Origin of the sequence: Streptomyces sp. NPDC006711 (assembly GCF_042869775.1) — a bacterium.
Taxonomy (GTDB): Bacteria; Actinomycetota; Actinomycetes; order Streptomycetales; family Streptomycetaceae; genus Streptomyces.
Genome location: NZ_JBIAGO010000001.1, coordinates 420,349 through 478,019, shown reverse-complemented (window position 1 = coordinate 478,019; position 57,671 = coordinate 420,349). Strand labels below are relative to the sequence as shown.

The 57,671-nt window shown below is 73.2% G+C and carries 42 protein-coding genes (2 of these 42 only partly in view); 11 read left to right on the top strand and 31 right to left on the bottom strand.

The features are described from left to right. On the top strand, nucleotides 1–1,411 hold the 3' portion of the coding sequence (locus ACFYM2_RS02085) for an NAD(P)/FAD-dependent oxidoreductase (RefSeq protein ID WP_388832584.1). 62 nt of this gene lie to the left of the window's left edge; 1,411 of the gene's 1,473 nt are visible here — the last part of the coding sequence; its start codon lies off the left edge, out of view; the stop codon is at nucleotides 1,409–1,411. A gap of 79 nt (nucleotides 1,412–1,490) precedes the next feature. Next, nucleotides 1,491–2,198, top strand: a complete 708-nt coding sequence (locus ACFYM2_RS02080; protein WP_359002739.1) for a GntR family transcriptional regulator — start codon at nucleotides 1,491–1,493, stop codon at nucleotides 2,196–2,198. 16 nt (nucleotides 2,199–2,214) lie between these two features. Here ACFYM2_RS02080 and ACFYM2_RS02075 read toward each other — a convergent pair whose 3' ends face one another. Further along, entirely contained in the window at nucleotides 2,215–3,537 is a 1,323-nt protein-coding gene (locus tag ACFYM2_RS02075) for a UDP-glucose dehydrogenase family protein (RefSeq protein WP_388458302.1), read from the bottom strand. Nucleotides 3,538–3,626: 89 nt separating this feature from the next. Then, the gene (locus ACFYM2_RS02070) at nucleotides 3,627–4,871 is read right to left on the bottom strand and encodes a hypothetical protein (protein ID WP_388832582.1); all 1,245 of its coding nucleotides are present in this window, start codon (nucleotides 4,869–4,871) and stop codon (nucleotides 3,627–3,629) included. Between the two features lie 292 nt (nucleotides 4,872–5,163). Between ACFYM2_RS02070 and ACFYM2_RS02065 the strand changes: the two genes are divergently transcribed. Continuing rightward, on the top strand, nucleotides 5,164–6,498 hold the full coding sequence (locus ACFYM2_RS02065; protein ID WP_388832579.1) for a helix-turn-helix domain-containing protein: 1,335 nt from the start codon (nucleotides 5,164–5,166) through the stop codon (nucleotides 6,496–6,498). Nucleotides 6,499–6,604: 106 nt separating this feature from the next. Here the strand turns inward: ACFYM2_RS02065 and ACFYM2_RS02060 are convergent, their stop codons facing one another. The 4 genes from ACFYM2_RS02060 to ACFYM2_RS02045 form a co-directional block, all read right to left on the bottom strand. After that, nucleotides 6,605–7,480, bottom strand: a complete 876-nt coding sequence (locus tag ACFYM2_RS02060; protein WP_388458307.1) for a helix-turn-helix domain-containing protein — start codon at nucleotides 7,478–7,480, stop codon at nucleotides 6,605–6,607. A 121-nt stretch (nucleotides 7,481–7,601) separates the two neighbouring features. Then, nucleotides 7,602–7,940: a MerR family transcriptional regulator gene (locus tag ACFYM2_RS02055; RefSeq protein WP_359002730.1), complete on the bottom strand. Its 339-nt coding sequence runs from the start codon at nucleotides 7,938–7,940 to the stop codon at nucleotides 7,602–7,604. Nucleotides 7,941–8,092: 152 nt separating this feature from the next. Beyond that, entirely contained in the window at nucleotides 8,093–8,401 is a 309-nt protein-coding gene (locus ACFYM2_RS02050) for an SCO5918 family protein (protein WP_350231290.1), read from the bottom strand. 405 nt (nucleotides 8,402–8,806) lie between these two features. Further along, the gene (locus ACFYM2_RS02045; protein ID WP_350231289.1) at nucleotides 8,807–9,010 is read right to left on the bottom strand and encodes a cold-shock protein; all 204 of its coding nucleotides are present in this window, start codon (nucleotides 9,008–9,010) and stop codon (nucleotides 8,807–8,809) included. Between the two features lie 373 nt (nucleotides 9,011–9,383). On the opposite strand from ACFYM2_RS02045, the gene ACFYM2_RS02040 reads away from it, so the two are divergent. Beyond that, nucleotides 9,384–12,539 carry an ATP-binding protein gene (locus ACFYM2_RS02040; protein ID WP_388832576.1) on the top strand — a complete coding sequence of 1,052 codons (3,156 nt, stop codon included), beginning with the start codon at nucleotides 9,384–9,386 and terminating at the stop codon, nucleotides 12,537–12,539. Here ACFYM2_RS02040 and ACFYM2_RS02035 read toward each other — a convergent pair. The 5 genes from ACFYM2_RS02035 to ACFYM2_RS02015 all read right to left on the bottom strand — a co-directional run bounded on the left by ACFYM2_RS02035 (nucleotide 12,517) and on the right by ACFYM2_RS02015 (nucleotide 18,132). Beyond that, a complete protein-coding gene (locus tag ACFYM2_RS02035; RefSeq protein WP_359002726.1) occupies nucleotides 12,517–13,311 on the bottom strand; it encodes an ABC transporter permease in 795 nt (264 codons plus the stop codon). The two genes, ACFYM2_RS02040 and ACFYM2_RS02035, sit on opposite strands and share 23 nt — an antisense overlap. Next, complete coding sequence (locus tag ACFYM2_RS02030) at nucleotides 13,308–14,321, bottom strand: ATP-binding cassette domain-containing protein (RefSeq protein WP_388832573.1); 1,014 nt, start codon at nucleotides 14,319–14,321, stop codon at nucleotides 13,308–13,310. Before ACFYM2_RS02030 ends, ACFYM2_RS02035 begins: the two co-directional genes overlap by 4 nt. A gap of 798 nt (nucleotides 14,322–15,119) precedes the next feature. Beyond that, complete coding sequence (gene menC / locus ACFYM2_RS02025; RefSeq protein WP_388833075.1) at nucleotides 15,120–16,223, bottom strand: o-succinylbenzoate synthase; 1,104 nt, start codon at nucleotides 16,221–16,223, stop codon at nucleotides 15,120–15,122. Nucleotides 16,224–16,228: 5 nt separating this feature from the next. After that, nucleotides 16,229–16,999, bottom strand: a complete 771-nt coding sequence (locus ACFYM2_RS02020) for a GNAT family N-acetyltransferase (protein ID WP_388833072.1) — start codon at nucleotides 16,997–16,999, stop codon at nucleotides 16,229–16,231. A gap of 50 nt (nucleotides 17,000–17,049) precedes the next feature. Beyond that, entirely contained in the window at nucleotides 17,050–18,132 is a 1,083-nt protein-coding gene (locus tag ACFYM2_RS02015) for a M20 family metallopeptidase (RefSeq protein WP_388833070.1), read from the bottom strand. Nucleotides 18,133–18,394: 262 nt separating this feature from the next. Between ACFYM2_RS02015 and ACFYM2_RS02010 the strand changes: the two genes are divergently transcribed. Beyond that, nucleotides 18,395–18,766 carry a hypothetical protein gene (locus ACFYM2_RS02010; RefSeq protein ID WP_359002722.1) on the top strand — a complete coding sequence of 124 codons (372 nt, stop codon included), beginning with the start codon at nucleotides 18,395–18,397 and terminating at the stop codon, nucleotides 18,764–18,766. Between the two features lie 72 nt (nucleotides 18,767–18,838). Here the strand turns inward: ACFYM2_RS02010 and ACFYM2_RS02005 are convergent, their stop codons facing one another. Next, complete coding sequence (locus tag ACFYM2_RS02005) at nucleotides 18,839–20,473, bottom strand: helix-turn-helix domain-containing protein (RefSeq protein WP_359002720.1); 1,635 nt, start codon at nucleotides 20,471–20,473, stop codon at nucleotides 18,839–18,841. A 948-nt stretch (nucleotides 20,474–21,421) separates the two neighbouring features. On the opposite strand from ACFYM2_RS02005, the gene ACFYM2_RS02000 reads away from it, so the two are divergent. From ACFYM2_RS02000 to ACFYM2_RS01990, 3 genes are all read left to right on the top strand, one after another. Further along, entirely contained in the window at nucleotides 21,422–21,622 is a 201-nt protein-coding gene (locus tag ACFYM2_RS02000; protein WP_359002718.1) for a 4-oxalocrotonate tautomerase family protein, read from the top strand. Between the two features lie 147 nt (nucleotides 21,623–21,769). Next, nucleotides 21,770–23,071 (top strand): multidrug effflux MFS transporter, encoded by a 1,302-nt coding sequence (locus ACFYM2_RS01995; RefSeq protein WP_388832569.1) that lies wholly within the window; start codon nucleotides 21,770–21,772, stop codon nucleotides 23,069–23,071. A 171-nt stretch (nucleotides 23,072–23,242) separates the two neighbouring features. Further along, nucleotides 23,243–24,184 (top strand): LysR family transcriptional regulator, encoded by a 942-nt coding sequence (locus ACFYM2_RS01990; protein ID WP_359002714.1) that lies wholly within the window; start codon nucleotides 23,243–23,245, stop codon nucleotides 24,182–24,184. On the opposite strand, the gene ACFYM2_RS01985 is transcribed toward ACFYM2_RS01990, so the two are convergent. Then, nucleotides 24,174–24,578, bottom strand: a complete 405-nt coding sequence (locus ACFYM2_RS01985; protein WP_359002712.1) for an arsenate reductase ArsC — start codon at nucleotides 24,576–24,578, stop codon at nucleotides 24,174–24,176. The two genes, ACFYM2_RS01990 and ACFYM2_RS01985, sit on opposite strands and share 11 nt — an antisense overlap. A 169-nt stretch (nucleotides 24,579–24,747) precedes the next feature. Between ACFYM2_RS01985 and ACFYM2_RS01980 the strand changes: the two genes are divergently transcribed. Beyond that, nucleotides 24,748–25,056 (top strand): metalloregulator ArsR/SmtB family transcription factor, encoded by a 309-nt coding sequence (locus tag ACFYM2_RS01980; protein WP_359002710.1) that lies wholly within the window; start codon nucleotides 24,748–24,750, stop codon nucleotides 25,054–25,056. Then, nucleotides 25,053–26,135, top strand: a complete 1,083-nt coding sequence (gene arsB, locus ACFYM2_RS01975) for an ACR3 family arsenite efflux transporter (protein WP_388458321.1) — start codon at nucleotides 25,053–25,055, stop codon at nucleotides 26,133–26,135. The genes ACFYM2_RS01980 and arsB overlap by 4 nt, the downstream gene beginning before the upstream one ends. Before the next feature lie 113 nt (nucleotides 26,136–26,248). On the opposite strand, the gene ACFYM2_RS01970 is transcribed toward arsB, so the two are convergent. From ACFYM2_RS01970 to ACFYM2_RS01890, 17 genes are all read right to left on the bottom strand, one after another. Next, the gene (locus ACFYM2_RS01970; protein WP_388832566.1) at nucleotides 26,249–27,259 is read right to left on the bottom strand and encodes an NAD-dependent epimerase/dehydratase family protein; all 1,011 of its coding nucleotides are present in this window, start codon (nucleotides 27,257–27,259) and stop codon (nucleotides 26,249–26,251) included. 7 nt (nucleotides 27,260–27,266) lie between these two features. Beyond that, on the bottom strand, nucleotides 27,267–27,446 hold the full coding sequence (locus ACFYM2_RS01965; RefSeq protein WP_388832564.1) for a hypothetical protein: 180 nt from the start codon (nucleotides 27,444–27,446) through the stop codon (nucleotides 27,267–27,269). A gap of 38 nt (nucleotides 27,447–27,484) precedes the next feature. Next, nucleotides 27,485–28,618, bottom strand: coding sequence for a hypothetical protein (locus ACFYM2_RS01960; RefSeq protein ID WP_359002702.1), 1,134 nt, complete (start codon nucleotides 28,616–28,618; stop codon nucleotides 27,485–27,487). Then, nucleotides 28,615–29,316: an HAD family hydrolase gene (locus ACFYM2_RS01955; RefSeq protein WP_388458325.1), complete on the bottom strand. Its 702-nt coding sequence runs from the start codon at nucleotides 29,314–29,316 to the stop codon at nucleotides 28,615–28,617. Before ACFYM2_RS01955 ends, ACFYM2_RS01960 begins: the two co-directional genes overlap by 4 nt. Then, a complete protein-coding gene (locus ACFYM2_RS01950) occupies nucleotides 29,309–30,556 on the bottom strand; it encodes an acetyl-CoA carboxylase biotin carboxylase subunit family protein (protein ID WP_388832561.1) in 1,248 nt (415 codons plus the stop codon). Before ACFYM2_RS01950 ends, ACFYM2_RS01955 begins: the two co-directional genes overlap by 8 nt. Nucleotides 30,557–30,732: 176 nt before the next feature. Continuing rightward, on the bottom strand, nucleotides 30,733–33,279 hold the full coding sequence (locus tag ACFYM2_RS01945) for an amino acid adenylation domain-containing protein (RefSeq protein WP_388832558.1): 2,547 nt from the start codon (nucleotides 33,277–33,279) through the stop codon (nucleotides 30,733–30,735). Further along, nucleotides 33,276–34,898 carry an AMP-binding protein gene (locus ACFYM2_RS01940; RefSeq protein ID WP_388832555.1) on the bottom strand — a complete coding sequence of 541 codons (1,623 nt, stop codon included), beginning with the start codon at nucleotides 34,896–34,898 and terminating at the stop codon, nucleotides 33,276–33,278. The genes ACFYM2_RS01945 and ACFYM2_RS01940 overlap by 4 nt, the downstream gene beginning before the upstream one ends. Further along, nucleotides 34,877–36,193 (bottom strand): enoyl-CoA hydratase/isomerase family protein, encoded by a 1,317-nt coding sequence (locus tag ACFYM2_RS01935; protein ID WP_388832553.1) that lies wholly within the window; start codon nucleotides 36,191–36,193, stop codon nucleotides 34,877–34,879. Before ACFYM2_RS01935 ends, ACFYM2_RS01940 begins: the two co-directional genes overlap by 22 nt. A gap of 148 nt (nucleotides 36,194–36,341) precedes the next feature. Continuing rightward, nucleotides 36,342–39,572, bottom strand: a complete 3,231-nt coding sequence (locus ACFYM2_RS01930; protein WP_388832550.1) for a condensation domain-containing protein — start codon at nucleotides 39,570–39,572, stop codon at nucleotides 36,342–36,344. After that, on the bottom strand, nucleotides 39,569–40,819 hold the full coding sequence (locus ACFYM2_RS01925; protein ID WP_359002688.1) for an MFS transporter: 1,251 nt from the start codon (nucleotides 40,817–40,819) through the stop codon (nucleotides 39,569–39,571). The genes ACFYM2_RS01930 and ACFYM2_RS01925 overlap by 4 nt, the downstream gene beginning before the upstream one ends. After that, complete coding sequence (locus ACFYM2_RS01920) at nucleotides 40,812–44,882, bottom strand: amino acid adenylation domain-containing protein (RefSeq protein WP_388832547.1); 4,071 nt, start codon at nucleotides 44,880–44,882, stop codon at nucleotides 40,812–40,814. Before ACFYM2_RS01920 ends, ACFYM2_RS01925 begins: the two co-directional genes overlap by 8 nt. Further along, the gene (locus ACFYM2_RS01915; protein WP_359002684.1) at nucleotides 44,879–46,159 is read right to left on the bottom strand and encodes a MupA/Atu3671 family FMN-dependent luciferase-like monooxygenase; all 1,281 of its coding nucleotides are present in this window, start codon (nucleotides 46,157–46,159) and stop codon (nucleotides 44,879–44,881) included. Before ACFYM2_RS01915 ends, ACFYM2_RS01920 begins: the two co-directional genes overlap by 4 nt. Beyond that, a complete protein-coding gene (locus ACFYM2_RS01910) occupies nucleotides 46,152–50,792 on the bottom strand; it encodes a beta-ketoacyl synthase N-terminal-like domain-containing protein (protein WP_388832543.1) in 4,641 nt (1,546 codons plus the stop codon). The genes ACFYM2_RS01915 and ACFYM2_RS01910 overlap by 8 nt, the downstream gene beginning before the upstream one ends. Continuing rightward, nucleotides 50,789–52,672, bottom strand: coding sequence for an amino acid adenylation domain-containing protein (locus ACFYM2_RS01905; protein WP_388832540.1), 1,884 nt, complete (start codon nucleotides 52,670–52,672; stop codon nucleotides 50,789–50,791). Before ACFYM2_RS01905 ends, ACFYM2_RS01910 begins: the two co-directional genes overlap by 4 nt. Beyond that, nucleotides 52,662–54,317, bottom strand: coding sequence for a condensation domain-containing protein (locus tag ACFYM2_RS01900; RefSeq protein WP_359002678.1), 1,656 nt, complete (start codon nucleotides 54,315–54,317; stop codon nucleotides 52,662–52,664). The genes ACFYM2_RS01905 and ACFYM2_RS01900 overlap by 11 nt, the downstream gene beginning before the upstream one ends. Further along, a complete protein-coding gene (locus ACFYM2_RS01895) occupies nucleotides 54,314–55,096 on the bottom strand; it encodes a thioesterase II family protein (RefSeq protein ID WP_388832537.1) in 783 nt (260 codons plus the stop codon). The genes ACFYM2_RS01900 and ACFYM2_RS01895 overlap by 4 nt, the downstream gene beginning before the upstream one ends. After that, nucleotides 55,093–55,695: an NADPH-dependent FMN reductase gene (locus ACFYM2_RS01890; RefSeq protein ID WP_388832534.1), complete on the bottom strand. Its 603-nt coding sequence runs from the start codon at nucleotides 55,693–55,695 to the stop codon at nucleotides 55,093–55,095. The genes ACFYM2_RS01895 and ACFYM2_RS01890 overlap by 4 nt, the downstream gene beginning before the upstream one ends. 277 nt (nucleotides 55,696–55,972) lie before the next feature. Here ACFYM2_RS01890 and ACFYM2_RS01885 point away from each other — a divergent pair, with 277 nt between their 5' ends. Continuing rightward, nucleotides 55,973–57,022, top strand: coding sequence for an aspartate-semialdehyde dehydrogenase (locus ACFYM2_RS01885; protein ID WP_388832531.1), 1,050 nt, complete (start codon nucleotides 55,973–55,975; stop codon nucleotides 57,020–57,022). 137 nt (nucleotides 57,023–57,159) lie between these two features. Here the strand turns inward: ACFYM2_RS01885 and ACFYM2_RS01880 are convergent, their stop codons facing one another. After that, a protein-coding gene (locus ACFYM2_RS01880) for a LysR family transcriptional regulator (RefSeq protein ID WP_359002670.1) crosses the window boundary here: on the bottom strand, nucleotides 57,160–57,671 show its 3' portion. 457 nt of this gene lie beyond the right edge of the window; 512 of the gene's 969 nt are visible here — the last part of the coding sequence; its start codon lies off the right edge, out of view; the stop codon is at nucleotides 57,160–57,162.

Genomic DNA, 57,671 nt, shown 5'->3' with positions numbered 1-57,671 from the left:
GCCCGCCGGGGTCGCCGGGGCCGTCGTAGGGGCCGAGTTGGGGCTCCGGGTGGCCCTGGTGGATCTCTCCGAGCAGATCGGCGGGCAGTTCTACCGGCAGCCCGCCGCCGCGCTCGGCGCCCGGCGGCCACAGGCGCTGCACCACGACTGGCGCACCTTCGCCGAACTGCGCGAGCGCCTGACGGCGAGCGGCGTCGCACACCTCGCCCGGCACCACGTCTGGGCGGTGGAGCGCCACGACGACACCCGGTGGACCGTGCACGCCACCACCGGACCCGACGGCGACGGAGCGCTTCCCGTACGCGTACGCGCGCGAGCCGTCCTGCTCGCGACCGGCGCGTACGAGCGCCAACTCCCGTTCCCGGGCTGGACGTTGCCGGGTGTCGTCGGCGCGGGCGGCGCGCAGGCCATGCTCAAGGCCGGGCTCGTACTGCCAGGAAAGCGCGTGGTCGTCGCGGGAAGCGGCCCGCTGCTCCTGGCCGTCGCCTCCTCGCTGGCCACGGCCGGCGCCGAGGTGCCGGCCGTGATCGAGGCGTCCGGATACCTGCGGTACGCCCGCAGCCCGCGCGCGCTCGCCGTCAATCCGCACAAACTCACCGAGGCCGCGGTGCACGGCACGGCGCTGCTGCGGCACCGGGTGGCGCTGCGCACCCGCAGCGCGGTGACGGCGGTGCACGGGGACGGGCGCGTCGAGGCGGTCACCGTCAGCCGGCTCGACCGCGCGTGGCGGCCCGTGCCCGGCACGGAACGCGAGATCCGCTGTGACGCGCTGGCCGTCGGCCACGGCCTGGTCCCCGCGATCGATCTGGCCACCACCCTCGGCTGCGCCACCCGGCCCACCCCCGACGGCTCCCGCGCCCTCGTCCTGGACCGGCGCCAGGAGACGTCCGTACGCGGACTGTGGGCGGCGGGCGAGCCCGGCGGCGTGGGCGGGGCGCAACTTGCTTGCGTGGAGGGCGAGTTGGCGGCGATGGCGATAGCGGCCCGACTGGGCAGGAACCCCGGGCCCGGCGGGCGCGTACGGCAGTTGCGGAGCCGCCGCACCCGGCTGCGTGCCTTCGCCGAGGCGATGGCGGCCGCGCACGCGCCCGGCCCGGGCTGGCCCGGCTGGCTCACCGACGACACCGAGGTGTGCCGCTGCGAGGAGGTGCCGGCGGGCCGGATCCGCGAGGCCGTCGAGGAGTACGGCGCCCGGGACGCCCGTACGGTCAAGCTGCTCACCCGGGCCGGCATGGGCTGGTGCCAGGGCCGCACGTGCGGGGCGGCCGTGGCCTGCCTCGCGGGCGGCGGCGAACCCCCGCTGGAACGCCGCCCGTTGGCCGCACCCGTCCCACTCGGCACGCTGGCCGGCCTCGCCCCGCCGAAGGATCCGGACGATCAGGACGCGCAGACGCCGGTGAAGGAGGGCTGAGCCGCCGGGGTCGGTCGCCCGGACCAGAAAAGCAACGTGACATTGTACTCTGGTTCTCCGCTCGGTACGGAGGAACAGCATGGGACACCTGAAGCAGAGCAAGGTCATCACCACCACCGAGCGACTGCGCGACCAGGTCGCCCACGCCCTGCGCGCCGCGCTGATCTCCGGCGAACTGCGCCCCGGCCAGGTCTACTCGGCGCCCGGCCTCGCCGAGGACTTCGGCATCTCCGCGACCCCCGTACGCGAAGCCATGCTCGACCTCGCGCGGGAGGGCCTGGTGGAGCCGGTCCGCAACAAGGGGTTCCGGGTCACCGAGGTCAACGAGCGCGACCTCGACCAGTACACCGAGATCCGGGCACTGATCGAGGTCCCCATGATCGGGCGGATCACCCGCAGCGCGGACCGCGCCGACCTGGAGGCGCTGCGCCCCGTGGCCGAGGAGATCGTGCGCGCCGCCCGCGACCACGACCTCATCGGCTACCTGGAGGCGGACCGCCGCTTCCACCTCTCGCTGCTCGCGCTCTCCGGCAACGAGCGCCTGGTGGAAACCGTCGGCGAACTGCGCAAACGTTCCCGCCTGTACGGTCTGACCGCCCTGGACCAGCGGGACGAGCTGATCCCCTCCGCCGAGGAGCACATCGAACTGCTCGACCTCATGCTGGCCGGCGAGGCCCGGGCCGCCGAGAAGTGCATGACCCGCCACCTGGGCCACGTCCGCTCCCTATGGGCAAGAAGCGAAGCCGCCGACCCCAAGCCCCCCAGAAGGCTCGGCGCGGGCCGCTGACCGCTTGGGGCCCGGTCTATTTCCCGGGCCGGCCGAGCTGGTGGACGGTCCAGCCCGCCGCACGCCAGCCGGCAGCGTCCAGGGTCGTACGGCAGTCGACGAGCACGGGAGTACGGGGACGGTTCACCAGGGCGTGGGGGTCGGCGTCGCGGTACTCGGGCCATTCGGTGGCCAGGACGACGAGGTCGGCGCCGTCCAGGGCGCCCGACAGGTCGTCGCTGTAGTCGAGTTCGGGGTTGCGGATCATCGCGGTGGGCACGGCCTGCGGATCGTGCACGGTGACACTGGCACCGGCCTGCTGAAGGGCGTGGGCCAGGGCGAGGGCCGGGGATTCGCGGACGTCGTTGGTGCCGGGCTTGAACGCCGCGCCCCACACGGTGACCTGGGCGCCCTTGATGGGGCGGTCGCCCAGGGCGTGGGTGATGAGGTCGAGGGCGACGTCCGTGCGCTGCTCGTTGATCACCTCGGCGGCGCGCAGAAGGGCCGCGGCTTGGTCGGCGCCCAGGTGTCGGGCGGAGGCGGTGAAGGCGCGCACGTCCTTGGGCAGACAGCCGCCGCCGTAGCCGATGCCCGGCCGCATGCCTCCGGCGCCGATGCGGGGATCGATGCCGAGGATGTCCACGATCTGGGAGATGTCGGCACCGGCCGCGTCACACATGTCCGCGACCGCGTTGATGTACGAGATCTTCAGGCCGAGGAAGGTGTTCGCGGCGCCCTTGGCCAGCTCGGCGGTCGCCGGGTCGGTGACGAAGAGCGGTACGCCCGCGTCGATGATCCCGGCGTACACCTTACGGATGGCCTTCTCGCCCTCGGCGGTGGTGAGACCCGCGATCAGGCGGTCCGGGCGCAGGGTGTCCTCGACGGCGTGGCCTTCGCGAAGGAACTCGGGGTTCCACACCACATCCACCTTCTCGCGGGCCGGGGCGAGGCGCTGGGCCAGGTCGGTGATCCGGGCGGTGGTGCCCACGGCGACGGTGGACTTGCCGACGATCGTGCACGGCCGGTCGAGGTGCGGGGCGAGCTGGCGGATCGCGCCGAAGACCTGGGCGGTGTCGTAGGAGCGGCCGTCGGCGTCGATGGGAGTGCCGACGCCGACGAAGTGCAGCTCGGCGAAGTCGGCGGCCTCGCGGACGTCGGTGGTGAACCGCAGTCGACCGCTGTCTGTGTGGGTGGTGAGGAGTTCGGGGAGACCGGCCTCGTAGATGGGGCACTCCCCCGAGTTGAGCCGGTCGACCTTGGCCTGGTCGACGTCGACCCCCAGCACTTCGTGACCGAGTTCGGCCATGGCCGCCGCATGCGGGATGCCGAGGTGCCCACAGCCGATGACTGAAACGCGCATTCCTTGACTCTCACTCTGGGAGGGGCCCGTGTGGGGGCCGGGGAACAAGCCGAGCGGCCGAGGCTAACGCCGTTCCCCGGCCCCGGAGTTCACTCCTCGGCCCCGCCAGGCCCCAGGATTCGCTCCAGGCCACTGATCGCGTCGGCGGCCGTCCGGCGTACGACCACGTCACCGCTCTGCGGCGCCTCCAGCGGATAGGCGAACCAGGAACCGTCCGGACGGGGGAATCCCTCCGGGTCGACGATGAACACCTTGAGCCCGGCCGCGCGGGCCCGCTTGGCCACCCACCGGCGGTCCGCGTGCAGGCCGATCACGACCAGGGCCTTCGCGTCGGGGTGGAAGGTGACGGGCGGGATCCGCTGGTCGTAGCGGCGCATGAACTCCTCTTGGAAACCGGCTCGGGCGCCGAGCGCGTCGAAGTTGCTCGTGATGAACGGGCCGACCATGTGCCCGGCCTCCTCCAGGCGCTTCAGCGCCCGCAGGGCCGGGGTGACGTCGGCGTTGAAGCACGCCCGGTACATGTGCGACAGCTCATCGACCTTGTTCTCGGTGTCGAGGAACATCTCGGTGAGCAGCGGGTCCCGTCCCGGGGCCAGGACGAACGTGAAGCCCTTGCGAAGCTGTTCGTCGTCGATCTCGTTGACGTGGTAGATCTCGTGGAGCCGGTGCAGCGGCGGGATCCCGGCCTCGTACGAGACGCCGCAGCCGACCTCGACCTGGAACGGCAGGAATTCGGCGAGCTGCGCCAGATCGTCGGCGTAGACGGGCTGGCCGGGAGTGTCCTTGACCCGGACGCCGTGGGTCAGGACCTCCCAGGGGCGACGGCGGATCGCGCGGGGCGGGCAGGTGTTGACGGAGGTGAAGGTGGTGTCGATGACCTCGTAGTCGGCCGGGAGACGCCGGCCCGCTCGCAGGTCTTCCGGGTGCTCCTCGACGCGCATCATGTGCACGCGCAGGTCACCGAGCTCGAACCGGCCGGGCCCCGTCTCCTTCCACGCGCCCTCGGTGAGCATGGCGTGGTTCTCCTCCCACGCCGTCTCGATCTCGGCCCGGGGCGCGGCCACCGAGTGGTAGAGGTACAGCTGCTGCATGGCCAGCGACGGCGCGGCGGCGGTGTCCGCGAGGCCGAACTGGTGCCAGTAGTGGACGATGCGGCGCCGGGCGTCCCCTTCGCCAGTCCAGCCGGAGTTGGCGGCGGTGTCCTCCTGCTGGGTGCGCCGCCAGATGCCCTCCTCCACGAAGCGGGGGCGGTCTGCGGTCACCCCGTAGAAGTCGTGCCACTTGCGGAGCTGGTCCTCGTCGAGCTGGTCGATGACTGTGACGGGAAACTGCATGTCGTCTCCTCGAACTCTGATGCGCGACGGTCTGCCCGTGTGGGGCGGCCGGGTGGGAGAGTTGGCTGAGGGCGGCCACCGCATCCGTGCCGGTGCCGGCGGACGTACTTGTCGAGCACGGCACCGGGGACGCGTTGCTCCTCGCTGTTCTCATGAGACCGCGTCCGCCCCGGCTATCGACAGAGCGTTGTCTCTGCCGGCAAAGGGCCTTGCACGAGGTGCAAAAACAGGTGCACCCTGCCCCGGGGGCCCATATCGGGCACGCTGGTGAACAACGGACCAGGAGCCGGACATGACGACCGATGCCGGAGACGTCGTACGCCGTGCCCGCAGGCGACTCGGCCTGACGCTGGCCCAGTTGGGCGAGCTTGCCGGTTACTCGGCCGCCCAAGTGTCACGTTATGAGCGCGGGATTTCTCCGCTGACGGACGTCAACGTGCTGTGGCGGTTCGCGAGAGCGCTCGGCATCGCCCCGGCCGAGCTGGGATTGTCTCCCAAGCCCTTCGCCGCAGCAGGCTCCGGCCCTACCGGTACGCCAAGCCGCTGGCCACGCCTGCACGTAGCGCGGGCGGGCCGTGGGCATGAGGACGACGGGGACGGGTTCGCGCGGCGGAACGTGCTGGCGGCGGGGCTGGCCATGACGGCCGCCGCCGCGGCCGGGATTCCCCTACCGGTGGCCGGTGGTGAGGAACAGGTTCCGATCGAAACCGTCCTCGCGGGCCGCCTCCGAGACGCCATGCTCGGCATCAGCGCCCCGACTGGACCTGTGCAGGCACCGGCCGCGACGGAGCTCGAAAGGGCGCTGGCCGCTTTCCATCTCTGCGACTACACCAGCCTCGCGCACCGTCTTCCGTCCGCGATCCGTGCCGGCCACGCCCAGGGGGCGGGAGCGGAACGGGAACTCGCCGGGGCGTACATCCTGGCCACACGCATGCTCGTCAAGCTGGACGAGCAGCAGCTCGGGTGGATGGCCGCCGACCGGGCCCGTCAGTACGCCGAGGCTCACGGCGACGTCATGCAGTCCACCGAGGCGGCCCGGCAACTCGCGGTCCTGGCCCGACGCGCCGGCTGGGCACATGAGGCCATGGCTCTGGCCCTCGCCGCGGCGGACGACCCCCGCCTGCGGGCCTCCGGTTCCGACGGGGCGGCGCAACGCGGGCTGCTTGTACAGTCCGCCGCCTACACCGCGGCCCGTGACGGCGACGCCCAGGGCATGCGCGATCTCACCAAGGAGGCCGCTGCCATCGCCACCACCCTGCGCAGTACGACCCGCTTGCGCAACCACGGTGGCGGATTCAGCTTCGCCACCGTTCAGTTGCACCTCATCTCCGCTGAGAATTCTGCCGGCGACCCCAGCCGCGCCCTCGCCGCCGCGCAGGCCCTGGCCCCCCAGGAACTCCCCACTGCGGAACGCCGTGCCCGCTACTACACGGACGTCGCCACCGCGTGTGCCGCGCGGGGGCGGCGTGACGAATGCGTACGCGCTCTGCTGGCCGCGGAACGCGTCGCGCCGGAGGAAACGCACGCTCGGCCCGCCGTGAAGTCGATGATCCAGGGGCTCCTCGTATCCGGGCGAACGACGGGGGAACTCAGGGGGCTCGCCGCTCGCTCAGGGCTGCGGAACTGAAGGCATCTGGTAGGCGCGGCGCGGGTGTGCTCGGCTTTGACGTGCGCTTCGTCGGCCCCCGCGCCCCGGACCCGTCCAGGACCGTGACGCGGACCGGGTCAGGCGCTCAGGCCCCCGCGGGCCCTGCCCGTTCGATCGGGATCCACAGCACCGCGTCCGTGGTGTCGCCCACCTTTGACGGGCGGGTGCGCAGGATTTCGGGGCCCGGGCGGCTGCGGTAGGGGTTGGACGGGAACCACTGGGTGAACACGTCCCGCCACATTTCCTGGAGCGCCGCCGGGTAGGGGCCGGTGCTCTCGAAGACCGCCCAGGTGCCGGCCGGCACGGGCAGGGCGTCCAGGTCCTCGGGCGGTTCGGCGGACGTCAACGCGCAGTGCCAGTAGTCCAGTTCGGTTCCTTCCGCCCGGCTGGGGTCCAGGCCGTCGCAGGCCGAGACGATGCCCTCGGGCTCCTGGTCGGACAGCTGGTGGATCCGCAGCGACGTGTCCTGGCCGATGCCCTGGATGAATGCGGCGATCGCCGGGTTCACCCCCTCGTGCACGAGCGGCACCCGCGCCACCCTGCCCACCAGGTGGAACGCGTCCTTCTCCATCACCCTGTACCGCATGCTGGTGCTCCCTTCGACGACGAGACGGAAGGACATACGGGGCTGGGACCTCAGGGCCGCGCCGGTGCGGCGGGCCTCGCCGGGGCCGACGCCGTGCACGGCACGGAACGCCCGGGCGAACGCCTCCCCCGACGTGTAGCCGTAGCGCACCGCGACGTCCAGCAGGGTGCGCCGGCTCTCCAGCACCTCCGCGCCGGCCACCGTCATCCGCCTGCGCCGCACGTACTCCGACAGGGGCATCCCGGCCAGCGCCGAGAAGAGCCGGCGCAGGTGGTACTCCGATGTCGTCGCGATGCGGGCGAGTTCCGCCACGTCGATGTGTCCGTCGAGGTGGTCCTCGATGTGGTCCAGCGCGTCGTTGAGCCGCCCGAGCATCCCGCCCCCCTTCCTTCCTTGTGCCCTCCACGCTAGGAGCGCGCCCCCGTCCCCCACCCGACCTTCCCTGCCCGCTCCGGTCGGGTACGCCGGGGCGGGGCTCACACCGCGTACGCCCAGGTCATTCGGGGGAGCCGGGCCCGGGGGAGGCCGCTGCCCGGTACCGGGCGTTGAGGCGCTGCGCCTCCTCCAGCTGGTCCTCCAGGATGACGATGCGGCACGCCGCCTCCACCGGGGTGCCCTGGTCCACCAGCTCCCGCGCCCGCGCGGCGATCCTCAACTGGTAGCGGGAGTAACGCCGGTGCCCGCCCTCCGACCGCAGCGGCGTGATGAGCCGCGCCTCGCCCAGGGCCCGCAGGAACCCCGGGCTCGCCCCGATCAGCTCCGCCGCCCGGCCCATCGTGTAGGCGGGGTAGTCGTCGTCGTCCAGCCGGCCGCCGAGGGGGCTATCCGCTGTCATGTCACCTCTTTGTGCGAACGCGTCGAGGGACCGGGGATGCCGTACGCCACCAGGGTCCCGAAGAATTCAACACCATCGGCACACGACGAGGGCCCCGCCGGCGTCGGCGGGGCCCTCGGGGTGGCGCGGGCGTACGCGCCCGGCGGCGGTGACTAGGCGAGCGCGGACACGCCCAGCAGCGCGGACGCCTCCTCCATCGGGGTGAGGACGCGGGCGGGCTCGGCCTGGGGCAGCGCCTGGCAGGTGAAGCCGAGGCGGGTCATGGCCCGGCTCACCTCCTGCGCGCTGAAGTCGCGGCGGTCCTGGCGGGTGATGACCTCGCCGACCTGCTTGACCGGGTAGTGGCGGCGGCCGATGAGGACCGACTCACCCACGATGGGCTCGGGCTTGATGCCCTTCATGGAGGCCACCACCCCGCTCTTGGTCAGATCGAACGGGAAGCGGGCGATGACACAGCGCATGATGCCTCACAGGGAGCGGGAGAAGGGAATTCCCAGGGGGAAGAGGGGGAAAGCCGGGCAGGTGCGGGGAATCGCGGGAAAGCGGGGAGGTGACTCGCGGGCCCGGCAATAGAGGGGCGTGCGGCGATTGGATTACGCGGCAGAGGCAGAGGCAGAGGCAGAGGCAGAGGCAGAGGGGATGAGGAAGGGGAGGGAATGGGCGGGGGAATGCGGGGAAGGGGAGCGGCGGCGGCGTTGTCCTTGCCTGTCCCGAACACTATGCGATCCCTCGCACTCCCGGCCCTTGTCAACCCGCTCGGCGGCCGAGGCGTAAAACCCGGGCCGGGGCGCGTACACGCGCCCCAACGCAACGAGCTGGGGCCCGCACCCCAAGGTGCGGGCCCCAGCTGCGGCGGGTGCGTGGCGTCAGGCCAGAACGATGTTCTCGGCCGTCGGGCCCTTCTGACCCTGCGCGATGTCGAAGCTGACCTTCTGGCCTTCCTGGAGCTCGCGGAAGCCCTGGGCCGAGATGTTGGAGTAGTGGGCGAACACGTCCGGGCCGCCACCCTCCTGCTCGATGAAGCCGAAGCCCTTTTCCGCGTTGAACCACTTCACGGTACCGGCAGCCATGTCAATCTCCTTCGGGGCATTTCCCGGAACCCGCACCGTGCGGGCCCCGCGTCACTGCGATGATTACCCCGCCCGGAGAGTATGAAGACCGGGACATACAAAAGAGCACCTGTCGGCGCAGAGGCCGACACGGTGGCCCGAAGTTTTGGGAACCACAACTGCAACTGATAACGACCTTAGCACGGTGCGTCCGTGAGGTCCCGGTCAATAATTCCGCTCCGCCAGTCGCGTAAGAAATCCTTACGGGGCGTCGTTTCGAATTCTCTCGCGGCGGTGACAGATATTTTTCATCAGGCCATCACGCCATCAGGTCATCAGGCAGCAGGTCATCAAGGGGGGTGGCGCCGGGTGCCGCGCTGACTACGCTGCACGGGTGACCACCGAGTTGACCTTGCTGACGCGTGTCGCCTACCGGGGGCAGGAGGTGACCGCGCCCCGGCTGCGCGGCCTCCTGGCCCTGCTCGCCGAAGACCTCAGGGCCGGATGCAGCACCGGCCGGCTCGTGCGGGGGCTGTGGAGCGAGGAGCTGCCCGAGCGGCCCGGCAAGGCGGTGCAGGTGCTGGTCTCGCGGGTGCGGGCCCAGCTCGGCTCCGACGTGATCGCCAGCACGCCGGCCGGCTACCGCATCGCGCTGGCGGAGGACCAGGTCGACAGCTCCGCGCTGCTGCTGCGCGCGGCGGCCAGCGAGGCGCGGGCCGGGGCCGGTGAGCACGAGCGGGCGCTCGCCGAGGCGGAGGCCGGGCTCGCGCTGTGGGACGGCGTGGTGGACGGCGCCGAGGACCCGCACGACCCCCTCGCGGCGCTGCGCCTGGCGCGCTCACCCGCGTACCGCACCCTGGAACGGTCGAAGGCGCTCGCCCTGGCCCGGCTCGGCCGGCGCTCCGACGCGCTGCGCCCGCTGGTACGCCTGGCCAGGGAACTGCCCCGCGACGAGGAGATCCTGGCGGAGCTGCTGCGCTGCGAGGCGGCCACCACGGGCCCCGCCGCGGCCCTCACCCGCTACGACACCTACCGGCGCGCCCTGCGCGACACCCTCGGCGCCGACCCGGGCGCCGAACTCGCTTCCGTGCACGCGGAGTTGCTGCGCGGCGAGGCGCCCCTGGTGCGCCACGGCGTGCTGCACGAACCCAATCCGCTGCTCGGCCGGGACGCCGACGTCGCCGCCGTCACCGGTCTGTTGCGCACGGCGCGCGTCACCACCGTCGTCGGGCCCGGCGGGCTCGGCAAGACGCGGCTGGCCCACGCGGTCGGCCGGGCGGCCGAGCAGCGGGTGGTGCACTTCGTGCCGCTGGCCGGCGTCACCGCCGACGACGACGTGGCGTCGGAGGTCGCGTCGGTGCTCGGGGTCGGCGCCGTACGCCCCGTGCCCGGCGGCGACGGGCTGCTCACGGGCATCATCGGCGCCCTGGGGCCGGGGCCCGCGCTGCTCGTCCTGGACAACTGCGAGCACGTCATCCGGGGCGCGGCCCGCCTGGTGGGCTCCCTGGTGGCGCGCGCCAAGGAGCTGCGGGTGCTCGCCACCAGCCGCGCCCCGCTCGGCCTGACCTCGGAGTCCGTGTACGCGCTGCCCGAGCTCGGCCTCGTATCGACCATCGAGCTGTTTCGCCAGCGCGCCCGGGCGGCCCGGCCTGACGTGGACCTCGACGAGGGGGCGGTGCGGGAGCTGTGCCGCCAGCTGGACGGGCTGCCGCTCGCCGTCGAGCTGGCCGCGGCCCGCGTGCGGGTGCTGTCCGTGCCGGAGATCGCCCGGCGCCTCGGCGACCGGTTCGCGCTGCTGCGCGGCGGCAGCCGGGACGTGCCCGAGCGCCACCGCACCCTGCGCGCGGTGGTCGAGTGGAGCTGGAACCTGCTGGAGCCCGACGCGCAGGCGGCCCTGCGGACCCTCTCGGTGTTCCCCGGCGGCTTCACCGAGAGCGCGGCCGAGCGCGTCCTCGACGGCGGGGACGCCCTGTTCCTCCTGGAGCAGCTGGCCGACCAGTCGCTGATCAAGGCCGCCGACACCACGTCGGGGGTGCGTTTCCACATGCTGGAGACTGTGCGCGAGTTCAGCGCGGCCCGCCGGGCCGAGGCCGGTGAGGAGGAGGCTGTCATCGGCCAATTCCTCGCCTGGGCGCGGGAGTTCGGGCGCGCCCACCACGACGCGCTGTTCAGCGCCGACTCCCTGCGCTCGTGGGAGCTGACCCGCACCGAGCAGGACAACCTCTCCCTCGCGCTGCGCCACGCCCTGGCCCGCGACGACGGTCCCACCCTGGCGGGCCTGACCGCCGTGCTCGCCTCGCTGTGGGCCACCGACTCCAACTACAGCCGCCTGACCGGCCTCGCCGCCGACACCGCCCGCCCGCTCTCCCACTTCTACCCGGGCCCCGAGGACATCGAGCCCGCCCGCAGCGCCGCCGTGGTGTGCGCGCTCAGCCTGTTCATGGGCCACGGGCCGCACGCCGTACGGGAGTTGGTGACCCTGCGCCGGCTGCCGCCCGCCGAGCCCGACACCTTGATGCGGGCCCTCGGCGTGGTGCTGTGCGCGCTGCCCGATGTGCACCCGCCGCACTACACGGCGCTGCGCGAGCTGTGCGAATCGCCCAACCCGCTGCTCTCCGGCGTCGCCGAGTGCTTCGCCAGCTATGTGTGGGAGTACGAGCGTGACGTGGACCGCGCCCTGGAGTCGGCCCGGCGCGGCCTTGACGCCCTGACCTCGCTCGGCAACCCGGCCACCGAGATGCTGGGCCACGGCCGCATCAGCGAGCTGTGTCTCCAGGCCGAGCGCGGCGAGGAGGCGTACCGGCATCTGCGGGCGGCCCTTGAGGTCCTGGAGCGGACCGGGGACTGGGCCGACGCGGCCGGCTGGTACGACATGGCGGGGGTGCGCTGGGCGCTGGTGCTCGCGTGTCTGCAACGCGGCGAGATCGACGAGGCGGAACACTGGCTGGAGCTCGCGGCCCTGGAAAAGCCGCCGGAGCCGGCCCAGGTCTTCAGCGCGGAACTCGGCGCCCGCGCGGAGATAGCCCTGCTCAGGGGGGCGACCGAGGTGGGGCTCGGGCTGTGGCGCAAGGCGGTGGCGCAGTTGCGCGAGGCGGACGCGCTCTACCCCGACGACCCGTTCGTGGCGACCTGGGCGATGCAGATCCAGTCGACCGCGGTGGCCGCGCACGCCCGGCACGGACAACTCGATCAGGTGGCGGATGCCGCGGCCGAACTGCGCAGACGGGCAGCGGAGTTGCTGTCCCGATCGCCCGAGGAGTCAAGGCCCGTCGAGCTGCCGGTGTCCGGCACGATGCTGCTGGCCATCGGCTTGGCCGAGCTCGCCCGGGGAGAGCGCGCGGGCGTCCGCCTGCTCGCGCTCGCCGAACGGATGCGGGTGCACCGGGACTTCCCCACGATGTCCGCCGCCGGGATCCGGCAGTGGGCCGAGGACGCCGCCGGGACGGCGTACGCCGACGCGGTGTCGGAGTACGCCGCCCTGGGGCGCCCGGAGCTGGAGGCGGCCGCCTCGGTGGAGCTGCGCGCCATCAGCGCTGGGGCTCACGGGTGAACGAGGCCTTCGACCAGAAGTAGCCGAGCACGGTCAGGGCGAGGCACCAGGCGACGGCGAGCCAGCCGTTGTTGCCGATGCCGGTGCCCAGGAGCAGTCCGCGCAGGGTCTCGATGGCGGGGGTGAACGGCTGGTACTGGGCGATGGGCTGGAACCAGCCCGGCATCGAGTGCAGCGGCACGAAGGCGCTGGACAGCAGCGGCAGCAGGATCAGGGGCATCGCGTTGTTGCTGGCTGCCTCCGCGTTGGGGCTGACCAGGCCCATGCCGACGGAGATCCAGGTGAGCGCGGTGGCGAAGAGTACGAGCAGCCCGAACGCCGCGAACCAGTCCAGGACGGATGCGTCGGTGGAGCGGAAGCCGATGGCCACGCCGACGGCGCCGACGAGGACCACGCTGAGGATTGACCGCAGGACGCTGCCGACGACGTGCCCGATCAGCACGGAGCCCCGGTGGATCGCCATCGTGCGGAAGCGGGCCATGATGCCCTCGGTCATGTCGTTGGAGACCGAGATGGCGGTGCCGACCACGGTGGAGCCGATGGTCATCAGGAGCAGCCCGGGCACGATGTAGGCGATGTACTTGGCGCGGTCGGGGCCGCCGCCGCCCACGCCCATGCTCATGGTGTCGCCGAAGATGTAGACGAAGAGCAGGAGCAGCATGACCGGCGTGAGCAGCAGGTTCAGGGTGAGCGAGGGGTAGCGCCTGGCGTGCAGCAGGTTGCGGCGGAGCATGGTGGAGGAGTCACGCAGGGCGAGGGAGAGGGAGCTCATCGGACGTTCTCCTTGTGGGTGGTTGCGGCGGCGGTGGTGGCGGCAGCAGCAGCGGCCGGGGCGGTGGCGCTGTCGGCGGGGTGGCTGGTCAGGGCGAAGAACACGTCGTCGAGGTCGGGCGTGTGCACGGTGAGTTCGTCGGCCTCGACGGCGGCGGCGTCCAGCCGGTCCAGGAGGGCGCGCAGCTCGCGCTGGCTGCCGTCGCTCGGGACGGTCAGGGAGAGCGAATCGTCGTCGCGGGCCGCCCCGCGCAGGCCCGCCGCGGCGCTCGCGTACGCCGTCGGGTCGTCGAACCTGAGCCGTACGTGGCCGCCGGGCACCAGCCGCTTCAGCTCGCTCGCGGTGCCCTGGGCGACGAGCCTGCCGCCGTTCAACACCGCGATGCGGTCGGCGAGTTGGTCGGCCTCGTCCAGGTACTGCGTGGTGAGGAAGACGGTCACGCCGTCCGCGACGAGGCCGCGGATGATGTTCCACATGGTGTGCCGGCTGCGCGGGTCGAGGCCGGTGGTCGGCTCGTCGAGGAAGATGATCCGGGGGCTGCCGACGAGCGTCATCGCGATGTCGAGCCGTCGGCGCATGCCGCCGGAGTAGGTGGAGGCGGGCTTCTTCGCGGCCTCGACGAGGTCGAACCGTTCGAGCAGTTCGGTGGCGACGCGGTGGCCTTCGCGGCGCGAGAGGTGGTGCAGGTCGGCCATGAGGAGCATGTTCTCCTCGCCGGTGATCAGGTTGTCCACCGCCGAGAACTGGCCGGTGACGCCGATCGCGGCGCGGACGGCCTGGGCGTGGGTGGCCACGTCGTGGCCGGCGACGCGGATCTCGCCGGCGTCCGCGGCGATCAGGGTGGAGAGGATCTGTACGGCGGTGGTCTTGCCCGCGCCGTTGGGGCCGAGGAGGGAGAAGACGGTGCCGGCCGGCACGGTGAGGTCGATGCCGTCCAGGACGGTCTTGTCGCCGTAGGCCTTGCGGAGGCCGGTGGCCGCGATGGCGAGTGGTGAGGTCGTTGTCGTCATGCCGCAGAGCGTGCGCCCCGGCCGCTTCAACCCGGTTTCAACCCGGTTTCACCGCCGCCTCAGCGCTGGCCGCTGGGGGTACGGGTCGTCCGGGCGCGGGCCCGTGCGTGGCTGTTTGCGCAGTTCCCCGCGGCCCTGGCGGGGCTTGCGCGTGGGCCGACTTCGAGTGCGGGTCCGTGCGTGGTTGGTCGCGCAGTTCCCCGCGCCCCTGACTATTCGGCGCTGGTCCGGACCGGGAACTTAGCCCCCGTCCGGGGGTAGGGCTTGTGCTGGTCCGCAGGGGCAACCTCAGCCTGTCCGGCGATTGAGGACGAGGCCGTTCAGGCCGAACGGGGTCTGGGGCGGAGCCCCAGGGGGCTCGGCTGCGGGTCGTGGTCGCTCCCCGCGCAGTTCCCCGCGCCCCTGACAGGGCCCGTGCTGGCCCATGTGCACATACCCAGCCCGTCATGGGGGTCCCCCCTGGCCCTTAAGGCCTTGGGGGAGATTGAGGACGAGCGCCCTTCAGGCGCGAACGGGGTTTGGGGCGGAGCCCCAGGGGGCTCGGCTGCGGGCTGTGGTCGCTTCTCGCGCAGTTCCCCGCGCCCCTGGCGGGGTTGGTGCTGGCCCACACCGGCACCCTCAGCCTGTCATGGGGGTCCCCCTGGCCCTTAAGGCCTTGGGGGAGATTGAGGACGAGCGCCCTTCAGGCGCGAACGGGGTTTGGGGCGGAGCCCCAAGGGGTCGGCCTATGCATGCGGGCCGTGCGTGGTTGCTCGCGCAGTTCCTCGCGCCCCCCGGAGGGCTCGGGGTTGGTCCGGGTTACAGGGGGAGCCATTCCCTGGAGGTGGTTACCTCCGTCAGGATGTCCGGGAGGGGCCGCACCCCGAGGCCCGCCCCCGCCGGCACATCGAGGTGGCCGTCCGCCAGGACGAACAGCTCGGTGATGTCCGTGGCGAAGTACCGGCGGGAGCCCGACGTGTCCCCGGGCAACGTGAACCCGGGCAGCGCCGCGAGCGCGACATTGGCGGCGCGCCCGATCCCGGTCTCCAGCATGCCGCCGCACCAGACCGGGACGCCGTGGGCCCGGGCCAGATCGTGGATGCGGCGCGCCTCCAGATAGCCCCCGACGCGGGCCGGCTTGATGTTGATGACCGAGCAGGAGCCCAGCGAGATGGCGGCCGCCGCGTGCGCCGCCGATTCGATGGACTCGTCCAGACAGATCGGCGTACGCAGCAGCCGCGCGAGCTGGGCGTGCTGGACGAAGTCGTCGTTGGCGAGCGGCTGCTCGATGAGAAGCAGCCCGAACTCGTCAAGCCGGGCCAGGTGTTGGGCGTCCACCAGCGTGTACGCGGCGTTGGCGTCGACCTGGAGCAGCAGGTCGTCCCCGAAGCGCTCGCGCACCGCGCGGACGGGCTCGACGTCCCAGCCGGGCTCGATCTTCAGCTTGATACGGACATAGCCCTCGGCGACATAGCCTTCGACGGCGTCGAGGAGTTCGGGTACGGAGTCCATGATGCCCACCGAGACCCCGCACGGCACCCGGTCACGCGCGGCGCCGAGGTAGGAGCCGAACGACTCGCCAGAAGCGCGCAGTTGGGCGTCGAGCACGGCGCTCTCCAACGCCGACTTGGCCATGTGGTGGCCGGTGAAGGGTTCGAGGGCGCGGCCCACCCCGGCGGCGTCCACACCGTCCTTGGGCAGCGCCGGGACGAGGAACCTGCGCAGTACGTCCTGGGCCCCGTCGACGTACTCCGAGCAGTAGCGCGGCTCGGACATCGCGGCGCACTCCGCCCACCCCTCGCCGTCCGCCGTGACGACGCGGACGAGCAGCACGTCGCGGCTCGTCTCGACGCCGAAGGAGGTGCGGAACGGCGCGACGAGCGGCATCGCGATCCGGCGCAGCTCGACGCCGGAGATGTTCAACTTGGTCACGGGGTCTCCCTGGTGATCGAGGGGATGCTGGTGCGGGGGCGGCGGTGGATCACATAGCTGCGCCGGCCGTGCAGGCCGAGGACCTGGGCGCCCTCGTCGAGCAGGACGCCGAGGGCGCCACGCACGGCGCGGCGCCATGCCCCGGCCGCCGCGGGGTCGGTGCGGCGCAGGGCCTCGATGTCGGAGGGCAGGTCGACGAGCACGAACTCCGCGTCCAGGCCGGTGGGTTCGGGCAGGCCGTCGCGGTCGCGTACGGCGTGGACGGAGTCTGCGGGGCGCGCGATGCCCGGGTCGCCGGGGGCCGGCGGCGGTGCGGACAGGTCCCAGGAGGCCAGCACCCGGTCCGACTCGTCGCCGCCGTTGATGGCGTCGTCCATCGCGCCGTAGAAGGAGCGCAGGTACTCCTCGGGCCGGGCGCCCAGTTTGGTGAGGTTGAAGTGGGCGTTGCGGCGGATGAGGGGATCGTAGGTCCACGTGATGCGCTTGAGGCCCCGGGCCAGGGCCCACTGGCGCTGGTGCAGCTTGAGGGCGAGGCCCGCGCCGAGACCGGGCAGGGCGCCCGTGACGTGGGAGTGCATGGTGGTGCCGAGCGGTTCGCCGAAGAAGGCGACGGACGCCCCCACGAGCCGGTCTCCGTCATACGCGCCCGCCACGTAGTTCCCGGCGTGGGACAGCGCCCGCATGACCTCGGCGGACATCGGCGCCTGCTCGGGCGGCGTGCCCCAGATGCCGGCGTACAGCAGACTGACGGCTTCGAACTGCGCCATGCCGTGCAGCTCGCGTACCTCCGGGCCGCCCGCAGGAGTGCTCCGGCCGCTCACAGGAGTGCTCCGACCAGGCCCGCGAGCAGCCGGGCGCGGGGCGCCATCGCGGCCGTCACCACATGTTCGTGGTCGGCGTGCGCGCCGTCGCCTACGGCGCCGAGCCCGTCCAGGGTGGGGCAGCCCACGCCCGCCGTGTAGTTGCCGTCGGACGCGCCGCCGACGGCCGCCTCCTGGAGCGCGCCGAGCCCCGCGCGCGCCGCCACCTCCTGCGCGAGCGCGAACAGGGCGCGGGAGCTCTCCGCGTCCAGGGGCGGGCGGTTGGGCCCGCCGGCCACGTGCAGCCGGGCGTCCGGGTGGCGTGGCGTGAGGGCGCGCATCAGCTCGTCGACGGTGTCCTGCGCCGCCGGGCTCGGCACGCGGACGTCCACGCTGAGCTCGGCCCGCGCGGGCACGGTGTTGGTGGTGGTGCCGGCCGACATCACGGTGGGCGTGATGGTGGTGCCGGCTCCGGTGCGGGTGGTGACCGTGTCGCTCATCGCCCCCAACGCCAGGAGCTGGTGGGCGAGTTCGGTGGCGGCGTTGACGCCCTTCTCGGGTTCGAGCCCGGAGTGGGCGGCGCGGCCGTGGACGGTGAGTTCGTAGTGCGAGACACCCTTGCGTACGGTCTTGAGCGCGCCCCCGGCGGCCGACGCCTCCAGGACGAGCGCGGCGCGGCAGGCCCGCGCCGTCTCCTCGATGAGGGCGCGGGAGGTGTCCGAGCCGACCTCCTCGTCGCCGGTGACCAGGACGCAGACGCCGTCGAGGGACGGCAGCAGGGTGAGCGCGTGGAACATCTGCACCAGGCCCGCCTTCATGTCGAAGACGCCGGGCCCCCGGACCACGCCCTCGCGCACCGAGAACGGGTGCGTCGTGAGGGTGCCCGTCGGCCACACCGTGTCGTGGTGGCCAAGCAGCAGGACGCGCGGCGTACCGAAACTCCACCGCAGATGGCTCACGCCCCCGCTGACCAGGGTCTCCGGCCGCGCGCCCAGCAGCCGGGCGCCCTGCTCGGCCACGACCTGGGCGCTGCGGGCCACGGCCGCGAGGTCGGCGGAGTAGGACTCGCACGTCACGAGGGTTTCGAGGTCGCCGAGCATGGCGTCGAGCGACGGCAGGGGCGACGACGGCGAGGGCGACGGCGACGGTGACGCGGGGCGGGGTACGGGGTCGGCCTGCACGGGGGTCCTCCAGAGGTGGGCTGGCCGCCACGCTAAGCACGGGGCGGGACGCGGAGTTGGTGCGTGGGCCACGGCATCGGGAGCGGATTCGTAGCGCGGGACGAAGAGCGGGCCGCCGCGGGCGCCGGGCGGGCTGGTGATCCGGTTTGACGTTCACCTGGTCGGATGGTCAGGTCACGACATGCACGACATGGAAGCCGGCACGACCGGTGATCGAGTCCCGGCGGAAGCAGTCGAGCTCCTTGAGGCACTGCTCAAGCGCGACGACCCTGTTCATCGCGCCCTGCGGGCACAGATCCCGCACCTGCGGGTGACCGGGCACTGCACGTGCTCCTGCGCCACCATCTATCTCGGCCTGGACGAGGTCCTGGCGCCCGCCGCGCTCGTCACCGATGGTCCCGTCGTCGCCGAGGCCGAAGTCGTCGACGCCGACGGGCAGCCCGTCGGCGGGCTGCTGGTCTTCGCCCATGCCGGGTACCTGTCCTGCCTGGAGATCTACACCTGGCTCGACGAACAGATCACGCGATTCCCCTCCCCGGGCCGCCTCCGCTGACCCACCTTCCACGACTCCCGCGACCATGGGCGGCGCAGCCGGGCGTACGTCTGTGAACGCGGCCCGGGTGCGTCAGGTCCCGCTGTCGTACAGGCCCATCAGGCGCAGCTCCAGCATCGCGGCGAACCGCGCGGCCGGGTCGCCCAGGTCGAGGCCGCCGACCTCGGCGACCCGGCGGATGCGGTAGCGGAAGGTGTTGGGGTGCACGAAGACGCTCGCCGACGCGGTGATCACATCGCCGAACGCGTCGAGCCACGCCCGCAGCGTCTCCACGAGGTGGGCGTTGTGGCGCCGGTCGTACGCCACCAACTGGGCGAGGCAGTCGGACAGTTCATCGCGGTTCGCGGCGGCGAGGTCGCGCATCTCGATCAGGAGCGCGTCGATGTGGACGTCCCCGATCGCGGCGACCCTGCGGGCACCCGGGCCGGCCGTCAGCACGCGCAGCGCCCGGTCGGCGTTGGCGCGTGAGCGGGCGAGGGCCGCGGGTTCGGGGGCCAGGGAGCCGATGCCGATGACGGCGCCCGTGCGGTCGCCGGTGCGCTCCAGGAAGTTCGAGGCCACCTGCACGGCCCGCTCGCGCGCGGTCGCCGTCCCGCCCGGGACGGGGAAGAGGGCGTACGCGACGTCCCCGAGCAGCGCGACGGCGGAGCGCGGACGCACGGCGGTCAGGTGGACGGCGAGGGCGCTCGCCAGACGCTGGCGTTCGGCGGTGACACGCGCGTGGTCGGCGTCCGTACGCGGGGGCAGGCCCAGCGCCATGACCAGGAGGGGCCCGTGGGCGAGCCCGAGCCGGCCCAGCGCCTCGACCGCGCCCGCCCCGCCTTCGAGCGCGGTGGTCACCAGGTCGGCGCGCAGCCGGTACTCGGCGTCGGTGCCGGCGCGCAGGCGCAGCATGTGCAGGGCCACCAGCTTGGCGGCCTCCTGGAACGCCTCCTCCCGCTCGGGGGTGAGGGGGCCGCGCACCGCCGCCCAGACCGAGCCCAGGATCTCGTCCCCGGCCCGCACCGCGATCGCCACCCGGGGCAGCGCGACCTCGTCCCCGAGCGTCGGCGGCGGAATGTGCACCGGCTTCTCGCTGCGGTACAGCTCCTTGAAGACGCCGTGCTCCTCGTGGATGCGCAGATACCGCTCGGGCACCCGGCGGGCCAGGATGCTGGCCACGCGGGCGGCGTCCGCCTCGTCCTGGCGGCCGGAGAAGGCGAGGATGCGTGAGCGGCGGTCCTCGATGGTGATGGGGGCGTCAAGGAGCGTGGCGATCGCGTTGGCCAGCGCGAACAGGTCGCCCGACGGCACCCCGCCCAGGGTCTGCTCGCCGGCGCCTCCGACGTCTCCCTCGGCCAGCAACGTCCGCAGCATGGCGGCGAGTTGGGCCCAGGACGCGCCCCGGGTCAAGGAGAGCAGGGCGACGCCGGAATCGGTCGCCGCGGCCTCCAGGGTGGTGTCGTCCTCGACGGGGCCGCGCACCACGAGCGCGGCGGCGCCGAGCCGTCCGAGTTCGCGCAGGAGCCGGCGGATCTCGTCGCCGCCGTGCACGCCGACCCCGAGCACGATGGCCCGCTCCGGGTAGTGCTGCTCGTCGTGGGGGTCGTGGATGCCGACGCCGCCGAGCTCGCCCGGCGCCCGTGGATCGCCGTGCAGCAGATCGAGCAGGGTGGGTCCGAGGTCTTCGAGCACCCGACTCAGGCTGCGGGCGGGGGGCGTCGACATGTGCGGGATCATCTCCGCAGGTTAGGAGGGTCGCTGGGGTGGGGGTTCGTGGCCGGGTACGAGGTTACGCCGCCGGTCCGTACGCCGGCACGAACACCCCGGGGGCTCAGCGGCACGGGCTGACTATGCCCGTGCGGGCCAGCACCAGCCCCGCCGGGGGCGCGGGGAACTGCGCGAGGAGCGACCACGGCCCGCAGCCGAGGTCCCTGGGGCTCCGCCCCAGACCCCATTCGCGCTGAACGCGCTCGTCCTCAAACGCCGGACAGGCTGAGGATGCCCATGCAGGCCCGCACCCGATGCTCAGCGGCACGGGCTGAGGTATGCCGGTGGGCCAGCACCAGCCCCGCCGGGGGCGCGGGGAACTGCGCGAGGAGCGACCACGGCCCGCAGCCGAGGTCCCTGGGGCTCCGCCCCAGACCCCCGTTCGCGCTGAAGGCGCTCGTCCTCAAACGCCGGACGGGCTGAGGATGCTCAGGTAGGCCCGCACCAGTTGCTCAGCGGCACGGGCTGGGATGCCCATGCAGGCCCGCACCAGGTGCTCAGCGGCACAGGCTGGGGTATGCCGGGTGGGCCAGCGTCGACCCCGCCAGGGGCGCGGGGAACTGCGCGAGGAGCGACCACGGCCCGCAGCCGAGGTCCCTGGGGCTCCGCCCCAGACCCCCGTTCGCGCTGAAGGCGCTCGTCCTCAAACGCCGGACGGGCTGGGTGTGCCCATGCGGGCCCGCACCCGATGCTCAGCGGCACGGGCTGGGGATGCCGATGCTTGCCAGCGCGGACCCCGCCAGGGGCGTGGGGGTTCACGGGGCCGGCCATCACGATTTGTGATGCGTGTCAGAGCGGATCGCGTCTTGGACGTCACCCGGCCCGGTGTTGGACTGGTTTCACCGGGCCACCACCCCAACGGGGGCCCGAACCGCACCAGTTCCACTCACACCCACGGAGAACGCCATGCCTCTCATCCACGTGCAGCACACCCCCGGCAAGACCGCCGAGCAGAAGGCCGAACTCGTCCGCGAGCTGACGGACGCGTACGTCAAGGCCACCGGTGGCAAGCCGGAGAGCGTGTGGGTGACCGTGCAGGAGATCGCCACCGACAGCTGGGCCATCGCCGGCGAAACCCTCGCGGCCCGCGCCGCCAAGGCCGCCTGAACGCCGAGTCCGGGGCGCCGAGTCCGGGGCGCCGAGTCCGGGACGCTGCCACGGCCCCCGCGCCCCGGTGGCGTCCCGGATGCTTACACGGCCCCGCCCCGTCGGTCGCGACCCAACTGGCCGTCCCCCCAAGGAAGTTGCCCCGCCATGAAACCCGCCACACCCCCACGCACCCCCTACCCGCTACTGCTCGCCGTACTGTGTTCGCTGAACGCCGGCGGCCTGTTCGCCTCCGACATCAACCTGCCGGGCGTGCCGGCCACCGCGCACGCCCTGGGCACCCCGGTCGCGTCGGTGCAGTGGACGTTCAGCGCGTTCATGATCGGCATCGCGGTCTCGCAGGCGGTGTACGGGCCGGTCTCGGACGCGTACGGGCGCAAGCACGTCATCGTCTCGGGCCTGGGCCTGTTCGTCGTGGCCTCCTTGGTGTGCGCGGCGGCGCCCACCGTCGAGGTGTTCGGCGCCGGCCGGCTGCTCCAGGCGCTGGGCGCGGGATCGGGCATGGTGCTCGGGCGGGCCGTGATCAGCGATCTGTACCAGGAGAAGGACGCGGCCCGGATGTTCGCCACGGTCATGCCGATCGTGGGCGTCTCGCCGTCCGTCGCCCCACTGGTGGGCGGCTATCTGACGACGTACGTGTCCTGGCGCGCCCCGTTCGTGGTGACCGCGCTGATCGGTCTGGCGACGCTGGTGGTGATGGTCACCTCGATACCCGAGAGCCTGCCGCCCGAGCGCCGCAGCAAGCACCTGGGCGCCACCCTCAGGAACTACCCGAGGCTCCTGACCCGGCCACTGTTCTGGGCGTACACCCTCAACTTGGCGGTGGCGTACGGAGGTTACTTCGGTTACCTCGCCGCCTCCCCGCTGATCTTCGAGAAGATGGGCCTGGCCACCGAGACCACGAGCTACTGCTACATCACCGTCTCGATCGCCTACGTGGCGGGCAACCTCACCTCGCGCGCCCTGGTCCGCAAGCGGCCGGTCAACCAACTCCTCTGGGCGGGCCACGGGTTCTTCCTGCTCGGCGCGCTGATGATGCTGGGCCTCGGGCTGAGCGGGGCGGGCGCGCCGTGGGGTCTGCTGGTCCTGGTCTTCATGCCGGTGATGACCTACGGCAACGGTTTCCTGCTGCCGCTGTCGATGAGCGCGGGCGTGACGACGTTCCGTACGACGGCGGGGGCGGCGTCGGGACTGATGGGCGCGCTGCAACTGCTGGCCGCGTCGGTGGGCATCTTCCTGTCCAGCCGGTTGCCCGCAGGCGATCTGTACGCCCTCGGCTGGTTCGTCCTGGGCGCGGCGGGGGTGGGCACAGCGGCCTTCGCCTTGTTCCTCTCCCTGGCGGCGCGCGGGGACGCGAACGGGGGCGCGAGCGGGGACGCGCGCGGGGGTGGGGAGGGCGAGGGCGTACGGCCGAGCGCTCCGCCGAAGACCACGGTGGCGCGGGGCTAGCGGTTCGTCCGCAGCCGGAGCAGCCGTAGCAGCCGGAACACCCGGAGCACCCAAAGCCCCGGCCCGGCCGGTGTGCGAGGATGCGCACGTTCGTGGCGGCCCCGGCTCCGGCCCCGGGCGAGATCGTCGCGCTTGCTGGAGAAGGGATCGCCCTCAGCGCCAGGGGGCCCCGTGGAATTGCGCCAGATCCAGTACTTCGTCGCCGTCGCCGACGAGCTGCATTTCGGCCGGGCCGCCGAGCGCCTGCACATCGGCCAGCCGGCCGTCAGCCAGCAGGTGCGCCGTCTCGAACGGGAGCTGGGCGCCCAGCTCTTCGACCGCTCCGGCCGCACCGTCACGCTCACCCCGTTCGGCCGGGCCCTGCTGCCGGAGGGCCGCGAACTGCTGGCGGCGCTCGACTCCTTCACCGTCAAGGCCCGGCGCACGGCGACGCGCGGCGCGGCCACGTTCCGCGTCGGCATCAGCTCCGCCCTTGGCCGGCGCCTGGACGACTTCCTTGACGCGCTGCCGCGCCACGGCGCCGACACCCCCTTCGAGTTCCAGACCCTGGACGCGCACGCCCGGTTGGAGGGCGTACGCGCCGGACGCCTCGACGCGGCTTTCGTACGAGGCGTCGAAGCCGCCCCGGGCCTGCGGCTCCTCACCCTCTGGGACGACCCGTTGGTGGTCGCGCTGCCCGCCTCGCACCCGCTGGCCGCGCGCGACCGGCTCGACCTGAGCGACCTGGCCGGGCTGCCCCTGCGCATCGCCCCGCGTGAGGAGAACGCGGTCCTGTACGACACGGTCGTCGCCGCGTGCCGCACGGCGGGGTTCGAACCGGACTTCGGTCCGCCCTCCACCGGGCTCCAGGACACCCTGGGCGGCATCGGGGCGGGCACAGCGGGCTGGACCGTGATGTACCCGACGACCGTCAACTCGGTCTCCTCCCGCCGGATCGCGCTGCTCTCCCTCGCCGGGGACCCCATCACCAGCCGCATGTCCCTGGCCCTGCGCGAGAACGCCGACCCGGAGCGCCTGGCGTTCCTCACGGCGGCATGCGAGGAGGTCCGCCGCAAGGTGGCGGGGGAGGCGGAGGCGGAGAGGGAGGGGAAGGCGGAGGTGGCTACGCGGTGACGATCTCCGCGATCAGGCGCTCGACCAGGGCCTTGATCTCGTCGCGGATCGGACGGACCGCCTCGACGCCTTGGCCGGCCGGGTCCGCCAGCTGCCAGTCCAGGTAGCGCTTGCCGGGGAAGACCGGGCAGGTGTCGCCGCAGCCCATGGTGACGCAGACGTCCGACTCCTTGACCGCGTCCACGGTGAGGATCTTGGGGGTCGCGGTGGAGATGTCCACGCCGACCTCCGCCATCGCGGCGACGGCGGCGGGGTTGACCTCCCGGCCCGGGGCCGAGCCCGCCGAACGGACCTCGACGCGGTCACCGGCCAGGTGCGCCAGCCACCCGGCGGCCATCTGGGAACGGCCCGCGTTGTGGACGCAGACGAACAGCACGGATGGCTTGTCGGACATGGCGGGTCTCTTCTCAGGACAGGGTTCGCGGCAGATCGCACGAAGGTTTCGCGGCAGGGCTAGCGGTAGAACTCGCGATGGGCATCGGCTCCCGGCGGGCGTCGCTTCCCCGCGGCATGGCATCAGGCCTCGCTGACGTCAGCACCCGCTGATGTGACAGTATCAGCCCATGATGACGTCAGTCGACGCTGACCTGATCCGGGTCCTCGCGGACCCGCTCAGGCTCCGGATCGTGACCCTGCTCGCCCGCGAGACGCTGTGCACCACCCACCTCGTGGAGGAGACCGGGGCCAGACAGACCAACCTCTCCAACCACCTGAAGGTGCTCCGGGAGGCGGGCGTCGTGGAGACCGAGCCGTGCGGCCGTTTCACCTACTACCGGCTCAAGGCCGACGTCATCGCCGGGCTCGCCGGTCAGCTCTCCGGCCTGGCCGAGGCCGCCCGTACCCACGCCGACACCAAGAGGGCCTGCCCGTGAGCCGTACCGAAACGCCCTCGGCTCCCCAGGAGGCCTCGGTCGTCGCGAAGCTGTCGACGCTCGACCGCTTCCTCGCCGTGTGGATCCTGCTTGCCATGGCGCTGGGCCTCGGCCTCGGCCGCGCGGTCCCGGGTCTGAACGACGCGCTGGCCGAGGTCGAGATCGGTGGCGTCTCGCTCCCGATCGCCGTCGGGCTGCTGATCATGATGTATCCGGTGCTCGCCAAGGTCCGTTACGACAAACTCGACGCGGTGACCGGCGACCGGAAGCTGATGGTGTCGTCCCTGGTCATCAACTGGGCGCTCGGCCCGGCCGTGATGTTCGCCCTGGCCTGGATCTTCCTGGCCGACCTGCCCGAGTACCGCACCGGACTGATCATCGTCGGTCTGGCCCGCTGCATCGCCATGGTCATCATCTGGAACGATCTGGCCTGCGGCGACCGCGAGGCCGCCGCCGTGCTCGTGGCGCTCAACTCGGTGTTCCAGGTCCTGGCGTTCGGCCTGCTCGGCTGGTTCTACCTGGACCTGCTGCCGGGGTGGCTCGGCCTCGGTGACGGACGGCACCTCGACATCTCCGTGGGGAAGATCGCTCTCAACGTCGTCGTCTTCCTCGGCGTTCCCCTGCTCGCCGGCTTCCTCACCCGCCGCGTCGGCGAGAAGCGGCTCGGGCGCACGCGTTACGAGGCCGACTTCCTTCCCCGGATCGGCCCTTGGGCGCTGTACGGTCTCCTCTTCACCATCGTCGTCCTCTTCGCCCTCCAGGGCGGAACCATCACCTCCCGGCCGCTGGACGTGCTCCGCATCGCGCTTCCGCTGCTCGCCTACTTCGCGCTCATGTGGTTCGGCGCCTTCGGCCTCGGCAGGGCGATCGGCCTGACCTACGCCCGGACCGCGACCCTCGCCTTCACCGCAGCGGGCAACAACTTCGAACTGGCCATCGCGGTCGCCATCGCCACCTTCGGCGTCACCAGCGGGCAGGCCCTGTCGGGGGTGGTCGGCCCACTGATCGAGGTCCCGGTCCTGGTGGCGCTCGTGTACGTGTCACTGGCCTGGCGCCGGCGGTTCGGCGCGGCGGCCTGAAACCGGGGCCGCCGTTGACCGTGCCCGGGCCGCCCTCTTGGGCCCGGGCACGGGTACGGGCGCGGGTACGGGCACGGGGGTCGCCCGCACCCGTACCCGTGCCCGGGCCGCCCTCAGCCGTCGGCCGGACCGGATCCCGTGATCGCGTCCGCCAGTGCCCGCGCCTCCTTCTCGGCCGAAATCCCGTCGGCGAGCGGGGGTTGGCTGTCGGCGGGCAGAGACTGCCGCCAGGCCCAGGTGTCCCGCACCGTGTCCAGGACCGGACGGCAGCGCAGGCCCGACGCCAGCGCCCGGGACACGTCGCCCGCGTGCAGCGCCGCGTGCAGCTCGCTGCCCGGCGGCGCCCAGATCGGCAGCTCGCTCCACGCCTCGACACCGGCTGCCTCGACGGCCTCGGGCGACAGCCAGCACAGCTCGGCGTCCGACCCGGTGACCCGTACGCAGGCGTCGAGGAGGCCGCCCATCGTGGTGTGGCCCTGCGGACCGACCATGTTGTACGCGCCGTGCAGACCCGCCTCCAGGGCGTCGAGCACCCACGCCGCGAGGTCGCGGGCGTCGACGTACTGGAGCGGGGTGTCGCGCGGCCCGGGGGCGAGCACCCTGCCACCCCGGGCGACGCGCTCAAGCCACCAGGTCAGGCGGCCGGGCGTCTCGCGCGGGCCGAGGATGAGCCCGGCGCGGACGATCAGGGTGCGCTCCTCGCCGAACTCGCGCAGGACGGCCAGCTCCGCGCCGCGCTTGTCCGCCGGGTACTCCGTCGCGTCGGCGTCGGGGTCGCCCGCCGCCAGCGGGCCGTCCTCGTCGAGGTCCGCCGGTGCGGGCCACGCGTACACCGAGCGGCTGGAGACGAACACGCAGCGGCCGACCCGGCCGGCCAGCAGACGGGCCGCGTCGCGCACGGCGGCCGGGCCGCCCGACCAGGTGTCGACGACCGCGTCCCACTCGCCGGTGGCGAGGGCGGCGAGCCCGTCGGGCGCGGTGCGGTCCCCGTGCAGGACGCGCACACCGTCCGGCGCCGGGTGTTCGCCCCGGTGGAAGACGGTGACCTCCCAGCCCCGGTCGCGCGCGGCCTCGGCGACCGCGCGGCCGCCGAAGTCGGTACCGCCGAGCAGCAACAGCTTCACAGCTTCCCTACGCCTTCTTCGTGGTGGTGGTGATGGTGGTGTCGGTGGTGGTGTCGGGGGTGGTGGGCCGGGCGCCGGTCGCGGTGTCCGGAGTGGTGCGCCGGCCTCCGATCGCGGTGTTGGGGGTGGCGTGCCGGCCGCCGGTCGCCGTGTTGGTGGGTGTGTGCCGGCCGCCGGTCGCCGTCAATCGGTCGCCGTCATCCGGCCACCGGCCGTCGGCCGCCGTCAACCCGCGGTCCGCGCGCGGTACGCCGCGAACCGTTCGCCGATCTCCTGGGCGCGGCCCTCCGCCTCCGACAGTTTCATCTCGGGGCACTCGTACCCGAGTTCCTTGGTCATGATCGCCATGGCGGCCGGCTCGAAGACGACGGTGCCGTCCGGGCGTATCTCGCTGATGCCGTCCTGGATCTGGCCGGAGACGTTGATGGCGTGGGCCTCCTCCTCCGTCATGCCGTCCGGCAGCGCGGGCCGGAACTTGCCGCCCTCGATCGCCACCGGGAACCCGCCGAGCGCGCCGCCCGCGCCGGGCGCGTGGACGATGGCGTCGCGCCCGTCGGCCAGCGGTTCAAGGACGCTCAGGGCGGAGGCGGCCGTCATGGTCTGCCCCGGCATGCCGCCGGTGCGGCGGTACTGGCCGGGCAGCCGGTTCAGCAGGGCCTCGACGTCCAGCTCCGCGGTGATGTCACGGCCGTCGACCCGGATGCCGAGGCCCATGGCGGCGGGGCCGCTGTTGCCGTGGCGCGACAGGCGGTGCGAGACGTAGTGGTGGGCGACGAGCCGTACGTCCACGTCCGCGGTGCTGCGGCCGAGCTCGTCGGCGACGGCGGCGGTGATGCCGGGGACGTTGTTGGCGACGTTGCCGATGCCGATGTCGGGCGAAAGACCGATCGCGGCGAGCGCGGGGTGCACGGCGTCCGGGTAGGCGGCGTTGACGACGACGGCCTGTGTGCCGGAGAGCCTGACGGCCTCCATGGCCTTCATCACCGGGACGAGGTGCATCGGCAGCCACGGGCCGTAGTTGGCGGCGTACACGCGCTGGAAGGCGGCCGGTTCGAGGGTGGAGATGACCCACCACGACTGGTAGCTGGCGGCGAGGAAGATGATGTCGGGCGCGAAGGCCGCGATGCGCTCGGCGGTGCGCGCCACGTCCGTCAGGTCCGTGACGGCGTGGCTTACGGTGGGGGCGTAACCGCGCTGCACCGCGCAGAAGCGGGTCAGGTTGGCGGCGCGCAGCACCACTTCCTCGTCCCGGCCGACGAGTTGCACCTGCCGGTCGGCCGCGCTGTGGGCGAGCTCGTGGAACGCGCGGCGGCCGATGTCGCCTGCGCCGAGGACCATGATCTTGCGGGGCTGGTTCACGAGGTACCTCCGAGGTGGGCGGTGGCGAGCGAGGAGCGGCCGGCGAGCCGGTGCGCGTCACGGATGAGGCCGGGCAACTCGCGCATGGCGGAGAAGGCGTGGGCGCCGTCGCGGTGCGCGGGGACGGACGGATCGGCGGTGTACTGGAGGACCCGCATCCCGGCGGCGAGCGCGGCGTCCACGCCGACCGGGCTGTCCTCGACGACGACGCAGTCCTCGATGTCGGCGCCGCACTCGGCGGCCGCCCACAGGAACAGGCGCGGGTCGGGCTTCCAGGCCTGGACGTCGTACGCCGAGAAAAGCCGGCCCTCGAAGTGGTGCAGGATGCCGGACTTGCCGAGGCGGTCCGCGATGATCTCCGGCGGGCTGTTGGAGGCGACGCACATGCCGGTGCCCGCCACGGAGCTCAGCTGCTCAAGGGCGTACGCGACCCCCTCGATGGGTTCGAGCCAGGAGCCGATCAGCTCATCGCACTTGGCGCGGGCGCGCGCCATGGCGTCGGCGGGCGGCGGGGACCCGGAGATCTCCTCCATCAAGTCGATGCACTCCTGCATCTTCTTTCCCGAGAACAGCTCGTCCCGCTGCTCCTTGGCCAGGTGAAGCCCCATCAGCTCGCCGATGTACGCGAGCCCGCCGTTCTCGGCGTCCTGGGTGTCGACCAGGACGCCGTCCAGGTCGAAGATGACGAACTCACTCATAGGTGATCCAGTCCACGTTCTCGATGGCGGCGACGGTCGCGGCCAGTTCCAGGTGGTTCGCGGCGGAGCCGATGACGGCCGCCGTGTTGCCGCGCGCGCCGATGCGCCAGTCCGCCGCCGCGCCCGGCTCGGTGAGCACGGTGACGCGCTCCACGTTCGCCAGCCGCCGCAGGGCGGAGACGTTCCTGATCGACTTCACCGTGCGGGCGCCGACGGGCGGCACGATCAGGTAGTGGAAGGCGATCGGGCCGTCCTTCTTGATCTCGGGCGTCTCGTAGGGACGGCCGAGCGCGGCGGCGACCGCGACGTACGCGGGGTCGCTGGTGCCCGAGCGGACGGCGAGGTCGTCGACCCAGGCGCCGAGGCGGCCGTTGACCTCGATGACCCGGGGGCCCTGGGCGGTCAGTTTGATCTCGACGTCGGCGACGCCGTGGATGTTCAGGGCGCGCACCGCACGGCACGCCAGGTCGCGCACGGCGCGCTCCTCGTCCTCGGGGACGACGGAGAAGCCGCCGTAGCCGCCGCGTTCGCGAAACGGTTCGGCCAGCGCGAACTTGCTGGTGACGAAGACCGGGCGTACGTCGTCGCCGTCGGCGACGCAGTCCACCGCGATGTAGTCGCCCCAGGGCGCCGGGACGTCCCGCCCCACCAGCAGCTCCTCCAGCATCACGGCGCTCTCGACGGGCCCGTCGCCGTCGCCGGAGAACATCGCGGCGACGGCCGTGCGGCACTCCTCGGGCGTGGTGACGGCCTGGGTGTTGCGGCTCGACGCGCCGATCACGGGCTTGATGATGGCGGGCAGCCCGACGTACGCGAGCGCGTCGTCGGCCTGCTCGGGCCCGGTGATCGTGCGAAAGCGGACGCTGTCGACGCCCGCCTCGGCGAAGCGAATGCGCTGGAGGTCCTTGTGCGTGATCGCCTCGACGTCGGCGGGCCGGTGATAGCGCAGGCCGAGTGCGTCGGCGAGCCGGACGGTCGTGGCGATCTGGAACTCGCTGAAGGTGATGATGCCCGCCGGGGCGAACGCGCGCAGCGCGTCCACGAGTTCGGCCTCGGTGCGGCCCTCGGCGTCCACCACGGTGCCCACCGTCTCCAGCGTGGGAATCATCTCCCGCGCGTGGTCGGTGCCGGCCGTCACGAACACCAGCGAGCAGCCGTTGTCCCGGGCGGCTTCCGCCAGCCGGGTCGGTGCGAGGCTCCCCGCGTCGTAGACGACGAGAAGCACCGGCTTGTCACTCATGGGTCAACCTCTGTGGTCCGGGGCCCGCGCAGGGTGGGGGCCTGCGCCGGGGCGGGTGTACGTGCGGGTGGTGTCGCTGCGGATTTCGGTGCGTATCGGGGCAAGTCGGCGCGCGAAGGGGTGCGCGGGCCCCGCGGACGGCCGGGGCGGCGGTCCGCGGGGGCGGGGCGGGCGGGTCAGGCCGCGGGGAACCCGCCGGCGCGGCGCGCCTGGGTCAGGGCCTTCGCGAGCGTTTCGACGGTCGAGCAGGTGAACACCACCTGCACCGGGATCTCCAGACCGAACTCCTCCTGGAGCCGCAGCGCGACCCGGGTGGCGGTCAGCGAGTCGCCGCCCAGCTCGAAGAAGTCGTCGTGGGCCCCGACCTCGTCGGCCCACAGCGCGTCCGCCCAGATCCGGGCGACCGCGCGCTCGGCGGGCGTACGGGGCGCGACGAACTCGGCTTCCAGGCCGGTGCGTTCGCCGTCCGGCGCGGGCAGCGCGGCGCGGTTGGTCTTGCCGCTGGTGGTCAGCGGCAGCCGGTCAAGGAAGACGAAGGCGCCGGGCACCATGTAGCCGGGCAGGCTGGCCCCGCACCGCTCGCGCAGGGCGGTGACGCTCAGCGCGCGGCCGTCAACGGGAACGCAGTACGCGACGAGGGCCTTCTCGCCCGGTACGCCGCCGGGCACGTCCTCGCGGACCGTCACCACGCAGGAGGCGACGTCCTCGTGGGCGAGGAGCGCGGACTCGATCTCCCCGAGCTCGATCCGGAAGCCCCGCACCTTCACCTGGTGGTCGAGGCGCCCCAGGAACTCCAGGTTCCCGTCCGCCAGCCACCGCACCAGGTCCCCGGTGCGGTACACGCGTGCCTCCGGTCCTTCGGCGGCGTGCGCGGGGAAGGGGTGCGCGGTGAACCGCTCCCGGGTCAGGTCCGGGCGGCCGAGATAACCGCGCGCCACGCCCTTGCCGCCGATGAGGAGTTCACCGGGGACGCCGACGGGCACCGGCCGGTCCGCCTCGTCCACGACGTACACCTCGGTGTTCGGGGTGGGCCGGCCGATCGGGACCGGTCCCGCCGCGTCGCGGATCTCGGCGACGGTCGCGTAGACGGTGGTCTCCGTCGGGCCGTAGCCGTTGACGACCCGGCGCCCGGCGCGCAGCATCTTCGCCGCCAGGTCGGCGGGCAGCGCCTCACCGGCGGTGAAGAGGGTGAGTCCACGCGGCTCGGGCCGGTCGCCGAGCGCGTCGAGCAGGGGCCGCCAGGCCGACGGCGTGGCCTGGACGAGGGTGGCGTCGTGCCGGTCGATCAGGGCGGCCAGCGCGCGGGGCGCGCGTACCTGGTCGCGGTCGGCGCCGATGATCCGGCCGCCGGTGATCAGGGGCAGGAACACCTCGACGGCCGCGATGTCGAAGGTCGCAGACGTGGTGAACAGGACCCGGTCGCTCGCGGGCGCCGGGAAGATCTCCCGCATGCCGAAGAGCAGGTCGAGGAGCGAACCGAGGGTGATCGCGACGCCCTTGGGCGTGCCGGTGGACCCGGAGGTGTAGAGGACGTACGCGAGGTGGTCCGGCCCGGCGGCCGGCTCGGGGTCCGCGTCCTGGTGTGCGGCGAGCGCGGCGCGGTCGGTGTCGACGGCGACGAGCACCCGCCCCTCGCCCACGAGCCGTTCGCGCAGCGACTCCTGCGTCACGACGACGGGCGCGGCGGTGTCGCGCAGCACGAAGTCGAGCCGTTCCACGGGGTGTTCGGGGTCCAGCGGTACGTACGCGCCGCCCGCCTTCAGCACCGCGAGCAGCGTGACGATCAGCTCGGGGCCGCGCTCCAGACAGACACCCACCGGTACGTCCGGCGCGACGCCGAGGGAGCGCAGATGGTGGGCCAGCCGGTTGGCGCGGCTGTTGAGCGCGGCGTACGTCACTTCCTCGTCGCCGAACACGACGGCGAGCGCGTTCGGTGTCCGTCCGGCCTGCGCGGCGACCAGGCCCGCGACCAGACCCGCGACGGAACTCGCGGCCGGGTACGCCGAGGGGCGTGAGCTCCACTCGGCGAGCAGCAGGCGCCGCTCGGCCGCGTCGAGGATGTCGAGGTCGTCCGGGGCGGCGCCCGGAGCGCCGGCGACGGCGGCGAGCAGGGTGAGGTAGTTCTTGGTGAACCGCTCGGCGCTCGCCGTCTCGAACAGCGCGGTGCTGAAGTCGAGGCGCACCTCGATGTCCGCCGCGCGCTCCTCGAAGACCAGCGCCAGATCGGGCGGGCAGGCGCCGGCGGGCGTGGCGGGCAGGGCGTCCTGGGCGAACAGGGCCTGCACGAGCGGGTGGTGGCCGGCGTCGGCGGCGGGGGCGAGGGCCGCGACGAGGTCCTGGAACGGGACCCGAGGCCGGGCCTGGGCCCCGCGCAGCGCGGCGCCTGCCCGCTCCACCAGGTCACCGAAGGACGCGGCCCCGGCCAGGCCGGTGCGTACGACGCTCAGCTCGCCCGCGAGCGGTGTGCCAACCGCCACGTCCGCCCGACGGCTCCAGCGGCCCAGGAGCAGCTGGTACGCCGCGAGCAGCACGACCGGCAGCGGCGCGCCGTATCCGGCGGCGGCCTTGCGCAGGGCGTCGGCGGTGGCGGCCGGGACGGTGCGGGTGCACCGGGCCGTGCCGGGCTCGCGCACCGGGGAGCGCGGGCGGTCGGCGGGCAGCTCCAGCGGTTCGAGGCCGTCCAGTTCGGCGCGCCACTGGTCCAGCACGGTCGCGTCAGTCATGACCCCTCCGGGGTGCCGAGGATCCGCGCCAGCGCGTTGCGGTCCGTCTTTCCGTTGTCGTTGAGCGGCAGGGCGTCCAGCCGGGTGAGGCGCGCGGGCACCATGTGCAGCGGGACCTGCTCGCGCAGCCAGGCGTCGAACCGCGCGGGGTCCGTCTCGCGGCCCGCGTAGGCGGCGACCAGTTCGGTCTCGCCCTCCGCCGTGGCCAGCGCCACCACCGCGACGTCGACGACCGCCGGGTGACGGCGGACGACCGCCTCCACCTCGCCGATCTCCACCCGGTGGCCCCGGACCTTCACCTGCTGGTCGAGGCGGCCGCAGTGCACCATCACATCGCCCTCGCGCCGGACCCGGTCGCCGGTGCGGTACCAGTGGCGGTCGGTGAGCGGCCCGGAGCCGTCGTACACGGCTGCTCGGCCGCCCGGCTCGTACGACAGGAACCGGCCGGTGTTCTCGCGGGGGTCGAGGTAGCCGTCGAAGCGCTGGGGGCCGCGCACGCACAGCTCGCCCTCGTCGCATTCGCGTCCGTCCTCGTCGAGCAGGACGCCCTCCATGCCCGGGTACATCGTGCCGATCGGGACCGTGCCGCCGGTGTACTCGGGCCACGCCGAACTCGGGCCACTCAGAAGGTGGTTGGAGCAGCAGATGACGAGCTCCGTGGGCCCGTACACATTGTGGATCCGCGAGTGCGGCGCCACCTCGTGCCACAGCGCGGCGTGCTGCGCGGTGACCGGTTCGGCGCCGAACAGGCTGTGCTTGAGCGTGACGCAGCGCCCGAGCGGGAGGTTGCCGAGCCGCTGGGCCTCGCGCACCACCGAGGGCACCGAGAACCAGTGGGTCAGCTTCCGCCCCACGATGAAGTCGACCGGCGTGTACAGATCGGCGGCCGACGGCACGACCACGGTGGCGCCGCCGCCCCAGGCCACGAAGAGGTCGAAGGCGTGCGCGTCGAAGGTCAGGCCGAACACCTGCGAGAGGCGGCTGCCCGGAGCGATCTCGTAGCGCGGGATGTTGTGTTCGAGGTACGGGGAGAACTGGCGGTGCAGGATCGGCACGCCCTTGGGCTGGCCGGTCGACCCCGAGGTGAACAGGATGTACGCCTCGCGGGCGAGGTCCGACGGGACCGGCGGCAGCGCCTCCTCCAGCGCCTCCTCCAGCAGGTCGTCCTCGGCGCGCTCGTCCTCGGTGAGCTCAAGCACGGTCGGCCGGTGGCGCTCGGGGAGCCGGGTGAACAGCTCGGCGGCCCGCTCCTCCACCAGGGCGACGGTGACCCCGGCGCGCTGGGCGACGTCGAGGTTGCGCTGCTGGGGGTGGTCCGGGTTCAGCGGCACCACGGCCGCGCCGAGCCGCTGGATCGCCAGGTATCCGGCGTAGGCGCCCACCGAACGCGCGGCGACCAGCGCGACCCGGTCGGGCACCCCGCCGTGCTTGCGCACGATGCGGGCGGCCAGCACCAGGGCGAGGCGGCGCAGTTCGGCGTAGGTCAGGACCTCGTCGCCGATCTCCAGCGCGGTGTGGCCGGGCAGCCGCAGGGCCGACTCCTCGAACCACTGGTACATCGTGCGACGGGGAAGGCGCGGGGTGAGGGGGTCGGGGGTCATCGGTTCCTCGATATCCATGTGCGTTCCAAGTTCTCGACCAGGTCGCTGCTGGTCAGCCGCCTGCACTGCTCCACGGCGTACAGGGCCATGTAGTGGCGGAACACGTCTTCGGGCTCCTCGTGGGCGTGCAGGACACGGCGGTTGTTGATGACGGCCGGGTTGGCGAGTTCGTCGGCCGCCGCCCGCACGGCCGTGTCCAGCCCGTCGGCGGGGACCACCTCGTCGCACAGCAGCCGGCCCTCGGGCGACGCCGCGTCGATCCGGCGGTCGGCGAAGATCGCCTGCCGGGCCAGCCGGTTGCCCCCGACGCGGGGCAGCCGCAGGTTGGCGGCGCCCGGGATGATGCCCTCGCGCAGCGCCGGCAGGGTGAAGTAGGCCTCCTCGGCGGCGATCACCCGGTCGAAGACGAGCAGGATCTGCGCCCCGCCGCCGATCGCGAAGGTGTCCACGGCGGCGATCCACGGCTTCTCGACCGGTTCCGGCAGCCAGCTCGCGCCGTCGTCCGGGGCGCTCAGGCCCCGGAAGATCTTGTTGATGTAGCCGAGTTCGCGGCCCAGGAAGAAGTCGATGAGCGAGATCTCGCCCTCGTACAGGCGGGTGAGGTTGATGCCGGCGCTGAACACCCGGCGCCCGGCGTAGCGGGGGTGCGTCATGGGGCCGCCGCGCATCACCCCCACCCGTACCGAGTCGTCGAGGAGCACCAGGTCGACGGCCGCCTCGAGCGCCGCGACCAGCAGGTCGTCCTCGGCGTTGAGGAACCGCGTGTTGTGCACGGTCACCTCGCCCAGGTCGCCCCGGCGGTGCACCGAGACGAGGCCGAAGTCGGCGTGGCCCGTCGCCCGGAAGCCGGACAGCGCGGCCAGTGCCTTCTCCGTCGGCCTGCGCATGGCCTCCATGAGGTGCGGACCCGCCACGGGAGAACGCAGCAGCCCCCAGAAGAAGATGCCGTGGTCGCTCTCGCGGCCCTCCTTGTCGCGCTGCGGCCTGCGCCGCTCCTGCTCGTTCTGCTCCTTCGTCGGTACGAGGCCGGGCATCAGCTCCGCCGCGCGCGTGGCGAGGTCGTTCAGGCGCAGGAACTCGCGCCGCCCGTCGGTCAGTTCGTCGTACAGGCTCTCCGCGTGGCACTCCATGAAGCGCCGCCGGGCGCGGCGTGCCGCCGTGTGCAGGGGGCCCGTCGCCGCGCGGTCCGCGCCGGGGCGTGACAGCGCGTCCTCCAGGCGGGCGAGGTGGTCGACGGTGGCCGCGCGGTCGGCGGCGTAGCCCTGCCCGAGTGCGGGCGCCGTTTCACCCGTGGTCGTCGTCGATGTCGTCATGCCGCCCCCGCTTCCAGTGCTGTTGGTGGTGTTCGTGGTGTTCGTGTGGTGTGCGTCGTGCGCGTCACGCGCCGCGTCGTCGCGCGGGCCGCCACCTCCGCGCCCGGCGGTGGCGGTCCGTACGGGCCGCGTCGTCCTTCGGGCGTGGTCATCGCGCCCGTCCCGGCGTGCGCTCCCTGGTCCGGGCGCGCAGGGCCCGCAGCCGGGCCTGGCCGCGCTCCTCCGCTCCCGCGCCGGCGGCGGCCGCGGTCCCCGCAGGGCCCGAGGAGCCGTCCGCGCCCTCCCCGAGGAAGGCCGCCATGGCCCGCACGGTGGAGTGCCGGAACAGATCGACCACGTCGACCTCGCACTCCAGCGCGGTCCGCAGCCGGTCGCGCAGCCGGATCAGCAGCAGCGAGTTGCCGCCCGCGTCGAAGAAGCTCTCGCCGTGGCCGACCGTGCGGCCCAGCACGTCCCGCCAGGCGGCGGCGACGCGCTGCTCGGTGGCGCTCGCCGGCGGCCGCTCCGCGTCGCGTGCCGCCCGCGCCTCCTCGGCGATGGCCTGCTCCAGCGCCTTCTTGACGGCGGCGCGGTCCGCCCGGCCGCCGGGCAGCAGCGGCATCCGGGTCAGGACACCGATCCGGGCGGGCTGCGCGTGGCCGGGCAGCAGCTCGCGCAGGTGCCCGCGCAGCGCGTCGGCGTTCAGGGCCGCTCCCGGCCGGGCGGTGACCGCCGCGTCGGGGCCGCCGGACGTCCCGGTCCATACCTGGGCGCGTGCGACGCCGGGATGCCCCATGAGCGCCGCCTCGATGTCGGCGCAGGCCACGCGGACCCCGCGCACCCGGGCCTGCTCCGAGGCCCGGCCGACGAACACCAGGTGTCCCTCGGGCGTGTGCCGCGCCAGGTCGCCGGTGGCGAACAGGCGGCCGCCCGGCCGCTTCCCGTACGGGTCGGGCAGGAAGCGCTCCGCCGTACGGCGCGGATCGTTCAGATAGCCCCGGGTGACGGCGGCGCCCCCGATGTGCAGCTCACCGACGACACCCGGCGCGACCAGGTCTCCGCGCCGGTCGAGGACGTAGGCCGTGCAGCCCGCCGGGAGCCCGAGCGGCACCGGGCGGCCTGTCGCGTCGGAGCGGGCCGGTCCGCCGATGGCCGGGCCCGCCGTCTCGGCGGCGGTGTAGAGGTGGTGGACCTGGGAGATGCCGGCGGCCCGCGCGGCGTGCAGGGTGGCGGGGGCCAGGAGGTCGCCCCCCACCAGGGCGGTCGTCGCCAGGGCGGCCCCGCCCTCGTCGAGCATGCCCGCGAGCACGGACGGCGCGGCGTACACCGTGGCCGGCGACGCGCCGTCCGGCACCACCGCGCGGCCGCCCGAGGTCAGCGGGGCGAACAGCTCGAACACCGCGCCGGGCGAGTCCGGCGGGCTGAGCTGCGCCACCGCGTCGAGCGCCCCGGCGGGCAGCTCCCGGTGGGCCCAGCGCAGCCGGGAGGCGAGGTTGCGGTGCTCGGCGAGCACCGGCAACGGGTCGCCCGTGGCACCCGACGTACGCAGCACATAGGCGGCGTCGGCGGACCGCACGGCGGGCAGCGCGAGAACGGGGCCGTCCCCGGCCGCAGCCGAGTCCGCCGAGTCCGCCGAGTCCGCGAAGCCCGCCGACTCCGTGAAGTCGTCCAGCTCCACCACGCGCACCCGCGTGTGGTCGAACAGCGACGAGGAGTCCGGGTCGGCGAGCACCGTGGTCGCGTCCGCGTCGTCCAGGGCGAGGCGCAGCAGGAAGGCCGGCGACTCCGGGTCCAGCGGTACGCAGCTCCCGCCCGCCGCCAGTACGCCCAGCTGGGCGGCGGCCAGCGCGAAGGACTTGGGCGCGCAGACCCCGACCGGGGCCCCCGGCGCGACGCCGTGCTCCAGGAGCCGCGCCGTCAACTGGGCTGCGGCGCAACCCAGTTGGCGGTACGTCCAGGTGCGCGACCCGTCCGCGACGGCGACCGCGTCCGGGGTACGGGCGATCTGGTCGGCGACCATCGCGTGCAGCACCCCGCCGTCGGCGTCCGCGTCGTGCGCCGGGTTCCACTCCTCGACGAGCAGCCGCCGCTCGGCGGCGGTCGGCCGCAGCAGCGCGGAGACCCGGGTAGTGGGGTCGGCGGCCACCCGCTCAAGTACGGTCCGCAGCCGGACGAGCAGCCGCTCGGCGCTCGCGTCCTCGAAGAGGGCCGTGCGGTAGTCGACCAGGGCGAGCAGGCCCTCGTCGGTCTCGATCGTGTCGATGGCGAGGTCGGTCTTCATGGTCGGCAGCCGCAGCTCCCCGACCGTGAACACTGCGTCCGCGGCCCGCCGCACGGGCGCGGCCGGCTGGTGGGTGTACATGACCTGGTAGAGCGGGTGGTAGCTCGGGTCGCGGGTCACCCCGAGCCGGTCCATGACCTCGTCGACGGGCAGGTCCGCGTGATCCAGCGCGTCAAGCAGGTCACCGCGCACCTGGTGCAGCAGCTCCGCGAACCGCGGGTCGCCGGACAGGTCGGCGCGCAGCACCACGGGCCGCGTGAGGTACCCGAGGAGCCCGGCGCTCTCGGTGGTGTCCCGGCCGGAGACGGCCATGCCGGTGAGCACGTCGGTGCCGCCGTACTGGCTGAGCACCACGTCGCACGCGGCCTTGAGCACCATGAAGAGGCTGCACCGCTTGGTCCGTGCAAGCCGCCGCAGCGGTTCCACGACGTCGTGGGGGATCACGGCCGTACGCCGCTCCCCCTCGTGGCCGCCGCGCGCGGGGCGGGGCCCGGCGAGGGGCAGTTCCAGCACCTCGGGCGCGCCGGTGAGGCGCTGGGTCCAGTACGCCAGGTTCGCGGCGGCGGCCCGCTCGTCGTCCTCGGTGCGCCGGGCCCAGAACGCGGCGTGGTCGACGTCAGGCTCCGGCAGCGGGGAGGGGTGGCCCCCCGCGAACGCGTCGTACAGGGCGGTCAGTTCGGCGGCGAAGACGTCCAGTGACGCCCCGTCGAAGACGATGTGGTGGACGCCGACGAGCAGCCGGTGCGTCGTGTCGTCAAGGCGCAGCAGCCGCACCCGCAGCAGCGGGCCGCCGTCCACGGTGAACGGCTCGCGGGCGAACGCCTCGGCCAGGCCCTCGGCGTCGCCCTGTGCCTGGACGACGGGCAGCTCCAGCGGCTCGGGCGCGGTGACGCGCTGGGCGGGTTCGCCGTCGGCGCCGCGCACGATCCGGGTGCGCAGGGCGGGGTGACGGCGTATCAGCTCCGCCAGGGCGCGCCCCAGGGCCGCCGCGTCGAGCGGGCCGTCGATGCCGACGCTGAAGGGGATGCTGAAGAAGGGGTCGTCGGGGCGGACCTGGGCGAGCGCCCACAGCCGTCGCTGGGCCGGGGTGAGCGGCAGCGGCCGCTCGGTGGCCGTCATGAGGCCACCTCGGCTCCGGACCGGTCCCGCTGCCTGTTCCTGTCGCGCACCGACGCGGCGGCCAGGACCGCGGCCGCCGGAAGCAGCAGTCCGCCGGCCAGGATGATCGAGTCGGCGATGCCCATCAGGTCGGCGATCACGCCGCCGAGGACCACGCCGATGATGGTGAAGTTGACCATCAGGGCGTTGAGCAGCCCGACCCCGCGCCCGCGCAGTTCCTCGGGCAGGTCGCTGATGAGCGTGTTGGCCACCGGCACCTGGAAGAGACCGGAGCCGATCCCCGCCAGCACGCACCAGACCAGGACGACGCCCACGCCCAGGGTGCCGCGCAGCCGGCCGGTCGGGTCGAGCAGCAGCAGCGAGACACCGAACAGCACGATCGATCCGATGAGCAGCCCCCGGTCGGAGAACCGGCGCACCAGCGGCGGACCGGTCAGCGCGCCGACCACGCAGCCCGCGCCGAACGCGGCCTGGGCCAGGCCGAAGGTGAAGGCGGACAGGTCGAAGACGTTCAGGAGCTGGGAGTTGAGGTTGGTGGTGAACAGCCCGAGGACGAGCATCACCGGCACGAGGACGAGCGCGAGGAAGCGCAGCGACGGCACGGCGAGCACCCCGGATATGCCGGTGCCCAGCGACTTCCAGTACGACTCCCGGCCGCTGTCGGGGCCGGGGACGGGCACCTCGCGCAGGACCGCCATGCTGCCGAGCAGCACCGCCGAGACCACGAACGTCACCGCGTCGATGGCGAAGACGGCGGAGACGCTGCCGAACGCGAGGAGCAGACCGCCGAGCGCCGGGCCCACCAGGTTCAGGGTGTGGTTGGTGGACTGGAACAGCGCGACCGCCGTGGGGATGCTGTGGCCCCGCACGATGAGCGGGATCGCGGTGATGCGGGCCGTCTCGAAGAACGCCTTGGCGATGCCGGAGAGCAGGATCAGGACGAGCAGCAGCAGCGGCGAGTCCCGGACCGGGATCATGGCCAGGACCAGCGCCACCCGGACCAGGTCGGCGCCCACCATGAGGCCGCGCGCCGGGAACCGGTCGGCCAGCGGCCCGACGAAGGCCCCCAGCACGCCGGAGGGCAGCAGCTGCGCGATGATCACGAGGGAGACGTACAGGACGGGGTTGGAGGTCTCGGTGGCCACCACGTAGATCAGGGTGATCTTGGTGATGGCGTCACCGAGGAAGGACGCGACGACAGCCACCCAATAGCGGATGTACGTACGGTCCTTGAGGAGTTCAAGCACGGTCGACCACCTCGTTCAAAATCGCGGCTACGCCCTCGATGAAGGGCCGGCGCATCATCGTGTAGTGATTGCCGTCGACCACCCTGACATCGACCTCGCCGCCGGTGGTCAGCGCGCGCCACGCCTCGGTCGAGTCGTACGTCTCCTCGGCCGCGCGGATCAGCGTGACCGGTCCGCTGACGCGCAGGGGGCGGAAGTTCCAGACGAGCCGCAGGTTGGCGACCCACAGGTCGAGGATGTCGCGGACCTGCTCGCGTCCGGCGTCCGGCGGCAGGTAGTCGGACGCGCGGGCGATGGCGAGGAGGTAGTCGAGGTGGTCGTCGGGGGTCATCCCCTTCAGCTCCTCGACGGACTTCAGCGCGTCGCCGTAGTCCCACTGGAGGTTCGCCGCGATGGCCTCGACGATCTCGGCCGGGTCGGGCTCGGAGCCCTCGGGGACCTCGGCGGGCGGGTGCGAGTCCATCATGACGACGGACACCCGCGCGCCGGTCTTCTCCAGCTCGCCCGCGACGGCGAAGGCGTTGGTGCCGCCGTAGCACCAGCCCGCCACGGTGTACGGCCCCTCGGGCTGCGTCGCGCGGATCAGCTCGGCGTACGCCGCGGCGCGCGCCCCGAAGTCGGCGTAGGGCAGGGCCCCTTCGACCGGCGGCGGGGAGGCCAGGGCGTACAGCGGCCGGTCCTGGCCGGCCATCAGCCCGGCGAACGGCATGTAGCAGACCACCTCGCTGCCGGCCGGGTGGGCGAAGAAGACGGGGGAGCCGGCGCCGGAGCCGATCTCCACGAGGTGGACGTCCGCCTCGTCCTGGTAGCCCTCGCGCAGCATCCGCGCGAACCGTTCGACGGTGGCGCCCCGGAAGATCGCCGCCATCGGCAGCTGCTGCCCGAACCGCTTCTCGATCTCGGCCATCAGCCGCAGGACGAGCAGGGAGTGGCCGCCGAGGTCGAAGAACCGGTCGTGCAGACCGATCGGCTTGACCCCCAGCACCTCCTCCCAGATGTGGGCGACCTCCAGCTCGACCGCGTCACGCGGCGGCACGTAGCTCGCCGCGTCCCGCTCGACGACGGGCTCGGGCAGGGCCCGGCGGTCGATCTTGCCGCTGGTGTTGAGCGGGAAGGCGTCCAGGGTGACGAAGGCGGCCGGGACCATGTAGTCGGGCAGGAAGCGGCGCAGGTGCTCGCGCAGCTCCTCGGCGCCGAGGGCGGCGCCGTCCGCCGCCACGACGTAACCGGTAAGGCGCTGGTCGCCCGGCCGGTCCTCGCGCACGAGGGCGACCGCGCGGCGCACCGCCGGGTGCTCCTCCAACCTGGCCTCGATCTCGCCCAGTTCGATGCGGAAGCCGCGCAGCTTGACCTGGCCGTCGTCGCGGCCCAGGAAGACGAGCGTGCCGTCCTCGCGCAGCCGCGCCTTGTCCCCGGTGGCGTACAGGCGCGCCCCGGGTTGGCTGCCGAACGGGTCGGGTACGAACCGCTGGGCGGTCAGCGCCGGCCGGCCGCGGTAGCCGCGCGCGACGCCCGTGCCGCCGAGGTAGAGGTCGCCGGGCATGCCGACCGGGACCGGCGCCAGGCGCTCGTCCAGGACGTACACCTGGGTGTTGTCCAGTGGGCGGCCGATGGAGATCTGCTCGGCGCCGCTGTCGAGCCGGTGCGCGGTGGACCAGATGGTGGTCTCGGTCGGGCCGTAGACGTTCCAGGTGCGGCCGGGCTCGCGGACGAGCCGTTCGGCAAGCGCCGGGGGCAGCGCCTCGCCGCCGACCAGGACCTTCAGCGAGCCGTCGTTGCTCCAGCCCGCCTCCACCAGGAGCTGCCAGGTGGCAGGGGTGGCCTGCATGACGGTGGCGCCGGTCTCGGCGAGCACGGCGGCGAGCCGGCGGCCGTCGATGGCCTCCTCCTTGCGCACCACGTGCACCCGGGCCCCGCTGATCAGCGGCGCGTACAGCTCAAGGCCCGCGATGTCGAAGGTGACGGGGGTGACGGCGGTGAGCGTGTCACCGGCGCCCAGACCCGTCTCGGCGGCCATCGCGAGCAGCAGGTTGGCGAGGTTGCGGTGGGTGACCTCGACGCCCTTGGGGCGGCCGGTGGACCCGGAGGTGTAGATGACGTACGCGAGCCGGTCCTCACCGGCGGCGGGCGGTGCCGGCACGGTCGGGGCGGCGGCCACGGCCTCGGCGTCGGTGTCCAGGCAGATCCGCTCGCCGGGGCACTCCCCGAGGCTTGTCCGCAGCCCGGAGCGGGTCAGCAGGAACCTCGCGTCCGCGTCGTGGGTCATGTCGGCCAGGCGCTGGGCGGGGTGTCCCGCGTCCAGCGGCAGGTACGCGCCGCCGGACATGACCACGCCGAGCAGCGCGACCACCAGGTCGAGCGAGCGGTCGAGACAGACGCCGACGACGGTCTCGGGCCCGACGCCCTTGTCCTGGAGGTACGAGGCGAGCCGGCCGGCCCGCTCAAGCAGCCCGGCGTACGTCAGCTGCTCAGCGCCGCAGGAGACGGCGACCGCGTCCGGTGTCGCCTCGGCTTGGCGCCGTACCAGGACGTCGAGGCAGGCGCCCGGTTCGCGGGCCGCCTCGGTGCGGTTGAAGTCGACGAGCAGCGTGCGGGCCTCGTCGGGGCCGAGCAGCGACAGGTCGCGCACCGCGCGGCCGGGGTCCTGGGACATCTGCTCCAGAAGACGCACGATCTGCCGGGCCATCCGGGCCATCGTGCTCTCGTCGAACAGGTCGGTGTTGTACTCGAGGAGCCCGTGGAAGTGGTCGTCCGCGAGCGCCGGGTCGTCGAAGAAGCCCAGCATCACGTCGTCCTTGGCGGTGGCGTTGTCGAGCATCAGCTCCTCGACGGTCAGACCGGCCATGGGGGTCGCCTCCTCGTGGAGGAAGTCCACGAGGATGAACGACGTCTGGTAGATCGGCGTGCGGCTCGGGTCGCGGTCGAGGTCGAGCTCGTCGAGCAGCGTCCCGAACGGGATGTCGTGGTGGTCGAAGGCGCCCATCATCGTGGTGCGGGTCGCCTGAAGCAGTTCCCGTACGGTCATGGCCGGCCGGACCGTGGTGCGCAGCGGCAGCATGGTCAGGAAGTAGCCGATCATCGGCTCGGTCTCGGGCCTGCTGCGGGTCGATGAGGTGGTGCCGACCACGATGTCCTGCTGCCCGGTGAGCCGGTGCAGGATCAGCTGCCAGGCCGCGAGCAGCGCGATGTTGACGGTGACGTCCTCGCGCTTGGCGAGGTCGCGGATGGCCTGGGTCAGCTCCGGGGTGAGCGGGAACTGGTAGCGGGCGCCGTTGGCGGTCTGGAGCGGCGGGCGGGGCCGGTCGGTGGGCAGCTCAAGCACCAGGTCGGCGCCTTCGAGCTGCTTCTTCCAGTACGGCAGGTGCTTGCGCCGCACCTCCTCGCGCAGCCACTGCGGCTGCCACTCGCAGTAGTCCGGGTAGTGCACGTCGACGGGGGGCAGCTGCGGAGCCCGGCCGGTGGCGAACGCCGTGTAGAACTCGGCGATCTCGGCGTTGAAGATGCCCATCGAGCCGCGGTCCCAGACCAGGTGGTCGACCGTGCCGACCAGGACGTGCTCGTGCTCGTCGAGGCGGAGCAGGGCGATCCGCAGCAGCGGCCCCTTCACCAGGTCGAACGGCTTGCGCAGCTCCTCGGCGGCGAGCCGCGTCATCTCCTCTTCGCGCCGCTCGGCCGGCACGCCCCGCAGGTCCTGGTGGTCCAGCGGCACCTCAAGGGCGGCGTGGATCACCTGGACGGGGGCGTGGCCGTCCTGCTCGAACGTGGTGCGCATCGCCTCGTGGCGCGCCACGAACGCGTTCACGGCGCGCTGGAGCGCGTCCGTGTCCAGCTCGCCGCGCAGCCGCGAGGCGAAGTACACGTTGTAGGCGGGGTCTTCGGGGTCGAACTGGTGGATGAGCCAGATGCGTTCCTGGTCCACGGTGAGCGGCACCCGGTTCGCGCGCTGCCTGCGTGCGATGGGCGCGGTGGTGACGGCGCCGGCGGTGCGCTCGCGCATCCGCCGGTCGAGCAGGGCGCGCTGGGCGGGGGTGAGGCCGGCCAGCCGGTCCGCGAGTCCGGTCACGACTGCTCTCCTTCGGTCTCGCCCCGGTGCCGGTAGCGGTCCTTGAGTTCGGTGAGGTGGTCGAGGCCCTTGAGGACCTGGCCCGGGTCGAGCCCGAAGTCGACGAGGCAGGCGACCTCGTCGACGCCGATGTCCACCAGGTCCTCGATGAGGGATTCGCACTTGTCGGGCGTGCCGAGCAGCGCCAGCGAGTCGAAGTAGCGCTCGAAGGTGGCGTTCAGCATGACGTCGCGCTCGGCGTCGTTCAGCTTGGAGAACTCGCTGCCGAAACTGTCCTGCTGCTCAAGGAACGTCTTGAGGTACGCGGTCAGCGGCCCCCGTACGGTCTCCCTGGCCTCGTCGTCGTCGGAGCCCACGTAGGTGTGGACCATCGCGGTGACCCGCCCCTTGGCCGGGTCGTGCCCGGCCGCCGCGAGCGCTTCGCGGTAGGCGACGATCTTGTCCTTCAGATCGGCGGGGCGCTGCGCGACCAGACCGGTCAGGACGTACGCGCCGATCTCCCCGGCCCGTACGAACGTCTCGACGCTGCCCTGCGCCGACACCCACACCGGAAGCGTCGCCTGGAGCGGGCGCGGAAGGGTGCGTACGGACTGCGAAGTCCCGTCGGCGCGCGGGAAGTCGACGCTCTCGCCCGCCCACAGGCGCTGGACGGCGTCGATCGACTCGAACATCTCGTCCTTGCGGCGCGGGTAGCGCCGCTGCCCGTCGCCCGGCGCGAGGAGGAAGTCGTCCGGGTGCCAGCCGGAGGCCGCCGAGATCGCGGCCCGCCCGCCGGACAGGTTGTCGACGACCGCCCACTCCTCGGCCACCCGCACCGGGTGGTGCAGCGGCAGTACGCAGCTGCCGGCGCGGATCTGGATGTGCTCGGTCAGTACGGCGATGGCGGAGGCCAGCAGTGAGGGGTTGGGGTAGAGGCCGCCGAAGTCGACGAAGTGGCGCTCGGGCACCCAGATGCCGTCGAAGCCGTTGGCGTCGGCGTGCCGGGCGCTGTCGAGCAGCAGCTGGTACTTGCCGGGGCCCTTGGCCGTGCCGTCGCCGGAGAAGAAGAACAGGCTGAAGTCCATGGTGCTGTCCGGCCTGCGGGTGCGCCGGGGCGTCCCGGTCTTCGCCGCCGCCTTGGCACCGGCGTCCACGGCGGCCGGCGCCTTGACGTTGCGCTCGCGCAGGGACCGCTCAAGGACGGCGCGCTGCTCGGGCGAGAGCGAGGACAGCCGCTCCTTCAGCTTGCGCGCGACCTCGAAGTCGTCGGCGTCGGTCCGCGATGGCTCGTCAGACATGGTCGTCACCCTTCAGCTTTGCCTCGGCCTCGCCGGCGGAGAGGCTTTCGACCTCGCGCAGCAGTGCCTCGAACTCGTCAAGACCGATCGATTCGGCCTGGTGGGAGCGGATCGCGGCGGCGAGCCCCGGGACGGTCGGCGCCTCGAAGACGGCGCTCATGGGGAAGTCGCCGTGGGCCTGCCGCAGCCGGCCGACGATCTGGATGGCGAACAGCGAGTTGCCGCCCAGGTCGTAGAAGTCGTCGTCGGGTCCGATCGGGAAGACGCCGAGCATGTCGTGCCACACCCGGGCCACGGACTGGGCAAGTTCGTCGTCCGGCCACACCGTGGCCGGGTCCCAGTCCTCGTCGCCGCGCCCCCGGCCGCCGCCGAGCGAGTCGGTGAACGAGGTCGCCGTGAGACCGGACTGGTCGGCCAGGACGTCCTGGAAGTCGGCCCGCGAGACCACGACCTGCGCGAGACCGCCCGACAGCGCCGCGCGGGCCAGGGCAAGGCCGTCGGCGGCCGGGACGCCCTGGGACAGGCGAAGCCGCTCGTACAGCTCCCGCACCTGCGGCAGCCCCGCCATCTGCTGCTCGAACCAGTCGTCCCAGTCCCACTGCGACCAGTCGACGGTGACGGTGGGCCGGCCGGCGGCGGTGGCCGCCTGGGCGAAGGCGTCCAGGAACACCGACGCCGCGCAGTTCTCGGCCTGGCCGAAGCCGCCGACGATGCCGGTGGTGGCGGAGGCGGTAAGGAAGAAGTCGAGCTCGTCCCCGGCCAGCAGCTCCTCCAGGAGCAGGGTCGACCTGACCCGTGCCGCGAGGACCGCGTCGAAGTCCTCGCGGGTCTTGAGCGCGGTGAGGCCCGAGCCCCGTGCGTCGGCGAGGTGCAGTACGCCGTTGACGGCGCCAAGGACGGCCCGCGCCTGTTCGACGGCGGCGCGCGCCCCTGCGGGGTCGGCCAGGTCGGCGGCGCGGTAGACGACGGTGTCGGGGTGGGCGGCGCGCAGCGCGGCGAGCCGGGCGATCCGCTCGCGCACCCGATCGTCGTCACCGGCGGCGCCCGAGCGCCAGGCCTCCCACTCGCTCTCGGCGGGGAAGTCCGGGTCGCCGACCAGCACGGCCCTCGCCCCGCCGGCGGCGATCTGCTCGGCGAAGAGCAGACCGGTCTCGCCGGACGCGCCGGTGACGAGGTACCCGGCGCCCTCGCGCCAGGCGTGGCCGGTGGGTACGGGCTCCAGCTCGACCGGCGCGAAGGCCCGCAGGAGGCGCTGGGCGCCCCGGTAGGCGACCAGGTTCTCCCGGCCGCCGCCGGCGAGTTCGGCGCCGAGCCGCGCGGTGAGACGGGTGCGGTCGGCGTCGGTGGCGGGCAGCACCACGTCGACGGCGCGGCAGGTCAGCCACGCGTACTCCTGCGGCAGCACGGTGACCGCGCCGTACAGGGTCGCGCGCTCGGGCCGCACCACGGCGGTGCCGTACGCGTCCTGGAGGCTGTCGGTGAGGACGTCGATACGCACCGGGCGGTCCTCGCCGCTCTCGCCCAGCGCCTGGGCGAGGGAGACCAGACTGTGGAACCCGGTGTCCAGGCCGGTGGCGTAACGGCCCGCCGCGTCCTTGGCTGACCCATCGTCAGGGCCGCCCGTGACGGCCCAGGCGTGCACCACCCGGTCGGGGGCCGCGCCCGCCTGCCGCAGCTCGCGGACGATGTCGCCGAGGTGACCGGCGTGGGAGGGGTCGGCGTCGAAACCGTGCGCGGAGGTGCGGGCGTAGGACGCCGCCTTGTGCACGGTGGTGACGGTGTGGCCCTGCTCGCGCAGGTCGGCGGCCAGGGCCTCGGTGAGACCGGTGTCGTCCTGGAGGACCAGCCAGCTGAGCGGGCCCTCAACGGCGTCGGCGCCGGTGGCGCGCGGGAGCGGCGCGGGGTGCCAGACCGGGGCGTACGTCCACCGCTTGGGGTCGGTGCGCACGTTCCCCGCGGCGTCCGCCTCCGGCTTGGGCAGTAGGTAGGAGCGGCCCTCGAAGGGGTAGGCGGGCAGCGGCACCCGGCGGCGGGCCCGGCCGCCGTGCAGGGCGGCCCAGTCGATGTCCACGCCCCGGCGCCACAGCTCGGCGAGGCCCGCGCGGACGGTGCGGGGCTCGGCGGGGTCCTCATCGCCGCGCGGCTTGCGCAGCAGGGTGACGACGGGCGACGCGTCCGGGTGGGTGCGCACGAGGCCGCCCAGCTGGCTGCCGGGACCGGCCTCGACGAGCACCGCGTCTTCGAAGGCCGCGCCGCGCTCGACGAGCGTGGCGACGCCGTCGGAGAAGCGGACCGGCGCACGGGTGTGGGACACCCAGTAGGCGGGGTCGGTGGCCTGCTCGTCGGTGATCCAGGTGCCCGTCACGTTGGACAGGAACGGGATGCGCGGCGGGCTCAGGCGCACCGGGCGAAGCACCTCCGCGAGACCCGGCAGCGCCGGCTCGACCAGCGCGGTGTGGAAGGCGTGCGAGGTCTCGAGCTCCCGTACGGACACCCCCTGGGCCTCCAGGACGCGGCGCGCCCCTGCGACCTCATCGGGCGTGCCGGCGACGACGCAGGAGGCCGGTGCGTTGACGGCGGCGATCGTCACCCCCAGGCCGTCCAGGGCCCGGGTCAGGGCCGCCTCGTCCAGCAGGACCGACAGCATCCGGCCGGGCGCAAGGTCCTGCATGAGCGCGGCGCGCCGGGCGACCACGCGCAGCGCGTCCTCCAGCTCGAACACCCCGGCCAGGGTGGCCGCCACGAGCTCCCCGAGGCTGTGCCCGGTCATCGCGGCGGGGCGCACGCCCCACGACATGAGCAGCTGGGCGACGGCGTAGTCGACGCTGAAGACGGCCGGCTGGGTGTAGCGGGTCTGGCGCAGCCGCTCCTTCGACTCGTCGGTGGCGAAGGCCACGTCGCGCACGTCCCAGCCGAGGTGGGGCAGCAGGATCTCGGCGCAGCGGTCGAGCGCGGCGCGGAAGACCGGCTCGGACCGGTACAGCTGCGCGCCCATGCCGGCGTACTGGGCGCCCTGGCCGGGGAAGACGAACACCACGTCCGGGGCCGCCTCGGGCGCGGGCGACCCGGCGGCGGCGGGCCGCTCAAGCGCGGCGGCCGCGGCGGCGCGGTCGTTCGCCACGACGGTACGGCGGTGGGGGAAGGCCGCGCGGCCGAGCTGGAGGGTGTACGCGGCGTCGGCGAGAGCGGATTCCTGTGCCGTCAGGGCCCTCGCCAGACGTGCGGCGGCGGCGTCGAGCGCTTCGGGCGTACGGGCCGAGAGGGGCAGCACCTGCCAGTCGGCGTCGTCGCTCTCCCGCGCCGCCGGCGCGAGCACGGGGGCCGCTTCGAGGACGACGTGCGCGTTGGTGCCGCCGATGCCGAAGGCGCTGACGCCGGCGCGCGGCGGCTGCTCCGTCGCGGGCCACGGCACGCCGTCGCCGTCGACGGTGAAGGGGCCCTTGTCGAGGGCGAGCCGGGGGTTGGGGGCGCGGAAGTGGGCGGTCGGCGGTATGAAGCGGTGCTCAAGCGCGAGGGCCGCCTTGATGAGGCCGGTGACTCCGGCCGCCGCGTCCAGGTGTCCGACGTTGGACTTCACCGAGCCCAAATGGACCGAGCCGGCGGGCACGTCGGGGCCGAACGCCTCGGTGAGCGCCTGCACTTCGATCGGGTCGCCGAGCGGGGTGGCGGTGCCGTGCGCCTCGACGTACTGGACGGTGCGGGGCGCGACCCCGGCGACCGCGAGCGCTTCGGTGATCACCTCGGCCTGGCCGTGCGGGGACGGGGCGGTGAAGCCGATCTTCGCGGAGCCGTCGTTGTTGACCGCGCTGCCCCGGACCACCGCGTGGATGTGGTCACCGTCCGCGACGGCGTCCTCAAGGCGCTTGAGGACGACGAGGGCCACACCGTCGCCGGAGGCGGTGCCGGAGGCGTCGGCGTCGAACGGGCGGCAGTGGCCGTCCGTCGAGAGGATCGCCCCCTCCTCGTAGCGGTAGCCGCGCGGCTCGAACGCGCGCACCGCGACACCGCCCGCGAGCGCCAGATCGCACTCGCGGCTGAGCAGGGACTGCACGGCGAGGTGGACCGTCACCAGCGACGAGGAACACGCGCTCTGCACGGTGAAGCTGGGCCCGGTCAGACCGAGCTTGTAGGAGACCCGCAGCGCCAGCATCCCGGGGTCGTTGCCGATGGCGACCTGGATGTCGTCCGAGATCCGGCTCCGCGCGCCGCCGCTCGCGATCCGCTCCCGCAGGTAGCCGGCGCCCGAGGTGCCGGCGAACACACCGGTGCGCCCCTCGAAGGTCCGCGCCGGGTAGCCGGCCCGCTCCAGCGCCTGCCAGGCGGTCTCCAGGAGCAACCGGTGCTGGGGGTCCATGAGTTCGGCCTCGGACCGGGTCACGCCGAAGAAGTCGGCGTCGAAGCGGTCGAACCCGTCCACGGGGAAGCCGGACTTCACATAGGCCGGGTCGCTCAGCAGCTCCTCGGGCACCCCGGCGGCCGCCAGCTCCTCGTCGGTGTAGGAGGTGCGTCCCTCCTCGCCCGCCACCACGGCGCGCCACAGCTCGTCGACATCCGCGGCGCCCGGGAAGCGGCCGCTCATCGCGATGATGGCCACGGCCTGCTCGGGCAGCGGCAGATCCGTCTCGTACGTCATGCGTTCTCCCCGTGCGGGTGGGATGCGGACCGGCTGTCGGCGCCGGTGTCGTGCTGTGCGGCGAGCAGGTCGTCCAGGGCGCTCGCGAGTTCCCGTACCGTCGGCCGGTCGAAGAACAGGCGCAGCGTCGCGGCGACGCCGAGCCGTGCCTTGGTGAGGGCGACGGCCTGGGTGGCGAGCATGGAGTGGCCGCCGAGTTCGAAGAAGTCGTCGTCGAGTCCGACCCGGTCGATCGAGAGCACGTCGGCCCAGATGTCGGCGACGGCCTTCTCGACGGGGGTGCCCGGCGCGGCGAACTCCGCGTCGAGCTCGGGGCGTACGGCCTCGGGAGCGGGCAGCGCGCGCCGGTCGACCTTGCCGTTGGCGGTCAGCGGCAGCGCGTCGAGCGTCACGTACACGTTGGGCAGCATGTACTCGGGCAGGGTCGGGGCCAGGTGCTCGCGCAGTTCGGTGGGGCCGGCCGCGACTCCCGCGGCGGCCACCCAGTAGGCGACCAGGCGCGGATCGCCCGCCGCGTCCTGGTCGACGGCCACGACGGTGTCGCGGACGGCGGGGTGGCGGGTGAGGGCGTTCTCGATCTCGCCGAGTTCGATGCGGTAGCCGCGGATCTTCACCTGGTGGTCGAGGCGGCCCAGGTAGGCGTGGTCGCCGTCGGCCGCGCGCTGTGCGCTGTCGCCCGAGCGGTAGCGGCGGGCGCCGGGCACGGCCGCGTCCGGGTCGGGCAGGAAGCGCTCGGCCGTCAGGGCGGGGCGGCCGAGGTAGCCGCGGGCCACGCCCGCGCCGCCGACGTACAGTTCGCCGGCCTCGCCGTCCGCCGCCCGCTCGCCGTCCGCGCCGAGCACGTCCATGCTCCAGCCGCCGATCGGACCGCCGATCATGCTGCCCGTCGCGCCGTCGAGGTCGGCCGACGTCATCCGGCGGTAGGTCGAGTGCACGGTGGTCTCGGTGATTCCGTACATGTTCACCAGGACCGGCACCTCGTCACCGTGGCGCGCGATCCACGGCCGCAGCGTCTCGGGCGCCAGCGCCTCCCCGGCGAACACCACCAGGCGCAGGGCCAGTTCGGGCGGCGCGCCGGGGCCCGCGTGCTCCTCCTCGTACCGGATGAGCTGGCGGAAGGCGGCCGGCGTCTGGTTGAGGACGGTGACGCCCTCGCGGCGCAGCAGCGCGTGCAGGTCCTGCGGGGAACGGCGTACGTCGTCGGGCACGACCACCAGGCGGCCGCCGTGCAGCAGGGCGCCCCACATCTCCCACACGGACACGTCGAACGCGGCCGACGCGCACATCGACCACACGTCGCCAGGACCGAACCCGAACCGGCTGCGCACCCCGGTGAGCAGGCCCGTCACATTGCGGTGCTCGACCATGACGCCCTTGGGGGTGCCGGTCGAACCGCTGGTGTAGATGACGTACGCGAGACTCGCCGGGCCCGTGCCGGGATCCTCCGGCGCGGTTTCCGGGTACGCCGACAGATCGGCGCCGCCCGAGCCGGTCAGCACGGTGTGCTCGGCGCCCAGGTCGCGCGCGGCCTCGTCGGTGAGCAGAACGCGGGCCCGCGCGTCGCGCACGGTGAAGCGCAGCCGCTCGTCGGGGGCCGAGGGGTCGAGCGGTACGTACGCGCCGCCGGCCTTCAGCACCGCGAGCACCGCCGTCACCAGGGACGTGGTGCGCTCCAGGCACACGGCGACCGGCACTTCGGGGCCGACGCCGAGGGTGCGCAGGTGGTGCGCGAGCCGGTTCGCGTCGCGCTCGAGATCGCCGTAGGTCAGGCGGCCGTCGCGGCCGGTCACGGCGACGGCGTCGCTTCGCTTGGCCGCCTGCCGTGCGAACCACGCGTCGATGGTCCCCGGTACGGCCGCTGCCATGGTGTCAACGCTCACGGTGGGTGTTCCTCTCAGGGCCGGACGGGAACCGGGCCGAGGTGAGTTCGAGTACCGGGGTGTCGGGGCGGGCCGTCGCCTCGCGCAGGGTCCGCTCGTAGGCGGCCAGCAGGGCGGCCGGGGTGTCCGGCCCGAACAGGTCGGTGTCGTATTCGAGGGTCAGCGCGAGACCCGCGCCTTGTTCCTGCGCGTACAGGCTCAGGTCGTACTTGGCCGTGTCCTGGGGGCCGGTGAGGTCCAGGGAGCATCCGTCGAGACCGGCGAAGACGGGCTGCGGCCGCTCCTTGAGGAAGCTGAACATCACCCGGAAGACCGGCAGGAAGTCACGGGCGCGCCGGGACACCAGCGCCTCGACCAGCTTGTCGAAGGGCAGCTCCTGGTGGGCGGAGGCGTCGAGCACCGCCGAACGGACGCGCCCCGCCAGCTCCCGGAAGCCGGGGTCGCCCTCCAGATGGACCCGTACCGGAACCATGTTGATCAGGCAGCCGACGAGCTCCTGGAGCTCGGGGCGGTCCCGGCCCGCGACCGGGGTGCCGACGGTGATGTCGCTCGCCCCCGACCAGCCGGCCAGAAGCGTGTGCAGCCCGGCGAACAGGGTCATGTACAGGGTGACGCGCTCGCGACGGCTGAACTCCCGCAGCCGCACGGTGAGTTCGGGTGACAGCTCGCGGGTCGCCACGGCGCCCCGGAAGCTCCGCGTGGCGCCGCGTGGCCGGTCGGTCGGCACCGCGAGCGCCTTCGGGTCGTCCCCGAGCACCCCGCGCCAGTGCTCGACGAGCGCGTCCAAGGTCTTGCCCTGGAGCCGTTCGCGCTGCCAGCCCGCGTACTCGGCGTAGTGCGGTGTCACATCGGCGAGCGTGTCGCCGCCGTAGAGGCGCCCCAGCTCGCGGAAGAAGATCTCCACCGACCAGCCGTCGATGGCGATGTGATGGAACGTCACCACCAGGCGGTACGCCCGCTCGCCGGTCCGCACCAGGTGGGCCCGCAGCGGCAAGTCCACGGCCAGGTCGAAGACCGTCGCCGCCTGTTGGGCCGCGAGGCGGTCCGCGTCGCCCGCCGGGTCGGCGGCGCCGCTCAGGTCCGTGTACGCGAGTTCCAGCGGCTCCGGGTCACGGATCACCTGGTACGGGCGGCCGGACGGCGCGTCGTACGTCGTCCGCAGCACCTCGTGGCGGGCGACGAGCGCGTCCAGCGCCCGGCCCAGGGCCGCCCGGTCCAGATCGCCGCGCAGGTGCAGCACGGTGGGCACGTTGTAGAGGGTGGTCTCGGGGTCGATCTGCTGCATGAACCACAGCCGCTGCTGGGCGAAGGACAGCTCGGGTCTCTCCGGCCGGGCGCAGGCGCGGGGGCCGGCCGGCGCGGGGCCGGACGCGGGCCGGTCCGCCCCGGCCCGCGCCATGGCCCGCTCCATGGCCGCGCGCACCAGGCGGGCCATGCCCGCGAGTGTGTCCGCGTCCAGCAGGGCGTCCGCCTCGATCTGTGCGCCCAGTTCGTCGTCGATGCGGCCGGCCAGGAGCCGCGCGGTGTCCGCCCCGCCGCCGAGCGCGGCGAACCCCGACTCAAGGCCCGGTGCCACGCCGGCGGTGTCCAGCAGCTCCGCCCACATCTGGGCGAGCTCTTCTTCCACGAATCCCATGGTGGTCATGCGAGTGAGTTCTCCGGGCGAGAGGTGCGCGCAGTTTCCTGGAGCAGGTCGAGAAAGGCTTGCGGCTGGCTGCCGAGGTAGAAGTGGTCGCCCTCGAAGAGGTGCACCCGGGCCCCGGCGGAGGTGTGGAGTTCCCACAACCCGGCCTCGGACACCGGGACTTCGAGGTCCTGGTCGGCGACGAACACGGTGACCGGGCAGCCGACGACGGCGTCCTTTGGCGCCCGGTAGGAATCGAGAGCGGCCAGGTCGGCGCGGATCGCCGGCAGGACGAGCTCGATCAGCTCCGCGTGCTCACCGACATCCCGGGCGGTGCCTCCCAGGTCCATGATCCGCGCAAGCACCGCGCCATCGGGCTCCTCGTCGGCGGGGACGCCCAGCGGCGAACGGTTCGAGGGGGCCGAGCAGGCGGAGGCGACGAGCCCACGGGGAGCGGGGCCACCGGCCCGCTCCAGCCGCCGGGCGACCTCGAAGGCGACGATGGCTCCCATGCTGTGCCCGAACAGGACCGGCCGCCGGTCGCCGAGCCGGGCGCCCAGCACTTCGGCCACGGCGTCCGCCAGCGCCTCGACCGAGGCCACCGGCTCCTCGAAGAGCCGGTTTTCGCGGCCCGGGTACTGGATCACCAGCATCTCGATGTCCGGGCCCAGAGCGGCCGACAGACCGTGGTAGTAGCTCGCGGAGCCGCCCGCGTGCGGGAAGCAGACCAGGGTGTGCGCTGCCCCGGGCTTCGGGTGGAAGCAGCGGATCCAGCGGCTCGTGGCGTTGTCCACGCTCATCCCGCCTGGAGCGCCGCGGCCCGCGTGGCCCGCGCGGCCCGGTGCGCCCGGGCGAAGTCGACGACCTGTCCGGCCATCGCGGTCAACTGCCCCTGGATGTGCGGGTCGTCGCACTCACCGTCCGCGCTGAAGCCGGTGGTCGCGCTGTTCATCGCCACCCCCAACGGGGTGCTCCACCCCCGCAGCGCGTGCACGACGTCGCGCAGCGCGCCCAGGGTCGTCACCGCGCCCTGCCAGCCCTGTCCCACCGCCAGGCAGCCGACGGCCCGGCCGGTGAGGTAGGGCCTGCTGTCCGCCCGCAGTTCCTCGGTGTAGTCCAGGGCGTTCTTCAACAGGCCCGACAGCGTCCCGTGGTAGGCCGGACTCGCCAGGACCACCCCGTCGGCGGCGGCGACCGCGGCCAGCAGGCGGTGTGCCTCGGGCGAGCGGGACACGGCGCGCGGGTCGTACAGCGGCATGACCAGGTCGGCGCCGCCGATCAGCTCGACGTCCGCGCCGAGCCGGGCCGCTTCGGCCAGCACGGCATGAAGGCCCCGCTCCGCCGTGGAGCCCGGCCGGGAGGACCCCCCGATTCCAACGACCTTGACGGCCTGCTGCATGAACCCACCCATTCGCTCGGCGTACTCCGGTCACCCGGAGCCGTTGCGCCCCCAACCCTTCGTCACGCCAAACGTCGAATCAACGGTGTGCCGAAGGGCAGTTCCGATCGTCGGCTTCGGTGTTTCCGATCGCCGCGGGCGATCGGAACGGCCGATGGCGGCTATCAGCCATCCGCTCCGGCGCTGATTGCCGCTCGGGTGTGGCGCGGCGATAATTTGTGCCACCTCCAGGATTCCGGTCGCCGCACGAGCACGCACCGGCTCTACTCGATCGGCGATGTCCATGCCCCTGGTCGACGACCCGCTCGCTCCGCGCATCGCCGTCGTCGGCGCGACCGGCGCCGTGGGCGGCACGCTGCTCGAACTCATCGAGGACCGGGGTCTGCGCTACCGGCAACTGCACTTGGTGGCCTCCGCCCGCTCGGCCGGGCTCGACATCCGGGTGGGGGAGCGGGATTACCGGGTCACCGACCTCACCGCGTTCCACTTCGGCGACGCGGACGTCGTGTTCTTCTCCGCGGGCCACGCGGTCAGCCGCGCCTGGGTCCCGGTCGCGGTCGCGCACGGCACGCTGGTGATCGACCACTCCTTCGCGTTCCGGATGAACGCCGAGACCCCGCTGGTCGTCCCGCAGGTCAACGCCGCCTTACTGGACCGCCGTCCGCCGTCCGGTGTGATCGCCAACCCGAGCGCCGTGACGATCCCGCTGGTCCGCGTCGTGCGCGACGTCGAGCGCCGCTGGGGGGTGCGCCAGATGGTCGTCAGCACGTACCAGGCCGCGTCCGGCTGCGGCCACTCCGGCATCGAGGAGCTTCAGGAGGCGTCCCGGCTCGCCCTCCAGGACCCGCAGGCGGAGATACCGGCCAAGGAGTTCACCCCGGCGCTCGCCTTCAACGTGGTGCCCCGGATCGGCCAGGTCCTGGACGGCGGCTCCACCCTCCAGGAGCACAAGCTCCTCCAGGAGTCACGCAAGATCCTGGACCTTCCCGGCCTTGACGTGTCGGCGACCTGCGTCCGGGTACCGGTGGTCAACGGCCACTCGGCGGCGCTCTGGGTCGAGTGCCTGGAGCCGGTCGAACGGGGGGAGTTGAGCGCGCTGCTCGGCTCGCTCGCGGATGTGACCGTCCACGACGACGGCATGCACGGCGACGTCCCGACGCCCACCACGCTGGGCGACCCGAACCACATCCACGTGGGCCGCATACGGGTCTCCCCCACCAATCCGAAGAGCTTCCTGCTCTGGCTCGTCACCGACAACCTGCGCGTGGGCGCGGCCCTCAACGCGCTCCAGATCATGGAGGAACTGGTGGCAAGGGGCCACCTGTGAGCGGACCCGGCGCGGTACGCCTGTGCATCCGCCTGCGCCACGTCGCGAGGCGACGTCCGGCCCGGAACACGCGGCGGCCGCCGGTACGTCATCCACGTACCGGCGGCCGGACAACGTCCCGGGTCTCGGGCCCGCCCTCAGCCCACCAGCTGAAGCTGCTCGCGCTGCGGCGCACCCGCGTGCGGCTGCGTCCTTGCCTGCGGACGTGCCGGGAGCCGGTCGTCCTGGGCCATGAACTGCGCCATGTGGTCGACGAACACCCCCATCTCCCGGGTGTACTGCCGGCCCCGGCGCCACGCGATCTGCGTGAACACCTCGAACGGCGGCTCCCAGTCGAGGACCGCGAGCGTCGCGGCGGCGACCGCGTCGGCCACCGCCATGGCGGGCAGCACACTCACGCCGAGCCCGGCCGCGAGCCCGCGCTTGACGGACTCGATGTTGCCGAACTCCAGCAGCTCCACGGGCCGGCCCGCGCTGTCGTCGAGTTCCGCCTCGAACAGCCCCCGGTACACCGACCCGGCCTCGGGCGCCAGGACGCGCGCCGCGCGCAGATCCTCGGTGCTCACGTGCCGCGACGACGCGAGGGGATGCCAGGGCGCGGCGACCGCGACCAGCGGCTCGCGCCCCAGCACCTCGGTGCGCAGCCCCG

Excerpts from the sequence above, each read along its gene's own strand:
- ACFYM2_RS02060 (WP_388458307.1), bottom strand. The coding sequence starts at position 7,480 with ATGCTCGGGCGGCTCAACGACGCGCTGGACCACATCGAGGACCACCTC.
- ACFYM2_RS01980 (WP_359002710.1), top strand. The coding sequence starts at position 24,748 with ATGATGACGTCAGTCGACGCTGACCTGATCCGGGTCCTCGCGGACCCG.
- ACFYM2_RS02005 (WP_359002720.1), bottom strand. The coding sequence starts at position 20,473 with ATGTCGACGCCCCCCGCCCGCAGCCTGAGTCGGGTGCTCGAAGACCTC.
- ACFYM2_RS01940 (WP_388832555.1), bottom strand. The coding sequence starts at position 34,898 with ATGGATATCGAGGAACCGATGACCCCCGACCCCCTCACCCCGCGCCTT.
- ACFYM2_RS02045 (WP_350231289.1), bottom strand. The coding sequence starts at position 9,010 with ATGGCTGCCGGTACCGTGAAGTGGTTCAACGCGGAAAAGGGCTTCGGC.
- ACFYM2_RS01915 (WP_359002684.1), bottom strand. The coding sequence starts at position 46,159 with ATGTCTGACGAGCCATCGCGGACCGACGCCGACGACTTCGAGGTCGCG.
- ACFYM2_RS02035 (WP_359002726.1), bottom strand. The coding sequence starts at position 13,311 with ATGAGCTCCCTCTCCCTCGCCCTGCGTGACTCCTCCACCATGCTCCGC.
- ACFYM2_RS01935 (WP_388832553.1), bottom strand. The coding sequence starts at position 36,193 with ATGACGACATCGACGACGACCACGGGTGAAACGGCGCCCGCACTCGGG.
- ACFYM2_RS02015 (WP_388833070.1), bottom strand. The coding sequence starts at position 18,132 with ATGCTCGGCGACCTCGAAACCCTCGTGACGTGCGAGTCCTACTCCGCC.
- ACFYM2_RS02030 (WP_388832573.1), bottom strand. The coding sequence starts at position 14,321 with ATGACGACAACGACCTCACCACTCGCCATCGCGGCCACCGGCCTCCGC.
- ACFYM2_RS02020 (WP_388833072.1), bottom strand. The coding sequence starts at position 16,999 with ATGGCGCAGTTCGAAGCCGTCAGTCTGCTGTACGCCGGCATCTGGGGC.
- ACFYM2_RS02000 (WP_359002718.1), top strand. The coding sequence starts at position 21,422 with ATGCCTCTCATCCACGTGCAGCACACCCCCGGCAAGACCGCCGAGCAG.
- ACFYM2_RS02055 (WP_359002730.1), bottom strand. The coding sequence starts at position 7,940 with ATGACAGCGGATAGCCCCCTCGGCGGCCGGCTGGACGACGACGACTAC.
- ACFYM2_RS01885 (WP_388832531.1), top strand. The coding sequence starts at position 55,973 with ATGTCCATGCCCCTGGTCGACGACCCGCTCGCTCCGCGCATCGCCGTC.
- ACFYM2_RS02080 (WP_359002739.1), top strand. The coding sequence starts at position 1,491 with ATGGGACACCTGAAGCAGAGCAAGGTCATCACCACCACCGAGCGACTG.
- ACFYM2_RS01900 (WP_359002678.1), bottom strand. The coding sequence starts at position 54,317 with ATGACCACCATGGGATTCGTGGAAGAAGAGCTCGCCCAGATGTGGGCG.
- ACFYM2_RS01985 (WP_359002712.1), bottom strand. The coding sequence starts at position 24,578 with ATGTCCGACAAGCCATCCGTGCTGTTCGTCTGCGTCCACAACGCGGGC.
- ACFYM2_RS02050 (WP_350231290.1), bottom strand. The coding sequence starts at position 8,401 with ATGCGCTGTGTCATCGCCCGCTTCCCGTTCGATCTGACCAAGAGCGGG.
- ACFYM2_RS02070 (WP_388832582.1), bottom strand. The coding sequence starts at position 4,871 with ATGCAGTTTCCCGTCACAGTCATCGACCAGCTCGACGAGGACCAGCTC.
- ACFYM2_RS01995 (WP_388832569.1), top strand. The coding sequence starts at position 21,770 with ATGAAACCCGCCACACCCCCACGCACCCCCTACCCGCTACTGCTCGCC.
- ACFYM2_RS01930 (WP_388832550.1), bottom strand. The coding sequence starts at position 39,572 with ATGACGGCCACCGAGCGGCCGCTGCCGCTCACCCCGGCCCAGCGACGG.
- ACFYM2_RS02075 (WP_388458302.1), bottom strand. The coding sequence starts at position 3,537 with ATGCGCGTTTCAGTCATCGGCTGTGGGCACCTCGGCATCCCGCATGCG.
- ACFYM2_RS01895 (WP_388832537.1), bottom strand. The coding sequence starts at position 55,096 with ATGAGCGTGGACAACGCCACGAGCCGCTGGATCCGCTGCTTCCACCCG.
- ACFYM2_RS02065 (WP_388832579.1), top strand. The coding sequence starts at position 5,164 with ATGACGACCGATGCCGGAGACGTCGTACGCCGTGCCCGCAGGCGACTC.
- ACFYM2_RS01955 (WP_388458325.1), bottom strand. The coding sequence starts at position 29,316 with ATGAGTGAGTTCGTCATCTTCGACCTGGACGGCGTCCTGGTCGACACC.
- ACFYM2_RS01950 (WP_388832561.1), bottom strand. The coding sequence starts at position 30,556 with ATGAGTGACAAGCCGGTGCTTCTCGTCGTCTACGACGCGGGGAGCCTC.
- ACFYM2_RS01910 (WP_388832543.1), bottom strand. The coding sequence starts at position 50,792 with ATGACGTACGAGACGGATCTGCCGCTGCCCGAGCAGGCCGTGGCCATC.
- ACFYM2_RS01890 (WP_388832534.1), bottom strand. The coding sequence starts at position 55,695 with ATGCAGCAGGCCGTCAAGGTCGTTGGAATCGGGGGGTCCTCCCGGCCG.
- ACFYM2_RS01945 (WP_388832558.1), bottom strand. The coding sequence starts at position 33,279 with ATGACTGACGCGACCGTGCTGGACCAGTGGCGCGCCGAACTGGACGGC.
- ACFYM2_RS02010 (WP_359002722.1), top strand. The coding sequence starts at position 18,395 with ATGCACGACATGGAAGCCGGCACGACCGGTGATCGAGTCCCGGCGGAA.